The sequence below is a fragment of the Vibrio sp. R15-SG3-ISO1A genome (assembly GCF_059833955.1).
Genome location: NZ_JCBDGH010000070.1, coordinates 57,672 through 115,342 on the forward strand (window position 1 = coordinate 57,672; position 57,671 = coordinate 115,342).

General features: G+C 49.7%; 50 protein-coding genes (1 of these 50 only partly in view). 33 read left to right on the forward strand and 17 right to left on the reverse strand.

The features are described from left to right. Together AC6R0L_RS11390 and deoD are read left to right on the forward strand one after the other, a co-directional pair. Positions 1–388: the final stretch of a phosphopentomutase gene (locus tag AC6R0L_RS11390; RefSeq protein WP_500629208.1), read on the forward strand. The gene continues 833 nt to the left of window position 1, outside the view; only the last 388 of its 1,221 coding nucleotides appear in the window; its start codon lies off the left edge, out of view; its stop codon occupies positions 386–388. 96 nt (positions 389–484) lie between these two features. Next, positions 485–1,204: a purine-nucleoside phosphorylase gene (gene deoD, locus AC6R0L_RS11395; protein ID WP_334551387.1), complete on the forward strand. Its 720-nt coding sequence runs from the start codon at positions 485–487 to the stop codon at positions 1,202–1,204. Between the two features lie 91 nt (positions 1,205–1,295). Here deoD and AC6R0L_RS11400 read toward each other — a convergent pair whose 3' ends face one another. After that, positions 1,296–1,901 carry a YtjB family periplasmic protein gene (locus tag AC6R0L_RS11400; protein WP_500629209.1) on the reverse strand — a complete coding sequence of 202 codons (606 nt, stop codon included), beginning with the start codon at positions 1,899–1,901 and terminating at the stop codon, positions 1,296–1,298. 101 nt (positions 1,902–2,002) lie between these two features. Between AC6R0L_RS11400 and serB the strand changes: the two genes are divergently transcribed. Beyond that, complete coding sequence (serB, locus tag AC6R0L_RS11405; RefSeq protein ID WP_500629210.1) at positions 2,003–3,004, forward strand: phosphoserine phosphatase; 1,002 nt, start codon at positions 2,003–2,005, stop codon at positions 3,002–3,004. 106 nt (positions 3,005–3,110) lie between these two features. Here serB and AC6R0L_RS11410 read toward each other — a convergent pair whose 3' ends face one another. Next, entirely contained in the window at positions 3,111–3,551 is a 441-nt protein-coding gene (locus AC6R0L_RS11410; protein ID WP_500629211.1) for a CBS domain-containing protein, read from the reverse strand. Between the two features lie 337 nt (positions 3,552–3,888). Between AC6R0L_RS11410 and queA the strand changes: the two genes are divergently transcribed. The 10 genes from queA to AC6R0L_RS11460 all read left to right on the forward strand — a co-directional run bounded on the left by queA (position 3,889) and on the right by AC6R0L_RS11460 (position 13,879). Continuing rightward, on the forward strand, positions 3,889–4,953 hold the full coding sequence (gene queA / locus AC6R0L_RS11415; RefSeq protein WP_334551380.1) for a tRNA preQ1(34) S-adenosylmethionine ribosyltransferase-isomerase QueA: 1,065 nt from the start codon (positions 3,889–3,891) through the stop codon (positions 4,951–4,953). 55 nt (positions 4,954–5,008) lie between these two features. Then, positions 5,009–6,142 (forward strand): tRNA guanosine(34) transglycosylase Tgt, encoded by a 1,134-nt coding sequence (gene tgt / locus AC6R0L_RS11420; protein WP_334551378.1) that lies wholly within the window; start codon positions 5,009–5,011, stop codon positions 6,140–6,142. A gap of 163 nt (positions 6,143–6,305) precedes the next feature. Next, on the forward strand, positions 6,306–6,635 hold the full coding sequence (yajC, locus tag AC6R0L_RS11425) for a preprotein translocase subunit YajC (RefSeq protein ID WP_334568317.1): 330 nt from the start codon (positions 6,306–6,308) through the stop codon (positions 6,633–6,635). Positions 6,636–6,655: 20 nt separating this feature from the next. Beyond that, a complete protein-coding gene (gene secD, locus AC6R0L_RS11430) occupies positions 6,656–8,512 on the forward strand; it encodes a protein translocase subunit SecD (RefSeq protein WP_500629212.1) in 1,857 nt (618 codons plus the stop codon). A 14-nt stretch (positions 8,513–8,526) separates the two neighbouring features. Beyond that, on the forward strand, positions 8,527–9,474 hold the full coding sequence (secF, locus tag AC6R0L_RS11435) for a protein translocase subunit SecF (RefSeq protein ID WP_334551374.1): 948 nt from the start codon (positions 8,527–8,529) through the stop codon (positions 9,472–9,474). Between the two features lie 100 nt (positions 9,475–9,574). Then, positions 9,575–10,069 carry a hypothetical protein gene (locus AC6R0L_RS11440; protein WP_500629213.1) on the forward strand — a complete coding sequence of 165 codons (495 nt, stop codon included), beginning with the start codon at positions 9,575–9,577 and terminating at the stop codon, positions 10,067–10,069. An 87-nt stretch (positions 10,070–10,156) separates the two neighbouring features. Further along, the gene (locus AC6R0L_RS11445) at positions 10,157–10,489 is read left to right on the forward strand and encodes a DUF1904 domain-containing protein (protein ID WP_334551370.1); all 333 of its coding nucleotides are present in this window, start codon (positions 10,157–10,159) and stop codon (positions 10,487–10,489) included. A gap of 40 nt (positions 10,490–10,529) precedes the next feature. After that, positions 10,530–11,393: a penicillin-insensitive murein endopeptidase gene (gene mepA, locus AC6R0L_RS11450; RefSeq protein WP_500629214.1), complete on the forward strand. Its 864-nt coding sequence runs from the start codon at positions 10,530–10,532 to the stop codon at positions 11,391–11,393. 156 nt (positions 11,394–11,549) lie between these two features. Further along, positions 11,550–12,887, forward strand: a complete 1,338-nt coding sequence (locus AC6R0L_RS11455) for a cytochrome ubiquinol oxidase subunit I (RefSeq protein ID WP_500627005.1) — start codon at positions 11,550–11,552, stop codon at positions 12,885–12,887. Continuing rightward, entirely contained in the window at positions 12,887–13,879 is a 993-nt protein-coding gene (locus AC6R0L_RS11460) for a cytochrome d ubiquinol oxidase subunit II (protein WP_487901703.1), read from the forward strand. Before AC6R0L_RS11455 ends, AC6R0L_RS11460 begins: the two co-directional genes overlap by 1 nt. Before the next feature lie 49 nt (positions 13,880–13,928). Here the strand turns inward: AC6R0L_RS11460 and AC6R0L_RS11465 are convergent, their stop codons facing one another. The 3 genes from AC6R0L_RS11465 to rdgC form a co-directional block, all read right to left on the reverse strand. After that, positions 13,929–14,183, reverse strand: a complete 255-nt coding sequence (locus AC6R0L_RS11465; RefSeq protein WP_334551367.1) for a YfhL family 4Fe-4S dicluster ferredoxin — start codon at positions 14,181–14,183, stop codon at positions 13,929–13,931. A gap of 2 nt (positions 14,184–14,185) precedes the next feature. Beyond that, the gene (trhP, locus tag AC6R0L_RS11470) at positions 14,186–15,586 is read right to left on the reverse strand and encodes a prephenate-dependent tRNA uridine(34) hydroxylase TrhP (protein WP_334551365.1); all 1,401 of its coding nucleotides are present in this window, start codon (positions 15,584–15,586) and stop codon (positions 14,186–14,188) included. 162 nt (positions 15,587–15,748) lie between these two features. Continuing rightward, positions 15,749–16,663: a recombination-associated protein RdgC gene (gene rdgC / locus AC6R0L_RS11475; RefSeq protein ID WP_500629215.1), complete on the reverse strand. Its 915-nt coding sequence runs from the start codon at positions 16,661–16,663 to the stop codon at positions 15,749–15,751. A gap of 232 nt (positions 16,664–16,895) precedes the next feature. Here rdgC and phoB point away from each other — a divergent pair, with 232 nt between their 5' ends. Genes phoB through AC6R0L_RS11490 form a run of 3 tightly spaced genes read left to right on the forward strand, consistent with a single transcriptional unit; the run spans position 16,896 to position 19,911 of the window. After that, positions 16,896–17,585: a phosphate regulon transcriptional regulator PhoB gene (gene phoB, locus AC6R0L_RS11480; RefSeq protein ID WP_334551363.1), complete on the forward strand. Its 690-nt coding sequence runs from the start codon at positions 16,896–16,898 to the stop codon at positions 17,583–17,585. Positions 17,586–17,632: 47 nt separating this feature from the next. Further along, a complete protein-coding gene (gene phoR / locus AC6R0L_RS11485) occupies positions 17,633–18,931 on the forward strand; it encodes a phosphate regulon sensor histidine kinase PhoR (RefSeq protein ID WP_500629216.1) in 1,299 nt (432 codons plus the stop codon). Continuing rightward, on the forward strand, positions 18,931–19,911 hold the full coding sequence (locus AC6R0L_RS11490; RefSeq protein ID WP_500629217.1) for a PstS family phosphate ABC transporter substrate-binding protein: 981 nt from the start codon (positions 18,931–18,933) through the stop codon (positions 19,909–19,911). The genes phoR and AC6R0L_RS11490 overlap by 1 nt, the downstream gene beginning before the upstream one ends. Before the next feature lie 89 nt (positions 19,912–20,000). Here AC6R0L_RS11490 and ppx read toward each other — a convergent pair whose 3' ends face one another. Then, positions 20,001–21,500, reverse strand: coding sequence for an exopolyphosphatase (gene ppx, locus AC6R0L_RS11495; protein WP_500629218.1), 1,500 nt, complete (start codon positions 21,498–21,500; stop codon positions 20,001–20,003). Further along, positions 21,475–23,586 carry a polyphosphate kinase 1 gene (gene ppk1, locus AC6R0L_RS11500; RefSeq protein WP_500629219.1) on the reverse strand — a complete coding sequence of 704 codons (2,112 nt, stop codon included), beginning with the start codon at positions 23,584–23,586 and terminating at the stop codon, positions 21,475–21,477. The genes ppx and ppk1 overlap by 26 nt, the downstream gene beginning before the upstream one ends. A gap of 209 nt (positions 23,587–23,795) precedes the next feature. On the opposite strand from ppk1, the gene AC6R0L_RS11505 reads away from it, so the two are divergent. The 4 genes from AC6R0L_RS11505 to phoU are packed head-to-tail and all read left to right on the forward strand — an operon-like array spanning position 23,796 to position 29,253. Next, the gene (locus AC6R0L_RS11505; protein ID WP_500629220.1) at positions 23,796–26,009 is read left to right on the forward strand and encodes an ABC transporter permease subunit; all 2,214 of its coding nucleotides are present in this window, start codon (positions 23,796–23,798) and stop codon (positions 26,007–26,009) included. Between the two features lie 38 nt (positions 26,010–26,047). Next, on the forward strand, positions 26,048–27,703 hold the full coding sequence (gene pstA / locus AC6R0L_RS11510) for a phosphate ABC transporter permease PstA (protein WP_500629255.1): 1,656 nt from the start codon (positions 26,048–26,050) through the stop codon (positions 27,701–27,703). 2 nt (positions 27,704–27,705) lie between these two features. Further along, positions 27,706–28,524: a phosphate ABC transporter ATP-binding protein PstB gene (pstB, locus tag AC6R0L_RS11515; RefSeq protein WP_334551352.1), complete on the forward strand. Its 819-nt coding sequence runs from the start codon at positions 27,706–27,708 to the stop codon at positions 28,522–28,524. Between the two features lie 24 nt (positions 28,525–28,548). Further along, positions 28,549–29,253: a phosphate signaling complex protein PhoU gene (gene phoU, locus AC6R0L_RS11520; protein ID WP_500629221.1), complete on the forward strand. Its 705-nt coding sequence runs from the start codon at positions 28,549–28,551 to the stop codon at positions 29,251–29,253. On the opposite strand, the gene AC6R0L_RS11525 is transcribed toward phoU, so the two are convergent. From AC6R0L_RS11525 to AC6R0L_RS11560, 8 genes are all read right to left on the reverse strand, one after another. Continuing rightward, positions 29,250–29,753 carry a hypothetical protein gene (locus AC6R0L_RS11525; protein WP_500629222.1) on the reverse strand — a complete coding sequence of 168 codons (504 nt, stop codon included), beginning with the start codon at positions 29,751–29,753 and terminating at the stop codon, positions 29,250–29,252. The genes phoU and AC6R0L_RS11525 overlap by 4 nt on opposite strands. A 52-nt stretch (positions 29,754–29,805) precedes the next feature. Continuing rightward, complete coding sequence (locus tag AC6R0L_RS11530) at positions 29,806–30,345, reverse strand: porin family protein (RefSeq protein WP_500629223.1); 540 nt, start codon at positions 30,343–30,345, stop codon at positions 29,806–29,808. Between the two features lie 95 nt (positions 30,346–30,440). After that, positions 30,441–31,403 carry a LysR family transcriptional regulator gene (locus AC6R0L_RS11535; RefSeq protein ID WP_500629224.1) on the reverse strand — a complete coding sequence of 321 codons (963 nt, stop codon included), beginning with the start codon at positions 31,401–31,403 and terminating at the stop codon, positions 30,441–30,443. Positions 31,404–31,408: 5 nt separating this feature from the next. After that, positions 31,409–32,191 (reverse strand): polyphosphate kinase 2, encoded by a 783-nt coding sequence (gene ppk2 / locus AC6R0L_RS11540; protein ID WP_500629225.1) that lies wholly within the window; start codon positions 32,189–32,191, stop codon positions 31,409–31,411. Between the two features lie 36 nt (positions 32,192–32,227). Then, on the reverse strand, positions 32,228–33,043 hold the full coding sequence (locus AC6R0L_RS11545; RefSeq protein ID WP_500629226.1) for a copper homeostasis protein CutC: 816 nt from the start codon (positions 33,041–33,043) through the stop codon (positions 32,228–32,230). 202 nt (positions 33,044–33,245) lie between these two features. Then, positions 33,246–33,551, reverse strand: coding sequence for a YebG family protein (locus AC6R0L_RS11550; RefSeq protein WP_334551342.1), 306 nt, complete (start codon positions 33,549–33,551; stop codon positions 33,246–33,248). Positions 33,552–33,654: 103 nt separating this feature from the next. Then, the gene (locus AC6R0L_RS11555) at positions 33,655–34,545 is read right to left on the reverse strand and encodes a LysR substrate-binding domain-containing protein (RefSeq protein WP_334551492.1); all 891 of its coding nucleotides are present in this window, start codon (positions 34,543–34,545) and stop codon (positions 33,655–33,657) included. A gap of 64 nt (positions 34,546–34,609) precedes the next feature. Further along, complete coding sequence (locus AC6R0L_RS11560; RefSeq protein WP_487901691.1) at positions 34,610–36,481, reverse strand: sigma-54-dependent Fis family transcriptional regulator; 1,872 nt, start codon at positions 36,479–36,481, stop codon at positions 34,610–34,612. A gap of 336 nt (positions 36,482–36,817) precedes the next feature. Here AC6R0L_RS11560 and AC6R0L_RS11565 point away from each other — a divergent pair, with 336 nt between their 5' ends. The 9 genes from AC6R0L_RS11565 (at position 36,818) to recD (ending at position 52,606) form a co-directional block, all read left to right on the forward strand. Continuing rightward, entirely contained in the window at positions 36,818–37,909 is a 1,092-nt protein-coding gene (locus AC6R0L_RS11565) for an ABC transporter ATP-binding protein (RefSeq protein WP_487901690.1), read from the forward strand. A 1-nt stretch (position 37,910) separates the two neighbouring features. Further along, positions 37,911–39,011, forward strand: coding sequence for an ABC transporter ATP-binding protein (locus AC6R0L_RS11570; protein WP_487901689.1), 1,101 nt, complete (start codon positions 37,911–37,913; stop codon positions 39,009–39,011). Continuing rightward, the gene (locus AC6R0L_RS11575) at positions 39,011–39,874 is read left to right on the forward strand and encodes a carbohydrate ABC transporter permease (RefSeq protein ID WP_334551336.1); all 864 of its coding nucleotides are present in this window, start codon (positions 39,011–39,013) and stop codon (positions 39,872–39,874) included. Before AC6R0L_RS11570 ends, AC6R0L_RS11575 begins: the two co-directional genes overlap by 1 nt. A gap of 9 nt (positions 39,875–39,883) precedes the next feature. Then, positions 39,884–40,708: a carbohydrate ABC transporter permease gene (locus AC6R0L_RS11580; RefSeq protein ID WP_334551334.1), complete on the forward strand. Its 825-nt coding sequence runs from the start codon at positions 39,884–39,886 to the stop codon at positions 40,706–40,708. Positions 40,709–40,718: 10 nt separating this feature from the next. Beyond that, a complete protein-coding gene (locus AC6R0L_RS11585; RefSeq protein ID WP_334551332.1) occupies positions 40,719–40,991 on the forward strand; it encodes a DUF2160 domain-containing protein in 273 nt (90 codons plus the stop codon). 149 nt (positions 40,992–41,140) lie between these two features. Next, positions 41,141–42,859, forward strand: coding sequence for an ABC transporter substrate-binding protein (locus AC6R0L_RS11590; RefSeq protein WP_500629227.1), 1,719 nt, complete (start codon positions 41,141–41,143; stop codon positions 42,857–42,859). 144 nt (positions 42,860–43,003) lie between these two features. Beyond that, complete coding sequence (recC, locus tag AC6R0L_RS11595; protein ID WP_500629228.1) at positions 43,004–46,462, forward strand: exodeoxyribonuclease V subunit gamma; 3,459 nt, start codon at positions 43,004–43,006, stop codon at positions 46,460–46,462. Positions 46,463–46,856: 394 nt separating this feature from the next. Further along, positions 46,857–50,504, forward strand: a complete 3,648-nt coding sequence (gene recB, locus AC6R0L_RS11600) for an exodeoxyribonuclease V subunit beta (RefSeq protein ID WP_500629256.1) — start codon at positions 46,857–46,859, stop codon at positions 50,502–50,504. 2 nt (positions 50,505–50,506) lie between these two features. After that, the gene (gene recD / locus AC6R0L_RS11605; RefSeq protein WP_500629229.1) at positions 50,507–52,606 is read left to right on the forward strand and encodes an exodeoxyribonuclease V subunit alpha; all 2,100 of its coding nucleotides are present in this window, start codon (positions 50,507–50,509) and stop codon (positions 52,604–52,606) included. Between the two features lie 68 nt (positions 52,607–52,674). Here the strand turns inward: recD and AC6R0L_RS11610 are convergent, their stop codons facing one another. Then, complete coding sequence (locus AC6R0L_RS11610; RefSeq protein ID WP_334551325.1) at positions 52,675–52,851, reverse strand: hypothetical protein; 177 nt, start codon at positions 52,849–52,851, stop codon at positions 52,675–52,677. Positions 52,852–53,125: 274 nt separating this feature from the next. Next, positions 53,126–54,463: an amino-acid N-acetyltransferase gene (gene argA / locus AC6R0L_RS11615; protein WP_500629230.1), complete on the reverse strand. Its 1,338-nt coding sequence runs from the start codon at positions 54,461–54,463 to the stop codon at positions 53,126–53,128. Positions 54,464–54,653: 190 nt separating this feature from the next. Here argA and AC6R0L_RS11620 point away from each other — a divergent pair, with 190 nt between their 5' ends. The 4 genes from AC6R0L_RS11620 (at position 54,654) to csdE (ending at position 57,636) form a co-directional block, all read left to right on the forward strand. Then, a complete protein-coding gene (locus AC6R0L_RS11620) occupies positions 54,654–55,070 on the forward strand; it encodes a DUF2850 domain-containing protein (RefSeq protein WP_334551322.1) in 417 nt (138 codons plus the stop codon). 69 nt (positions 55,071–55,139) lie between these two features. Beyond that, positions 55,140–56,243, forward strand: a complete 1,104-nt coding sequence (mltA, locus tag AC6R0L_RS11625; protein WP_500629231.1) for a murein transglycosylase A — start codon at positions 55,140–55,142, stop codon at positions 56,241–56,243. Between the two features lie 140 nt (positions 56,244–56,383). After that, entirely contained in the window at positions 56,384–57,190 is an 807-nt protein-coding gene (gene tcdA / locus AC6R0L_RS11630) for a tRNA cyclic N6-threonylcarbamoyladenosine(37) synthase TcdA (RefSeq protein WP_334551318.1), read from the forward strand. Positions 57,191–57,204: 14 nt separating this feature from the next. Beyond that, positions 57,205–57,636 (forward strand): cysteine desulfurase sulfur acceptor subunit CsdE, encoded by a 432-nt coding sequence (gene csdE / locus AC6R0L_RS11635; protein ID WP_500629232.1) that lies wholly within the window; start codon positions 57,205–57,207, stop codon positions 57,634–57,636. Positions 57,637–57,671 lie beyond the last annotated feature (35 nt).

Here is a 57,671-nt window from a genome sequence, read left to right on the forward strand (position 1 = left end):
CGCTTTGTTTGAAGCGACTCTTGAGCAAATCAAAGCCGCACAGGACAACACCATAGTGTTCACCAACTTCGTTGACTTTGATTCTGCCTACGGCCACCGCCGTGATGTTGCAGGTTATGCGGCGGCATTGGAATACTTTGATGGTCGCATCAACGAAGTGATGGCGCTGATGCAGGAAGACGATGTGCTGATTCTGACGGCCGACCACGGCTGTGATCCCACTTGGCCAGGAACTGATCATACCCGAGAGCACATTCCTGTGATTGTCTACGGGCAAAAAGTGCCGGCTGGGTCATTGGGTCGCCGCGAGTCATTTGCCGATATCGGCCAAACGCTTGCGAGCTATTTTGGCACTTCGCCTATGGATTACGGTAAGAACTTCCTCTAAAAGAGGCGGTTTTTCCCTGACTCTCACGCAGAGGTTGCAAGCGATAGCTGCTCACCTCTGCTTTATTTCATTCGTTTCAACTAAGGACATTGAATTATGGCAACTCCACATATTAACGCAGAAATGGGGGCATTTGCTGACGTCGTATTGATGCCAGGTGACCCACTACGTGCAAAATACATCGCGGAAACCTTCCTCGATGATGTCGTTCAAGTGTGTGATGTGCGTAATATGTTCGGTTACACGGGCACGTATAAAGGCCGCAAAGTTTCAGTAATGGGACACGGCATGGGCATTCCTTCTTGCTCCATTTACGCCACTGAGCTTATCAAAGACTTCGGTGTGAAAAAGATCATTCGTGTGGGTAGCTGCGGCGCGGTGAGCACAGATATCAAAGTGCGTGACGTCGTGATCGGCATGGGAGCTTGTACGGATTCGAAAGTGAACCGCATCCGCTTCAAAGGTCATGACTTCGCAGCGATAGCAGATTACAAAATGGTGCGCGCGGCAGAAGAAGCCGCAAAGGCACGTGGTATTGACGTTAAAGTCGGTAACCTGTTCTCGGCTGAGTTGTTCTACACGCCGGATCCAGAGATGTTTGATGTGATGGATAAGTACGGCATTGTGGGTGTGGAAATGGAAGCGGCAGGCATCTACGGTGTGTGTGCCGAGTACGGCGCGAAAGCACTGACCATCTGTACCGTTTCTGACCACATCAAAACTGGCGAGCAAACCACATCCGATGAGCGTCAAACGACCTTCAATGACATGATGGTGGTCGCGCTCGATTCTGTACTGATTGGCGATACTCTGTAAGTATTCTTGCTTTGTTGTACAAAGAGCCCCGCTATTGCGGGGCTCTTTTTTTTGAATGCTGACTTGTGGCTTAGCGTGTGGGGGAGGAGGGCTAACTCATCTCTTTGAGCAGTAAATTCTCTTGTTTCACTTTTGGCTTTCTGCGGATGATGATCGCAAGCAGGAGGCCGGCAATAAAGCTCATCGCCACCATGGTGACCATGTAGCGGTCACTTTTCCGATAATAGTGATCGGAAAACGCGGTTAAACGCCCAGTTTCGAACGTGATGCGCACAAAGCCAATCACCACGCCGTCGTTGTAGATAGGCTCGACCAGTTGCTGTTTGCCAATGCTGGCGGTTTGCAGTGGGGTGTCCAGCCCCAATGTTTCCCGCACCGATTTGGCTTGATCGCTGGCCGCAAGACGAATGCCTTCGGCATCATAAATGGTCGCATCATACACCAAACGATCGTTGGCCAATTGGTTAGCCAGTGCCAACAGCCGCTCTTGGTCGTCGTTTAAAATCATATCGCTGGAAGAGAGTGAGGCTTGCGAGATCAAGATCTTGGTCAATGTCTCAAGCTGGTTGGCTTGGATTTCCTCATTACTCTGAGTAATTTTGACACTGTTGACACCAATCGTCACCACCATCGCAATCAAGGCTAAGATCGCGACGGCGCGAATGGCCATCCGAAATGAGAAGAGTGAGGTGTCCATGAAAGCCCCGCGAGTTTAATTCCACCAATCGGCATATTGATACTTGCACAGATAAATTGCAATAGGTTAACGTGTGGAGAGAAATTCTAGGGAAGTGATACATGGACACGTTCAACACCGATATACACGCTGCTCTCTCGGTCAGCAAACCGCTTTCAATTCGTAAGCACATCCCACTGTGCAATCGTATACCAGAAACCCGACACACCAGCCGCTTTGATATCAATAAAGCCAATTGGATTGTATTCGGTCACTACTTAAGCGCCAATCTCTTTGAAGATATCGATTTTTACACCGGGCAGTACAATGCGATTGTCGAAGTGTGGAAAGTCGGTCAATACGAAGTAGCTTTAATGGCCGGCGAGCTCACCACTGAACATGAAGAAATTCTCCAAGCGATTGAGCTGGATTACGCTCGCCTGAACGACATTCCAGAGCTGAGCAAACCCGGATTGGTGGTGATGGACATGGACTCCACCGCGATTCAAATTGAATGCATTGATGAAATCGCCAAACTAGCCGGAGTGGGCGAAGAGGTCGCCGAAGTGACCGAGCGCGCGATGCAAGGAGAACTGGATTTTGAACAGAGCCTTCGTCAGCGTGTCGGCAAGTTAAAAGGGGCCGACGAGTCCATTTTAGGCGCGGTACGCGCTGAGTTGCCACTGATGCCTGATTTACCCGAGCTGGTGGCGACCTTCAAAGCGTTTGGTTGGAAAACCGCCATTGCCTCTGGTGGCTTTACCTACTTCTCGGACTATTTGAAAGAGACGCTAGCGCTTGATCATGCTCAGTCAAACCAATTGGAGATTGTTCAGGGCAAGTTGACCGGCAATGTCCTTGGCGACATCGTCGGCGCACAAACCAAAGCGGACATCGTGGATAGGCTAGCCGAGCAGTATGATATCGAACCACACAACACCATAGCCATTGGTGATGGCGCGAACGATCTTGTGATGATGGAGCGGGCGGGGCTCGGTATTGCTTATCACGCCAAACCTAAAGTGGAGCAGCAAGCCCAGTGCGCGGTGCGCTATGTTGGCCTTGGTGGTGTGATCTGTATTCTTTCTGCGCTACTGGTGAAGCAAAAGCGCGTCAGTTTTTGACGGCTTGCCTCGGGCGCTCTTCAAGCCTAAGCCCGACCTTTAAAAAAGAGTGAGCCGCCAGTGCGTCTCACTCTTTTGTTTATCGTCCCATTTCATCGATATGGACTTATTCCATCTCCTTCGGCTCAGACTCTTCTTGCAGCTCAAGTAAATTGATGGCGATAGAAACAAAGTCACTGTCGGTAATGATGCCGACCAAGTGGCCTTTGTGCACCACGGGCAAGCAGCCCACTTTGTGTTTTTGCATGTAGACGGCGCTCTCTTTGAGCCCTGCTTGTGGATCAACCGTCATCACACTGGTTTTCATCACTTCGTATAGCGGCGTTTGTAGCGTATAAGATTGGCTCTCTGGTAGGGCTTGTAAGCTTGATTCTTGGGCGGCTAATACATCGCGATGCGACACCACACCAAGCAGTTTTTTATTCCCATCGACAATGGGAATGTGGCGGATGTCCAGTGCGGTCATCATGTTCTTTGCGTCGCCAAGATTGTGAGAGCGGAGAAGCGTGTGTGGATTACGCGTCATCATGTCTTCGACCTTGATCATGGCTGCCTCCTGAGTTGTTATTTTTTACTCTTTAAATATAGTCACTTTCCGGCGTTGAATGTGAGAGCTCGACCTATTTTTATGCTCTTTGATGCTGCGAATTGATGCGGCGTGACAAGGTGCAAAACTTGCGCTTTTGCTTAACCTTATTCCGGTACGGTTCGGAAGAAATCCACTCTCTTTTCTTGCTATTGACCGTGCGGCGCATATACTAGTCGGCTGCGAAAAACTTGTCGTCTGTTTGTGACAGAATCAGAGCGAGCAAGCATTTGAATCTAACCCTGAATTGGGGCGCCTTCATTGCGGCCTCATTCATGCACTGCGATAGACTAGTAATATGCAAGTATCCGATTTTCATTTTGACCTGCCTGATGAGCTGATTGCTCGTTACCCACAACCAGAGCGTACGGCGAGCCGTTTACTGCAGTTGGATGGCAACAGCGGTGAATTGGTTGATGGCACATTTACCGATGTTCTCGACAAGATTCAGCCTGGCGACTTAGTGGTGTTTAACAATACTCGAGTGATTCCCGCGCGCCTCTTTGGTCGTAAAGCATCGGGCGGCAAACTTGAGGTGTTGGTTGAGCGAGTGCTCGACGAAACGCGCATTCTCGCCCATGTGCGCTGCTCAAAATCACCCAAGCCGGGCTCGACCATTTTTGTCGGTGACAATGATGAATTTTCTGCCCTGATGGTCGCGCGCCATGACGCCTTGTTTGAACTCGATTTTCAATCCGATCTCAATGTGCTCTCCATCTTAGAGCAGATAGGTCACATGCCTCTGCCACCTTACATTGATCGCCCAGACGAAGATTCAGACAAAGAGCGTTATCAAACGGTTTACAACCAAAAACCCGGCGCAGTCGCGGCGCCGACAGCAGGCTTGCACTTTGACCAGCCTCTACTGGATAAAATCGCTCAGAAAGGGGCAGAATTTGCTTACGTGACGTTGCACGTTGGGGCGGGGACATTCCAGCCAGTGAAGGTTGAGAACATCAATGACCACCACATGCACGCTGAATACGTTGAAGTACCACAAGAGGTGGTCGAGGCGATTCAAGCCACTCGGGCACGTGGCGGTCGAGTGATTGCGGTTGGTACCACGTCGGTACGCTCTTTAGAAAGTGCCGCGCAAGATGCGTTGAAAAAAGGCACGCCACTGGCGCCATTTTTCGGTGATACGGAAATCTTCATCTACCCTGGCTATGAGTATCAATTGGTGGATGCGCTTATCACCAATTTCCATCTCCCAGAGTCGACGCTCATCATGCTGGTGAGTGCATTTGCGGGCTACGACAATACGATGAACGCCTACCGCCACGCGGTGGAGAAGCAATATCGCTTTTTCTCTTACGGCGATGCCATGTTCATCACCAAAAAGACTCAGAGCGCTAACGCGTAATTGGCGTTGGTGCGATATTAAACCGTCAGACTGTTTCTCTGACACTGGAGGCTTCGTGAAGTTAACATTTGAACTTAAGAAAAAAGATGGCGTTGCGCGCCGTGGTCAATTGACCTTTGAGCGCGGAACCGTGCAAACGCCAGCGTTTATGCCTGTGGGTACCTATGGTACGGTGAAAGGCATGACCCCTGAAGAAGTAAAAGGGATCGGCGCCGAGATCTTGCTTGGTAACACTTTCCACCTGTGGTTACGCCCGGGGCAAGAAGTGATGAAGCTGCATGGTGACCTGCATGACTTTATGAACTGGCAAGGGCCGATTTTGACTGACTCTGGTGGCTTCCAGGTCTTCAGTCTTGGTGATATTCGTAAGATCACCGAAGAGGGGGTTCACTTTCGTAACCCGGTGAACGGTGACAAAATTTTCATGGACGCTGAAAAGTCGATGGAAATTCAATACGATCTGGGCTCCGATATTGTGATGATCTTTGACGAGTGTACGCCATACCCAGCGACACACGATGAAGCGAAGAAATCGATGGAAATGTCACTGCGTTGGGCGCAGCGTTCACGCGATCATTTTGATAAGCTTGAAAACCCGAACAGCCTCTTTGGTATTGTTCAGGGTGGCGTGTACGAAGACTTGCGTGATGTGTCAGTGAAAGGTCTGACAGACATCGGCTTTGATGGTTACGCTGTGGGCGGTTTGGCCGTAGGTGAGCCAAAAGAAGACATGCACCGCATTCTTGAGCACACCTGTCCGCAACTGCCTGAAGACAAACCTCGTTACTTAATGGGGGTTGGCAAACCGGAAGATTTGGTAGAAGGTGTTCGCCGTGGTATTGACATGTTTGACTGTGTGATGCCAACGCGCAACGCTCGTAATGGCCACCTGTTTGTCACTGGCGGTGTGATCAAGATCCGTAATGCAAAACACAAAACGGATACAACGCCATTGGATCCACACTGTGACTGTTACACTTGCCAAAACTACTCGAAGTCCTATTTGCATCACCTAGAGCGCTGCAATGAGATTTTGGGCGCGCGTTTGAACACGATTCACAATTTGCGCTACTACCAACGCTTGATGGCAAGCATCCGTAAGGCGATTGATGAAGACCGCTTTGATGCATTTGTGGAAGAGTTCTATGCACGTCGTGACCGTGAAGTGCCGCCACTGACGAAAGCATAACGATTGAAAGCCTTTGACCTATGGTCAGAGGCTTTTGCTAATAAAATAGGCAAACAGCGTGCATTTTTGAGAGGGTGATCTCTATTGTTTAATCTGACCCTTGAAAGTGTTTGGCTAAAGCCCAATTTGGATATCAATAAAATATAAATAGAGGATTATTTTAATGTTTATTTCTCAAGCTCACGCAGCCGCTGAAGGCGCACCAGCAGGTGGCGGTTTCGAAATGTTGATCATGCTAGGTATGTTCGCGGTTATCTTTTACTTCATGATCTACCGCCCACAGTCTAAGCGTGTGAAAGAGCACAAGAACCTAATGGCTTCTATGGGCAAAGGTGACGAAGTGCTGACGAGCGGTGGTCTAGTGGGTAAGATCACTAAGATTGCAGAAGACAACGATTACATCTCAATCGAACTCAACGCGAATAACGAAGTTGTGATCAAGAAAGACTTCGTGACTGCAGTGCTACCAAAAGGTACGCTGAAATCTCTATAAACAGCTAGAGGATCCTCGCTGTGCTTAACCGCTATCCGTTATGGAAGTATTTGATGGTGGTGCTAACCATCGCTATCGCTGCGTTGTACGCACTTCCGAATTTATACGGTGAAGATCCGGCAATTCAAGTGACAGGGGCGCGCGGCGCCTCTGTTGATCTGTCAACGCTGGACTCTGTCACTCAAGCTCTTGAAAAAGAGGGCTTATCTCATAAATCCATTGCTCTAGAAAATGGATCCATCCTTGTACGCTTTACGAGTACCGATACGCAAATCAGTGCGCGCGACGTCATCAGCGAAGCGCTCGGTAACGATACGATTGTCGCGCTTAACCTCGCACCTTCCACACCGGACTGGCTAGAAGCGATTGGCGCTGCGCCAATGAAGTTAGGTCTAGACCTGCGTGGTGGTGTTCACTTCCTGATGGAAGTGGATATGGACGCGGCGATGGAAAAACTCGTCGGCCAGCAAGAAGAAGCGTTTCGTAGTGAGCTTCGCGAAGAGAAAATTCGTTATCGCGCCATTCGCCCACTGGGCAAAGATGCGGTCGAAGTGCTGCTTCGTGACGGCGAGCAGCTAGCGCAAGCGAAACGTGTTCTCGAAGGTCTACACCCTGACATGTTGTTTGTGGAGTCAGGCAGCGAGAGCCGCTTTGCACTCAAAGCAACCTTTACCGAGCAACGCCTCACCGAAATTCGCAACTACGCGGTCGAGCAGAACATTACGATTTTGCGTAACCGTGTGAACGAACTGGGTGTTGCGGAGCCATTGGTTCAGCGTCAAGGTGCAAGCCGCATTGTGGTCGAGCTTCCGGGCGTACAAGACACCGCTCGCGCGAAAGAAATTCTCGGTGCGACGGCGACGCTTGAGTTCCGTGAAGTGGATGCGAGCGCTGACCTTGCGGCCGCTGCCAGTGGCCGCGCGCCAGCGGGCAGTGAAATCAAGCAAGATCGTGATGGTCGCCCTGTCGTGCTGAAAAAGCGTGTCATTCTTGGTGGTTCAAGCATCACGGATGCGAGCTCCAGCGTGGATGAGTACGGTCGCCCACAGGTGAACATCTCACTCGACAGTGAAGGTGGCAACAAGATGTCGGCGTTCTCGCGTCAAAATATCGGTAAGCTGATGGCAACGGTATTTGCAGAGTACAAAGACAGCGGTAAACGCACTCCTGAAGGCAAAGTGATTCTGTCTAAGCATGAAGAAGTGATCAACCAAGCGACCATTCAATCGGCACTTGGACGTAACTTCCGCATCACTGGTATCGATTCAGCCGCCGAAGCGCACAACCTTGCGTTGCTACTCCGTGCGGGCGCTCTGATTGCGCCAATCTCGATTGTCGAAGAGCGTACCATTGGTCCATCAATGGGACAGCAGAACATCGATATGGGTGTCCAAGCGTGTATTTGGGGTATGGTCGCAGTGATGCTGTTTACTTTGTTCTACTACCGCAAGTTTGGCTTGATTGCCAACATGGCGCTGATGGCGAACTTGGTGCTGATCATTGGGGTAATGTCGATGATTCCAGGGGCGACCATGACGCTGCCAGGGATTGCCGGTATTGTCTTGACGGTCGGTATGGCGGTGGATGCCAACGTGCTGATTTTTGAGCGTATCCGAGAAGAGCTGCGTGATGGACGCAATCCACAACAAGCGATTCACCAAGGTTACGCCAACGCGTTCAGTACTATTGCGGATGCAAACATCACGACGTTGATCACCGCTATTATCTTGTTTGCCGTCGGTACTGGTGCCATCAAAGGTTTTGCGGTCACGCTGTCTATCGGTATTTTGACCTCCATGTTTACTGCTATCGTCGGTACCCGTTGTGTGGTTAACCTACTGTACGGCGGTAAGCGCATTAATAAACTGTCGATCTAGGGCTAGGAATACGTATGTTTCAGATTCTAAAAGCAGAGAAAACGATCGACTTTATGCGTTGGTCAAAGGCAGCATTTGCGCTGTCTATTGTAATGATCGCTGCGGCGCTCTTCACGCTATCAACTAAATGGTTGAATTGGGGCTTAGACTTCACTGGCGGTACGCTGATTGAAGTGGGTTTTGAGCAACCGGCAAACCTTGAAGAGATTCGTGGTGCGCTTGATGCCAAAGGCTTCGGTGACGCTACGGTGCAAAACTTTGGTAGTGCCCGTGATGTCATGGTGCGTTTGCGTCCTCGTGATGACGCTTCTGGCGAAACCTTAGGCAACCAAATCATCAGTGCCATTAAAGAGGGCACGGGTGAAAACGTAGAGATGCGACGTATCGAGTTTGTCGGCCCGAACGTGGGTGATGAGCTGACAGAAGCGGGCGGTCTGGCGATCTTGGTGTCGCTGATCTGTATCTTGATTTACGTCTCGGTGCGCTTTGAGTGGCGTTTGGCGGCGGGCGCGGTACTTGCCTTGGCGCACGACGTTATCATCACCTTGGGCATCTTCTCTTTGATGCAAATTGAAGTGGATCTTACCATTGTCGCAGCCTTGCTAACGGTGGTCGGCTACTCGCTCAACGATACGATTGTTGTCTTTGACCGTATCCGTGAAAACTTCCGCAAGATGCGTAAAGGCGAATCGGCTGAGGTCATGAACAACTCCATTACCCAAACACTGAGCCGTACCTTGATCACTTCGGGCACGACCTTGTTTGTGGTGATCGCCTTGTTCACCCAAGGTGGTGCGATGATTCACGGTTTTGCCACTGCGCTATTGCTTGGTATCACAGTGGGTACCTACTCTTCTATCTATGTCGCTTCTGCGCTGGCATTGAAGCTGGGTATCACCCGAGAGCACCTGATGCCACCTCAAGTTGAAAAAGAGGGCGCTGAGTTTGATGAGATGCCTTAATGGCTCTCTTGCATTCTCCGTGCTCGCTACCTCTATTTGAGATACTCCAAAGCCGCTGATGTCAGCGGCTTTTTTGTTCCTACTCACCGAAGGAAGAGTGATGAGAATTCGATTGTTGATAGTGATGCTGGTGAGTCCACTGGCCTGCGCCAATACGCTGTTGATACCGATATTGAATGGCGATGCAATACGCCAAGAGATCCAGGAAACTTGGCAGGCGTGTGAGCGCGATACTTGGTGTGAGATGGCGCTGGACTACCACAAAGAGCACTATATCGCTGAAGCCACCTTAGACGGCGCAACGTTCTCAATCACATTACTGTCATCGTTTTCAACCCATCAATGGAGTCGGCTGCAGTTACATCTTCGCCAAGATGGTTTTGTGCTCAACCACGTCACCATCGATGATCAGAGTTTAAATATCGAGACAGAACTCACGCTTGCGTCAAACCAAGAGGTCGAAACCAAAATAGTGCGGCTTCTGGGACAAGCCTCGCCTCTGTCGACCCAGCGCCTGGTCTATCAACATCCAGATTGGCGAGCGGTGATCGTCAGTCAGGATGGGGTTCTTCGCGTGACGTTCGAGCCACGATAATGTTAGAGGTCGTCGCATGCAGGAATGCGATGGGCATTGCTCAATATCTTGTTATTATGGAGCAAACTCAACAATAGGATCTTATCTATGCCTCATCTACGTTTTCGAGCAGTGGAGCCGCAAACGGTTCAAACCTTATCCTCAACACTGCTTGATGAGCTGCAACCGCATATGGATTGCCCCAAAGAGGATTTCACCTTTGAATACATCTATACCACGTTTTTTTACGATGGAGAGGTCAGCCAAGCGTATCCGTTTGTCGAAGTGTTGTGGTTTGATCGCGGCCAAGAGACCCAAGATGCGGTCGCGAGCATCATTACTCGTCAGGTTCGCGGCGTGCTTGGCGAAGAGGTCGATGTGGCGGTAATTTTCACGGCGCTTGAAGCCAGCGGCTATTATGATAATGGTGACCATTATTAAACGCTGAGTGGCAACGGTGAATTGAGGGAAGGGACGAGTCATGCAAACAGGGACGATTTGGCGACTTATCGCCTTTCTACCTATCGCCTTGATGATGAGCTTTGGCTCATCGGTCAGTGCCACGCCTTGGGAGGCCATTTCATCTCCGTCTCAATCTCAGCCGCAGGCGATAGGAAGCTACGCCAATGGCTGCTTAGCCGGGGCCAAGGCGCTACCGCTTGAAGGGGAAGGGTATCAAGTGCTGCGCAGCCAGCGCGCTCGATACTACGCTCACCCCAGTGCGATTCGCTACATCGAACATTTGGCTGAGCAAGTGCATCGAACGTTGAACACCTCGCTCTTGATTGGCGATCTCTCGCTGCCACAAGGTGGTCGCTTTTCGTCGGGCCATTCAAGTCATCAAACGGGGCTCGATATCGACATTTGGCTTAGGTTGGCAGATGCGCCATTGAGTTCCCCTCAGTTGGCCAAACCAGAGCCTGTGAGCGTGGTCAACCTTGAGCAATACCGCTTAGTGAAAGCGAGCTGGGACCGTCGTCATTTTGATTTGATCAAGCTTGCAGCCAGTGATGACGACGTCGCTCGAATTTTTGTTCACCCCGTTATCAAAGACACCTTGTGCCGCAGCGAAGAGAGCCAAGACAGAACATGGCTTCGCAAAGTTAGGCCTTGGTGGGGGCATCATTACCATATGCATGTTCGGCTTCGCTGCCCTAAGGGCAGTGATGCCTGTCAACCTCAAGCCGCGCCTCCTGCGGGGGATGGTTGCGGCGCAGAGCTTGCCAGTTGGAAACCACAGCCCAAACCTGCCATCAAAACGCCAACACCGAGCACGACAAACAAAAAGAAAACGCCGAAAGTACCACCCGGCCAATGTTTGGCATTACTAGCAGAACAGTCTTGAATCCTGTCATTCGTTTTCATGTTTTCTTCTAAATAAGATAAAAAGTGCGCTACTCGGGCGATATTCATGAGTATCCGATCCAATACCCGCCGATATCCGTAAGAAATTTTCAGAAATTTCGATTTAATTTGGGTTATTAGCTGTTGAGGTAGTGAGATGTTAGATACCCTCATGTTGTCGCGAATCCAGTTTGCGACCAATATTAGTTTTCATATTTTATTCCCAACCATCACCATCGCTCTGGCATGGATGTTGGTGTTTTTCAAATGGCGCTACAACCGAACGCAAGCGCCAGTTTGGCTCGATGTCTATTACTTTTGGGTCAAGGTGTTTGCACTCACATTCGCACTCGGTGTTGTCTCAGGCATTACGATGAGTTTTCAGTTTGGCACTAATTGGCCGGGCTTTATGGAGCGTGTGGGTAATGTTGCAGGTCCTCTGCTGGGCTACGAAGTAATGACGGCCTTTTTTATGGAGGCGACCTTTCTTGGCGTGATGCTGTTTGGTCGAGGCCGTGTGCCCGACTGGTTCCATACTTTGGCCACCGTCTTGGTGGCGGTCGGCACGACCATGTCGGCGTTTTGGATTCTGGTACTGAATAGTTGGATGCATACGCCAGCTGGGTATGAAGTCATCGATGGTGTGGTGCATGTCACCAGTTGGAAGGACGTCATCTTCAACCCCTCTTTGCCTTATCGGTTTGCGCATACCCTATTGGCGTCTGGTTTGACCGCAAGCTTTTTGATCGCAGGCATCAGTGCCTATCAGCTTATTAAGCAACCTAGCCATCGTGCAGCCAAGCTTGGATTGAGAGTTTCACTGTTAGCGGCGGCGTTATTCATTCCTGTTCAGATTTTTGTCGGTGACTTGCACGGCTTGAACACCTTAGAGCATCAACCGGCGAAGATTGCGGCGATGGAAGGAGTATGGGAAACAGAGCAAGGCGCTCCGCTGCTCCTGTTTGCTTGGCCAAATGAAGAGCTGCGTCAGAACGAATTCGCGCTAGGGATCCCACATTTGGCGAGTTTGATTCTCACTCATTCGCTTGATGGGGAAATTGTCGGCCTCAATGACTTTGCACCCAATCACCCACCAGTAAAGCCGCTATTTTTTGGCTTTCGGGTCATGGTTGGGGTCGGACTATTGATGCTAGCAGTAAGTTGGTTTGGTGGTTATCGCTTGCTCCGAGCTCGAGACCTGCCGAGGCCCTACCTCTATGTCGTGGTCGCCATGACGTTTTCTGGGTGGATAGCGACGCTCGCAGGTTGGTATGTCACAGAGATAGGACGTCAACCTTGGCTTGTCACTGGTGTACTGAGAACGGCAGAAGCGGTCACACCATTGGCACCATCGAATGTGATGATCTCCTTGTCGATGTATCTTGTCGTTTATGCTGCTCTTCTTCTGGCGTACATCCACACCTTGTTTTATCTCGCTCGTAAGGACGTTGATGCCCACAAAGTTACGGCAACAGTACAACAAGGGGTATGCTAATGTTGAACTATTTACCAGAAGTTTATCTGTTGATCCTTGGCTTCACCGTATTTATGTATGCAGTGTTGGATGGTTATGATCTCGGGGTAGGTATGCTCCTTCCTAGCAACGATGAAGATCAGCGAGACAGAATGATTGCGTCGATTGGACCGTTCTGGGATGCCAATGAGACTTGGCTTGTATTGGCGGTTGGGATACTGTTGATAGCCTTCCCTAGTGCGCACAGTCTGATTTTTACCGAGCTCTATTTACCGACCGCCTTCATGCTGATTGCATTGATCATGCGAGGTGTCGCGTTTGATTTTCGAGCCAAGGCCAAAGCGGACTATAAGCAGCGGTGGGATAATTGTTTTAAATTGGGATCATTGCTCGCGGCACTGACCCAAGGATACATGGTGGGAAGGTACATCATGGGGTTCGAAGCATCGGCACAAGCTTACGGGTTTGCGTTTCTCAGTAGTCTTTGTGTTGCGTGCGCCTATGTCTACATTGGCGGTGCTTGGTTGGTTCTCAAAACGGAAGGAAGATTGCAAGTCAGAGCTGCGCGTTGGTCACGCAGAGCGGGCTGGATTGCTGCGCTAGGGATAATCTCGGTCAGCATTGTTAACCCGCTAGTCAACCAACAGGTAGCGCAACGTTGGTTCAGCTTTCCGGAAATTCTGCTGCTTGCCCCGGTGCCTTTGGTGGTTTTGACGACAATCTACTTAGTTGACCGATACTTACGTCGAGTTCCGACCAGTGATGATTGGGGCGCGCGTTGGCCTTTTATTGGTGCTGTGGTGATTTATGCACTGAGCTTTTTGGGGCTAGCGTACAGTTTCTTTCCGCAAGTGGTACCTGGAATTATGGAGGCTCGCCAAGCGGCCTCTTCAGATGCGACGTTGATCATCGTCGGCTATGGTGTGGTTGTGGTGATGCCGATGATATTGCTCTACACCTTTGCGGTGTATCGCATATTTAAAGGCAAAGCCACAGAGCTCAGTTATAAATAACGCTGACTAACATAAAAAACGCCGCTTCGATGAGCGGCGTTTTTTGGTATTAGGCTAACCCTTGAATGATGACGAACTTTTCGAGCAGTTCCTCTTCGGTCTCAATATGGTTTGGGTCCGTGATAATGCATTTGGTGATCGGACACACAGACTGACAGGTGGGTTTGTCGTAGTGCCCTTTACACTCTGTACAGAGATCAGGGTCGATCTCGAATATGCTGTCGCCCATAGAGATAGCGCCGTTAGGGCACTCAGGGTCACACATATCGCAGTTAATGCACTTATCCGTGATCAGCAACGCCATGGTTATTTACCTGTTGGGTTACGGGTATCCTGACCAGCATTAAGGTTACGCATCAATAGACCAAATTCCAGATCCAAATCCTGTGGGACTGGAATGAAGACAAAGTGGCCATTGCCTTTTGCGTCATCGATAGACTCAGACTTGCGGTTTTCCATCGCTTCAAGCGTGAAGACTACATTGCCTTTAGGTGTCATAAGCTCAAGGCTATCACCCACAACGAATTTGTTCTTCACTTCCACTTCTGCCATGTCACCGCGACGTTTACCGGTAAACTCACCGACAAACTGCTGAGAATCGGAAACAGAGTAGCCGTAGTCGTAGTTTTGGTAAGCATCGTGCGTGTGACGGCGAAGGAAGCCTTCGGTGTAACCACGGTGAGCGAGGCTTTCAAGCGTGCCCATCAGGCTCTCATCAAACGGACGACCTGCAACCGCATCATCGATCGCTTTACGGTAGACTTGCGCGGTGCGCGCACAGTAGTAGAAAGACTTAGTGCGGCCTTCGATTTTCAGCGAGTGAACACCCATCTTCGTTAGACGCTCAACGTGCTGAACCGCACGGAGATCTTTCGAGTTCATGATGTAAGTGCCGTGCTCATCTTCGTAAGCGGCCATCTTTTCTTCTGGACGGTGAGCTTCAGAAAGCAGCACCACTTCGTCGGTTGGTTTGCCACGACCAATCGTGGTTTCAGGGCGCTCGTCTTGAACTTCAACAGGCTGGGCCTGTGATGGATCAAACTTCTCAACGATGTCGCCAGTGTCGTTTTCTTTGCCTTGCTCAACTTTGTATTCCCAACGACATGCGTTCGTACATGTCCCTTGGTTCGGATCACGCTTGTTGATGTAGCCAGAAAGCAGACAGCGACCAGAATACGCCATGCAAAGTGCACCGTGAACAAAGACTTCGAGCTCTGTTTCAGGGCAGTGTTCACGGATCTCTTCGATCTCTTCTAGAGAAAGCTCACGAGAAACAATCACGCGTTCAACACCGTTGGCAGCCCAGAATTTTACCGTCGCCCAGTTCACCGCGTTCGCTTGTACTGATAAGTGGATTGGCATATCAGGGAAGGCTTCACGTACCATCATAATCAGACCTGGGTCAGACATGATTAAGGCGTCTGGGCCCATTTCGACCACAGGCTTAAGGTCGCGGATAAAGGTTTTTAGCTTTGAGTTGTGCGGCTGGATGTTGCACACCACGTAGAGTTTTTTACCCAGCGCATGCGCTTCATCGATACCGATTTTTAGGTTTTCGTGGTTGAACTCGTTGTTACGAACGCGCAGGCTGTAACGAGGTTGGCCCGCGTAAACGGCATCAGCGCCGTAGGCAAAGGCATAACGCATGTTTTTCAAGCTGCCTGCCGGTGACAGTAGCTCAGGAACAAAAGCTTTCTCAGTGGTCATAGTCATTTCTCTTCAATCTGATCTCAAGTCAGGCCGATTCCACCATATGGAATCAGGGGCGCAAATTTTACGTCAAATACGCTGTGGTGACTAGGAAAACATAAGAGAGAGTAATGAAACGCCTTCGAAGCGAAGGCGCTGAAGAGAGTTAGGGGCAGAAGATTACGCGTTCGGGTGCGGTAGTCCACCGAGCATGCGGTAGAGATCCGGTAAGAAGGTGCTCATTTCGCCGCACATCAGTGAAAAGTCGGCATCAAAGCGCGCCGCTTGATCTTCACGAGGAATATCTTCGTTCTGATCTCTCAGTTCATCTGAAAACTTGAGGCGTTTGATGCTGCCGTCGTCGGCCAAAATAAACTCCAAGCGCTCTTGCCACCACAAGGCGAGTTTGGTGACTTGCTTATCCGCTTCAATGTGGCTGCGAATCTCATCACTGGTCAGCTCTTGCTTCTTACAACGGATAATACCGCCTTCTTCCAGTACCGATTTTAGTTCGGCCTCGTCAAGCATTTTTAGGCCTGCTGGGAGATCGCCGCTTTTTACCCATTCTGTCATTGTAAGTTCGAGCGGTTTTTCCGGGATGGCAGGCACGACGGGTAAGCTTCCCATGGTTTTACGCAGTAGAGCTAAGACATCTTCGGCTTTTTTGTAGCTGCTCGCATCCACCAAAATAAAGCCTTCGCTCGGCAAAATCAGCACATAGGTGTGGTTACTGCGGCTAAAGGCACGCGGTAGCAAATCCATCACGATGTCGTCTTTTAAGGTCTCTTTTTCTTTCTTTTTCAGTGGTCGACCTTCTTGCGCTTCCATGGCATCCACTTTAGCGTTCAGTGACTCTTTGATCACGGAAGCGGGCAACATTTTCTCTTCTTTCTTGGCGCAGATAAGAATGCGGTTTTCGGAAACGTGCGTCATCATGTCGCCGTGTTTCCCCATGGCGGTGACCCAACCGAATTTTTGCTTGTCTTGGCTGCCACATGGCGTAAAACGAAACTCTTGGAGCTGTTTTTCTAATTGGTCTGCATTGAACTCAATATCGCGGTTAAAGCGATAAACCAGACAGTTTTTAAACCACATATGATCTCTCTAGTGCTACAAGTAAGTCGGCAATAATAAGGAATTTCAACCAGATTGTCTTAGCCGAAATGCAAAATATGAAGATGAATCCAGAATAAAAGTTATATGAAAATTTGTTTTCAAAGGTCACAAAAGTGTCATAATTGCTAGTAATAATGCCTATGCATCAAGAGGCGGCAGGCTGCCCGCCCTAATCATTGAGTAAACTCAACGAACATAAGGTTAAATGATTATGTCTAGAAGGATTCTGGTTGTTGAAGACGAGGCACCAATTCGTGAAATGCTGTGTTTTGTTCTTGAACAAAAAGGTTACCAAGCAGTAGAAGCAGAAGATTACGATACTGCAGTAACCAAATTGGCTGAACCCTTCCCAGATCTAGTTCTGCTAGATTGGATGCTCCCTGGCGGCAGCGGTATTAATTTCATCAAACACATGAAGCGTGAAGAGCTGACACGCAACATTCCGGTAGTGATGCTAACAGCGCGTGGTGAAGAAGAAGACAAGGTTCGTGGCCTTGAAGTGGGTGCGGATGATTACATCACCAAACCATTTTCACCGAAAGAGCTGGTGGCGAGGCTTAAAGCGGTGATTCGCCGCGTGACGCCCACTGCGCTGGAAGATGTGATTGATGTTCAAGGACTCAAATTGGATCCCGTTTCTCACCGTGTGACAGCGAACGATGAGCCTGTCGATATGGGGCCAACGGAATTCAAAATGTTGCACTTCTTTATGACTCACCAAGAGCGTGTCTACAGCCGCGAGCAGTTGCTCAATAACGTCTGGGGAACCAACGTGTACGTGGAAGATCGTACGGTTGACGTTCATATCCGTCGTTTACGCAAAGCACTCGAAGCCGCCGGGCACGATAAGTTGATCCAAACAGTGCGCGGTGCAGGTTATCGCTTCTCCACCAAAGCATAATCACATTAAGCGTGTGAGGTCATAAGGAAAGCAAAACGGAGAGGTAAGTGGTAGAACGGTTAACTTGGAAAAAGCTGGCCTGGGAGCTGGCTTTTTTTTACACCCCTTGGGTACTCATTGGTTGGGTATTCGGTTATCTGCCGTGGCTGTTTTTAGCCGCGACGGCGATTCAGTTGCTGTGGCATCTGCACAATCAAATACGTTTATCTGCTTGGCTGTGGGACGAAAAGCGCCTGACGCCACCGTCGGGGTCTGGTAACTGGGAGTCGCTATTTAATGGCATTTACCGCTTGCAGCAGCGTCAGCGAAAAAAGCGCAAAGAGCTGACCAATCTTATCCGCCGTTTCCGCAACGGTGCCGAATCCCTACCCGATGCAGTCGTGGTGTTTCGCAGTGAAGGCAACATTGTCTGGTGCAACAAACTCGCCCAGCATCTGCTTGGATTTCGCTGGCCAGATGATTCGGGCCAGCCGATATCGAATCTAATTCGTACCCCTGATTTCATCAAATATCTCAATAAGCAAGATTTCTCTGTCCCTCTGGAAATGCGTTCACCGTTGAACGTCGAGCGAATGCTCGAACTACGTATTGTGCCTTATACCGAAGGGGAGCACTTGATGGTGGTGCGTGACGTCACTCAGCTCAAGCAGCTTGAGGGGATGCGCCGCAACTTCTTCGCCAACGTGTCTCATGAACTTCGTACGCCGATGACCGTGCTGCAAGGGTACCTGGAAATGACGGAAGACCCAGACATGGTGGTCGGCCCGATGTGGAGTAAGGCACACGGCGTGATGACCGAGCAGCTAAACCGCATGAACAGTTTGGTCAATCAGTTGTTGACCCTCTCTAAGATCGAAGCGGCGCCCATGCATGAGCTTGAAGATGTCGTGAACGTCCCCGCGATGCTGGATGTGCTTGAGAAAGAAGCGGCGAGCCTCAGTGGCGAGCATAACCATCAGCTCCACTTTGATGTCGATGACACGTTACGAGTGCTTGGTGACGAAGATCAATTGCGCAGCGCTATTTCTAATCTGGTCTATAACGCCGTGAAATACACCCCAGCCGGTGCAACGGTCAATGTGCGTTGGTATGAAACGGCACAAGGGGCGAGGCTTGAAGTGGAAGACAGCGGTGAAGGGATCGAGAAACAGCATATTCACCGTTTAACCGAGCGTTTTTACCGAGTGGATAAGGCACGCTCGCGTGATACCGGCGGAAGTGGACTCGGTCTTGCCATCGTTAAACATGCGTTAACCCACCACGATTCACATCTTGAAATTGAGTCGCAAGTCGGTGTGGGCAGTAAGTTCTCCTTCTTGTTGCCAAAACGTTTGGTGGTGAAGTAATGGGGCGCCAAAAAGCGTGGCCAATCATCATCACGATTGGTGTGGCGGTATTGGGGCTATTGACTGGCCCTGCTCGAGCGATAGGATTGCAAGAGTATCAAAAAGTACGCGGCGTTAGCGGAAGCCTGAGCAGTGTTGGCTCTGATACGCTTGCCGGTATGACCACCTTATGGATGGAAGAGTTTACGCTGATTTATCCCAGTATTAATGGTCAAGTCCAGGCGTCTGGTTCTTCCACCGCTCCCCCAGCATTAACTGAGCGAACGGCGCAATTTGGCCCGATGAGCCGCGAAATGCGCAACCGTGAAATTGAGGCCTTTGAGCGCGAGCATGGTTACAAACCCACAGAGTTACGCGTCGCCATCGACGCGATTGGCGTTTTTGTCCACCGCGACAATCCGATTGAAGGGCTCAATTTTTCTCAGCTTGATCGTATTTTTTCCGCGACTTTACGTTGTGGCGGTACGGAGAGTATCGAGTTTTGGACCCAACTAGGACTCGACTACCAATGGGCAAAGCGTGCGATTCAAATGTTTGGTCGCAACTCGGTCTCCGGTACGTACGGCTATTTTAAAAACAACGCCTTATGCGGCGGTGACTTTAAAAATAACGTCAATGAGCAGCCGGGATCGGCATCGGTCGTCCAATCGGTGGCCTCTGCGATCAATACGATCGGCTACTCTGGCGTAGGCTATCAAGTGTCAGGTGTGAAGCTGCTGCCGATTGCCAAAGAGGGCGAGGATTACATCGCGCCGAGTTATCAAAACATTTTGACTGGTCGGTACCCTTTGTCGCGTTACCTGTATGTGTATGTCAACAAGCATCCTGACAAACCGCTGCCTCCGATCGAGCGAGAGTTCATTCGCTTTATTTACTCTAAACAAGGGCAAGCTCTGGTGAGCAAAGATGGTTATGTCCCTCTATCGCCTGAAATCGCGCAGCAGGAATTAGAAAAAGTCGGCCTTTCTCTACGTAATTGAAATGACGAAGACGTCGTCATCATAAGGTTAAACAAACGCCGCGTTCACTTATAACGCGGCGTTTTTTCGTTTTATGAGAGAGACTGAGTCTAAAAGGTCAGTTCCCAGCCGACACTGTTCCAGTATTCTTGCTCGCAAAGCAGATCGGCATGGAGCAGCTTGTTGTGTTCCAACCACTGGGCTTCATCACACTTCAAGGTCCAACTGTCGCCATCGACTTTCAGTGTCAGGGCTGGCAGTGGGTCATCGTTGCGCTGACCGTTGAGCAAGATGGCGAGGCGCAGAATGCGAATTAAACTGATGACGTGCTTTTTCTTAAACAGCGAAAACTCTTCCATTTCATTGAGCTTTAACGCTTTGCGCTGAAAGCGCGCTAACATGGCGAGAATGGTTTGCTGCTCTCGGTTAAAGCCAGGCATGTAGGTATGTTTGAGAATGTAAGCCGAATGGCGGTGGAAGGCTTGTAAGCTGATGCTAAGCCCTACTTCATGCAATAACGCGCTCCATTCGAGCAAATCAAACAGCTCAGAGTGTTTGTTAATGCCAAGCTCTTGGTGGGTTTGATCCAAAAACTCGCGGGCATGGCCTTTGACTTTGGCCGCATGCTCTAGATCGACCAGATGTTTACTGGCAAGGTTTTCCGTGGTGCGCATGCGGATGTCGGAGCGCTTAAAGCGCGATTCCATTTCGTAGAGTAAGCCTTCTCGCAGTGCGCCCTCTGAAAAGTGCATTTCGTTGATTTTGAAATCTTTGAAAATGGCGGCAAGGATCGCCACACCCGCCGCAAACACAGGCTGACGTTCCGGTGTGAGGCCGGTGAGGTTGATGTCATCAATCGTCTCCCACTCACACAGTTTTTCGATGAGCTTGTCGAGTCGTTTGCTGTCGATAATGCCATCTTCAAAGCCCATTCCGACCAGTACATCACGAATGGCCTTAATGGTCCCTGAGGAGCCAAACGCGACTTCCCAGCCTTTCTTGCGATATTGATGGGCAATGGACTCCAACTTTTGCTCCGCGGCTAAGGTCGCTTTGGCAAAGTTCTTCTTCGACAGCCTGTTGTTTTTGAAATAGTGCTTAGTAAAGCTGACGCACCCCATCTGCTTACTGTTGACTAAATGCGGTTCGAAGCCTTGCCCTATGATCATTTCGGTACTGCCACCGCCAATGTCTACCACCAATTTGGAGTCAGAGGCCGGTTGCGTGTGGGCAACCCCCAGATAAATTAGGCGTGCTTCTTCAATACCGGGGATGATCTCGATGGGAAAGGGCAGTACGTCACGGGCTCGCTGCAAAAAGATATGCGCGTTGTTGGCTTGACGTAGGGTGTGCGTTGCGGCGATACGCACATTGCTCTCCTCAAACCCTTGCAGTCGCTCAGCGAAGATGGTCAAACATTCTAAGCCACGTTCAATGGCGGCGTTGTCTAAATTTTTTTGTGCATCTAACCCAGCTGCGAGACGGACTCGCTGCTTGTGTCGACTTACCAGTTGCAAGTCTTGGTCTACAACTTTGGCGACCACCATGTGGAAGCTGTTTGAGCCAAGGTCAATCGCGGCAACATCACGAATTTCCGGTGTTTGGGTCATGAGTGATTGAAAGCTCTTTCTGTTTCTTTGTCTGTTTTTCTACATTCTTAAGATAGTCGTAAATGGCAATCTGTGAGCGAATTTTCTTTCGGTTTCCGCGTGGCACATAGGTATTGCTCATCTCTTTGTCTATCCACCTCGCCTTTACTGTATCGGTAAAGTGGATGTTGATGATATCGATAATGCGCTGTTTAAGACGTTCGTCACGCACTGGAGCACCGACTTCGATCCGATAGTCGATATTCCGTGTCATCCAATCTGCTGATGAGATGTACACTTTGGGGTCTCCATCATTGTGCGTGATGAGAACGCGCGGGTGTTCTAAGAATCGGTCGACGATGCTGATGATTTTGATGTTGTCGCTCACGCCATCAATACCCGGCACCAAAGAGCACATGCCGCGAATGATCATCTTTATCTCTACCCCTGCGCTGCTCGCGCCGTAGAGTTTATTTGCCAGTCCGCGATCCACTAGGTTGTTGACTTTCAGCGTAATAGCGGCTTTTTTACCCTCTTTCGCATTGGCAATTTCTGCGTCGATGAGGCGATAGAGCTGCTTGCGAGAGTTTTGTGGTGAGACAATTAAGTGATTGAAGCGCACCGGTCGATACGGGTTCTCAATGTAGCCAAACACATTGCGCACTTCGTTGGTGAGCTCAGGGTCTGCGGTGAGAAGCGAGAAATCGGTGTAGATACGGGCGGTTTTTTCATGGAAGTTGCCGGTGCCGATGTGCGCATAGCGGACGATGTCGTCATCTTCGCGGCGTGTAATCAAGAGCAATTTAGAGTGGATTTTTAATCCGGGCGCGCCAAAAATGACATGCACGCCGGCTTCGGTCAGAATCCGCGACCACTCAATGTTGGCTTCTTCATCAAATCGAGCCTGAAGCTCTACAATCACTGTGACACTTTTGCCATTGTGCACCGCATCGATAATCGAGTTCATCAGGCGCGAATCTTTGGCAACGCGATAAATATTGATCTTGATGCTCAGTACTTTCGGATCGAACGATGCCTGCCTCACCATTTCGCTGATGTGCTCAAATGTGTGATAGGGGTAATAGAGTAAGATATCTTGCGCTTTGATGGCATCAAAGGCGTTGGCATACCCGTCGAAATCGGCGCATTTCATCGGCGGTAAGGGTTTGTTTTCGAGGTAGTCACGGCCCACATTGGGAAAACCAATAAAGTCTTTAAAGTTGTGGTAGCGGCCACCTGGGATCAAACTGTCGTAGTTGGAGATTTTCAGCTTATCGCACAAAAAGCTCAGCATTTCGGTGGGCATGTCACGCTCATAGACAAAGCGAACCGGCATCGCGGTTAAGCGCTGACTGACCCCTTCAGACATTTGCTCAAGAAGGCTGTGCTCGACTTCGTGACTGAGGTCGTATTCGGCGTCACGCGTCATTTTCATCGCGTAGCCGTTTAGCTCGTCATACTCAAAAAAGCCACTGAAGAGTTCATCCAAACAGTATCGGATGATGTTATCGAGAAGAATGATGGTTTTGCGCCGTTTGCCTTTCTGTTCTGGCACCATGACAAAGCGAGGCAAGTGGTCGGTGGGGATCTCTATCAAGGCATATTGATTGTGTTCGCCTTTGCGTAAGTCGACAGCGATGTAGGCGTATTCATCTTTTAGGAATTGCAGCACATCGATGTCGTCACGCATCAAAAGCGGGGTGATATGCGGAACCACTTCATTGCGAAAATACTTTTTTACCCACTTTTGTTGTGCGTCACTGAGCTGAGTTTCGTTGACTAAAAAAATCCGCCGACGCGCCATTTCGCGGATCAGCTCAGAGTAGAGCTCATCAAATTTATCATTCAGTTTGAGCGCTTTGCTCTGCATTTTGCTCAGCAGGTGTTTGGGATTGTCACTGCCACCGCGCTCTTGATTGATCAAGATACGACGTTTGACATCGGAAAATCGAACTTTATAAAACTCGTCCAAGTTGTTGGAAAATATGCCTAAAAATCGAATTCTTTCGATGAGTGGCACCTCTTTATCCGCTGCTTCTTGAAGGACGCGTTCATTAAACGACAGCCAACTAAGCTCTTTTTCGATATACAGTTTTTCAGCACTCATAACCCAACCTTTGCAACGTGCCTTCTCTAAGGGGCGCTATAGAGTAAGGACTTAATAAGACCAAACAGGTAGCCAAGCTAAGATCTTTATATGACATTTTTATTGCAGGTTTTTATTACACTACTTTCAGTTGCTTAATGTGAGCTGTAATATAATTGTCACCTAATAGAAATATTATACACATGGGTTAATTTAGGTAAGTGGGACAGATGGTTAAAGGCGATTTTTCGTTACGAGAACGTGACAGAAAACGACTTATTAAAGATAGAATCGTAAAACTGGCTGTCTCTGCGGGTGGCGTCGGCGTGCTTGCGGCGCTGGTGCTGATCTTTGTTTATCTGGCCATGATGGTCTTGCCTCTGTTTTCTGACGCCAAGATCACGCCCAATTTGTCGACTATAACGATAGATGAGCAGTCTATCGTTGCGCTGGGTGTCGATGACTATGGCCATTCCGCTTATACCTTATCCTCTCTCGGTACACTCAAGTTTTGGGCGCTCAATGATGAGCGCCGCGACGCGATTTATCACTATGACTTGGGGGCGCAGCACACCTTGTTTGCCTCTGGTATTGGTGTGAACCCTTGGCATGCGATGGCGACGCCATCAGGGCAGGTGACGCTCTTTCGCCCTGAATTAAGCAGCAGGTTGGCAAACGGTGAGCGAGTACTCACCCCGAGTGTCGATGTGGTTACGCCGCCGCTGGATTTGCTCTTGGGTGAGTCAGTCACTGACGCTCAGTTGCGCGCATTTGCTTTTGCAGACCGCGATGCCTTCACGCACGATACTTTCACTTTGGTCGGCTACTATGACGACAATCGCATCCGTGTCCGTTGGTTAGATTCCAATGGGAAACGCCAAGAATTTGAGTTTCCACAGCCTTTTATCGATTTAGATCAGCTTTTGCTTACCCCCAATGGTGACACGCTATATTTGCGCAGCGCATCTGAGCTGGTCATTGCCACCAAACAGCGTCAGGGGTTCTTGGTTCGTGAAGTGGTCGATTTAAGTGCAGGCAACGTCAAACATGCGGTGAGTGAGGTGCAGCTGTTAGCGGGCGCTTACTCTTTGTTAGTGAGCCACCAAGACGGCAAAGTGTCGCAGTGGTTTGATGTGCTCAAAGAGGGTGAGCGCCACTTGATGCCGATTCGAGAGTTTCAACTCGCACCGCAGTTACAGCTGCTGCTGCCTGATACCTATCGCAAAGGCTTCTACAGTTTTTATACCAATGGCACGGTTCAAAGCCACTACACCACCAGTGAAAAGTTGGTGCTGTTTAACCGAGCCTTTGATAAAGCGCCCACCTTAGCGGCGATGTCCAACAATGAACAATATTTGTTGACCCAGAGTGGCGACCAGTTGTCTGTCTCGCATCTCGATAATCCATACCCTGAAATCTCATTGTCTTCTCTGTGGCAAAAAGTGTGGTATGAAGGGTACCCAGAGCCAGAGTTTGTTTGGCAAACCACCTCGGCCAATGATGAGTTTGAAGCCAAATTCAGCTTGGTGCCGATCGCGTTTGGCACCATCAAAGCGGCATTGTTCGCCATGATGTTCGCGGTACCGATAGCGGTATTGGGCGCCATTTATACCGCTTATTTTATGACGCCAGCGATGCGCCGAGTCGTCAAGCCCTCTATCGAGCTGATGGAGGCGCTACCGACGGTCATCATCGGCTTTCTGGCGGGCTTGTGGTTTGCACCGATTGTTGAGAACTATCTCGCGTCTGTGGTGGTGCTGTTGATTGCTTTGCCGCTGTCTACCGTAGTGGCCGGGGCGCTGTGGCAAAGTCTACCCAAAATATGGAAGCGTCACTTTGCCAATGGCTGGCATGCGGTGATTCTTATGCCGGTGATCATCTTGCTGACGGTGGTGGTGCTTTCTCACACTAGCGGTTTAGAAGAGTGGTTGTTTGATGGTGATGTGCGTGCGTATTTGGCGCAGCACGGGATTGGTTTTGATCAGCGTAATGCCTTAGTAGTCGGTTTTGCGATGGGGTTTGCGGTGATCCCGACCATCTTTACCATTGCAGAAGACGCCATCTTCTCGGTACCGAAACACTTATCGGATGGGTCATTGGCCTTGGGTGCGACGCAGTGGCAAACCTTAGTACACGTGGTGTTGCTTACCGCCAGTCCGGGTATTTTTTCGGCCGTCATGATGGGGCTTGGCCGCGCCGTTGGTGAGACGATGATCGTGCTGATGGCCACCGGTAACACCCCGATCCTTGATTGGAACATATTGGAAGGGATGCGCACATTGTCCGCAACGATCGCGGTTGAGATGCCGGAGTCGGAAGTAGGCAGTTCCCATTACCGATTGCTATTCCTAGCGGCGTTGATTTTGCTGATGTTCACTTTTGCAGTGAACTCGGTGGCGGAGTGGGTGCGTCAGAGGTTAAGAGAGAAATATCGTGCGTTGTAAGCGAGTCAAAACCGCTCAGGCGGTGAGCCATGATTAGTATGAAATCGGGTTATCAATGGCTGAAGTCTGGCTCTCCTTGGATTTGGCTCACCGGCGGTGCGGTCAGCGTGAGCTTACTCTCAGTACTGGGCTTATTGCTGCTGATTGGTTGGAAAGGTCTCTCGTTTTTCTGGCCCTCTCCACTCTATCAATGGCAGACCTCTCAAGGTGAGGTGCTGGTGGGGCAACTCTACGCGACGGAATCGGTGCCCATTAATCATTTACAAGAGATGGCCATTGAACTGTCAGATGAGGTGGAAGAGCGAGGGTTGGTTGAGCGCTTGAGTATTAAAGTCGCCAACCGCGATCTCTATTCTGCCGATTTTGTGTCTGTACTTGAAACTGAGGTGTTAGATCGTACGACCCCTTCCGGGTGGGCGGTGATTGAGCGCACGCGCGGCGGTGATTTTTTTGGTCGACCCATCGCTTATCGACAAGCCGATGGCGAGATGAGCCAAGAGGTGGATGTGGCGATTGGTCGTGGACTGGCGTTTGCAAAAGAGGTGCGGGGCGACATTGAGAATCTGGTCGAGAAGCAGATCAAAGTGCTCAGCGCGCAGGCAGATAAGCTACGCTTGGAGTATCGAAAGCGAGAACTCAACGGAAATTTGGACGATGCCTTTTTGCTGCGTTATCAGCAGCAATCCCAAGGCTTTAGTCAGCAGTTGATGGCGATGGAAGCAAGGCTTGATGATTGGCGTGATGAGCTTGATCTTCAAGGCCTGGTTGTGGTGGATATGCAAGGAACACAGGTGACGATTCCACTGCGTGAGATGTTAGATGTGTGGTATCCCAATGATATGTCTCTGCTCGAAAAACTTGGCCAGTGGTCGCTGCAAGCTTGGAAGTTTCTGACCGATGATCCCAGAGAGTCCAACTCGGAAGGGGGCGTATTTCCGGCCATGTTTGGTACCGTGTTACTGGTGATCATCATGTCGATTATTGTTATGCCACTGGGCGTGATTGCAGCAGTCTACTTACATGAGTATGCGCACAACAACGCGTTTACTCGAGTGATTCGTGTGGCGGTGATCAACTTGGCTGGGGTGCCTTCGATCGTTTATGGTGTCTTTGGGTTAGGCTTTTTCGTCTACACCTTAGGTGGCTCGATTGATGCGCTCTTCTATTCTGAAAAGCTGCCCAGTCCGACGTTTGGAACGCCAGGTCTACTTTGGTCAGCGCTCACCTTGGCGGTATTGACCTTGCCTGTGGTCATTGTGGCCACGGAAGAGGGCTTAAGTCGCATCCCGAATTCGGTGCGTCACGGCTCTTTGGCGTTAGGCGCGACACAGTTCGAGACCATGTGGCGCATTGTTCTGCCGATGGCTAGCCCTGCGATTATTACCGGATTGATTCTCGCCGTGGCTCGAGCTGCGGGAGAAGTGGCGCCGCTGATGTTGGTCGGGGCGGTGAAGTTGGCCTCCAGCTTGCCCGTTGACAGCCAGTTTCCCTTTTTGCACCTTGAGCGTAAGTTTATGCATTTGGGCTTTCATATCTACGATGTCGGTTTTCAGACCACCAATATCGAAAGCGCGCGTCCCTTAGTGTACGCCACCTCTTTTTTATTGGTCACGGTCATCATCGGGCTCAATTTAACCGCCATCAGTATTCGCAATAATTTACGCGAAAAATATCGAACCTTTGGACAAGATTAAGCATGTTTTCAGTGAACCAAACCTTAGGCTACCGAGCGCCGCTAGATGTGCGTAACCTAAGCGATGAACAAACGGCGATCGAGATCGATGGCCTCAACTTGTTTTATCGTCACAAGCAAGCGCTGAGTGATATTTCAATGCGCATCCCTAAAGGTCAGGTGACGGCGTTCATCGGTCCATCGGGGTGCGGAAAGTCGACCTTGCTGCGCTGCATTAATCGTATGAACGACTTGGTCGAAGGCTGCCGCGTCGAAGGCAAAGTGAAACTGCATAAAAAAAACGTCTACCATCCGGGGGTCGATGTTGCGACGTTGCGCCGCCGAGTTGGGATGGTGTTTCAGCGTCCTAATCCTTTTCCCAAATCCATTTACGAAAACGTGGTGTATGGCTTGCGTCTGCAAGGCGTCAAAAACAGCCGAATTCTTGATGATGCGGTTGAACGTTCGCTTCGCGCCGCAGCATTATGGGACGAAGTGAAAGATCGCTTGCACGAAAATGCGTTTGGATTATCGGGTGGTCAGCAGCAGCGTTTGGTGATTGCGCGCGCGATTGCCATAGAGCCAGAGGTCCTTTTGCTCGATGAACCGACATCAGCACTTGATCCTATCTCCACTTTGACGATAGAAGAGCTGATCAATGACCTCAAAACCAAATATACTGTGGTGATTGTCACGCATAACATGCAGCAGGCGGCGCGGGTGAGCGATCACACTGCATTTATTCATATGGGGAAACTGATTGAGTACTCCGATACCGACTCAATCTTTACCTCACCGATGAAAAAGCAAACCGAAGATTACATCACCGGACGTTACGGATAATCAAAGAGGAGTCACACACAGTTTATGAATTTTGGTCGTCATATTTCAGGTCAGTTTAATGTCGAACTAGAGTCGATTCGTACCCATGTACTTACCATGGGAGGCTTAGTTGAGCAGCAGCTCTCTTTTGCGATGCAAGCGCTGCACAAAGAGGACATCGAATTGGCACGAAAAGTGGTACGTGACGATCATAAAGTGAACGCGATGGAGGTGTCGATTGATGAGGCGTGTACTCGGATCATCGCCAAGCGTCAGCCGACCGCAAAAGATCTTCGCCTGATCATGGCCATCATCAAAACCATTACCGATCTGGAACGTATTGGCGACGTTGCCACCAAGATGGCTTATGTTGCGATTGAGAGTCCATCCTCTAAAGAGCGCCAATTTCAAGTTTCCCTCGAGCCTTTGTGTCGCCAAGCGATTACCATGCTTCATCAAGTGTTGGACGCGTTCGCTCGTATGGATGTCGATGCCGCCGCAGAAGTGTACAAGCTGGATGATAAGTTAGATGCCGAGTACGAAGCCGTTATTCGTCAGTTGATGACTTACATGATGGAAGACCCGAAAAACATCCCCAACATCCTGCAAGTGATGTGGTCTGCCCGGGCAATAGAACGTGTGGGTGACCGCTGCCAAAACATTTGTGAATACATCATTTACTTTGTCAAAGGTAAAGACGTTCGCCACTTGGGCGAACAGAGCATTGATGATGCGCTAAGAAAAGATTAAAAAGAGAGCACAACCCCCGTGCTGAATGTCGCTGAGGTGTGATAACCCAGGTAGGTGTTCGCACGGTCAAGGTAGTTCACATCCATTCCCGCTCGAAGTGCCCAGTGATCATTGAGCTTGGCTACCCAAGAGGCAGCAATACTGACTCCAGTAGCGGTCTTGTCTGGTCGACCTGGAATTGCTCGCGATCCCCAATACTCCACGCCCCCCATCTCGAACTGGACGCCAAGGAATGGCAGGTGAGGCATCATATATTGCCCGCCGATTCGATAGGTTTTCAGTCTATCTTTGTCGGTGAGAATCGTCGCCGAAGTATGGGAGTAACTCACATACAGCGCGTCCAAGCCGAGTTGATCTCGCACGCCAATTTGAAGGCCGCCCCCAGATAAGCCTGACGTGATGTAAGGCCCCATTTTGATCTCAGGAGATAGGTGAAAGGTTTGCGCTAACAAAGGTGTGGATGAGAGAAGTAACAGAGTCAATACGCTGAGTTTTTTCATAAGTGCTTCTTAAATGACAAAGGACAGCGCCCGCCTGTTGGCGGGCGTAATGTTAGAATTTGTAGCCGAAGGTGAGAGAGAATTGATCGACAAAGATGTCATATCCGTCGTCATCGAGATTCATGTAATCAAGACGTAAGTCAGCATAGAAGTGCTCAGCAAAAGTTGCTCTGGTGCCGAAGCCGATAAAGAGAGCGTTGTCGGACCAAGAGTGCATCGGATAGCTCAGTGCATTGAGTCTCTCGTTAAATCTGGTTAAACCAACAGCGACATAGGGTTTAAGCGTGATGTGGTTGTCGAGTTGAAAGGTATAGCCTATATCGGCATCGATCTTGAATGTCGAAGTGTCACTTTCAAAGTACTCATAAAAGGTCTCTTTCCCTTTCGTGTAGGAGAAGTTGATCCCGACGATAGGGGAAAATTCATAGCCATACTCTAGCTTCAAGCCAGACACTTTGTAGTCATCGCCATAAAGCGCATCTTCAATCTTGGTGTGGTTAAATCCCGCACCGATTCGGTGTCCCTTGATGTTGGCAAGGACACTGCCACTAGCGAGTAAGGAAGTTAAAGCGAGAAGGGTGGTGTATTTCATGATGTTGCCCCAGGTGAGTCAGTCAACGTTCATCCTGGAACCGAGTAATCCTAGCGGCGTCAATGTAGGAGATAAGTGAGGCTGAGACTAATTCGCTATTCGTATTTGGCTGATAAGCCCTGCTTATCATTAAATTGAAGCTGTGCGTTTAATGCGTCTTGCACTTGTGAAAATAACCAGTGAATCAATGGACTGTGGCGATACTTGCTGTGGTAGTAGCTTTCCACATGATGGAAGTAGGGTTTTCCATCGAGGTTGACGTCGGCCATTTTGAGAAAAGGAAACTGGTGAATTGGGAACAAGTCGGAATGGGGCATAAAAAAGTCGGAGTGCTGTAGGACATCGACGACCGCCATAACAAATTCAGAGCGGAAGCCAACCGTGGGCGTCAAGCCCATCGTCCGCATGATATCTGCTGCCGGAACATGCTTGTCGTTCCAGCCAGGTGTAATGATGGAGGCAATTGGATAGGGTTCTAAGTCCTCTGGGTTGAGGCTAGCTTTGGTGAGAGGATGGCCGCTGCGCAGCACGATTTTCCCAGTTAATTCCACTAAGCGCTGAGTGTAAATACTTTGTGGGATGTCCGTTTCTAGGTTCACCCCCATCAATACCTCCCCTTTCTGAATCTCAGACAGAGTTTCTTTTGACCAGCCTACCAACTCAATGGTGCAGTTCGGCGCCTGGGTTTTGAGCAGTGGAAACAAGGTGCCTGATAGACAGGTCAGGACAATAGGCGCAACAGCAATACGCAGCGTTCGCTCTAGTGTGCTGGGATCGAATGCTTCCACTTCGTTCAGTGCGCCAGCGAGATCATCAAACAAAGGTGTGAGTTTATGGGTGAGTTCATCGGCAAAAGGGGTTGGCTCCAATCCCTTCGCTACTTTGACAAACAGCTCATCATTAAAGTGACGGCGCAGCTTTTGCAGCGATTGACTGATCGCTGGCTGAGAGACAAAGAGCCTCTGAGAGGCTTTGCGCATGTTCAACTCTTGCGAGAGCACCAGAAAGGTCCGCAGTAAGTTGAGATCTAGACTGTGATATAAATCTTTTGCCGCCATGAGCGTTAATACTTCTCTGGGACAAACGTCTGGTCGTCCATCGGCTTACGAATATAGCCTTCTTTGTTGATGTCCGGTAACACGATCTCTGGATAAGAGATTTCTTGATAGTCAATTTGGCTTAAGAGATGGCTGATGCAATTGAGGCGCGCGCGTTTTTTATCATCTGAAGGGACGACCCACCACGGCGATTGTTTGGTGTCTGTGTAGGCAAACATCTTATCCTTCGCTTCTGAATATTCCGCCCAGCGGTTGCGGGACTCAAGATCCATAGGCGAGAATTTCCAACGTTTGATGGGGGTATTGATACGACCAAGAAAGCGCTTTTCTTGTTCTTCGTCTGAGACGGAAAACCAGTACTTAATCAAGATGATGCCTGAGCGCTGCAACATGCGCTCGAATTCTGGACAAGAGTGGAGAAACTCTTCGTATTGCGCTTCGCTACAAAAGCCCATCACTTTTTCAACACCAGCCCGGTTATACCAACTGCGGTCAAACAGTACTATTTCGCCAGCGCTGGGTAAATGCGCGACATAGCGTTGAAAATACCACTGCGTTTTCTCTTTTTCTGTTGGGGCAGGGAGCGCTGTGACACGACACACGCGCGGATTGAGTTTTTCGGTGATGCGCTTAATCACGCCCCCTTTTCCAGCCGCGTCTCTGCCTTCAAAGATCACCACGACTTTCAGACCTTCTTGCTTTACCCACTCTTGCAACTTGACCAGTTCAATCTGCAAGCGTTCCAGTTCACTTTCGTAAAAGGCTTTATCAAGCTTGTTCTTTGCCATGGTGCATCCCTTTTAGCTTTTATTATTATCAATATGTTAGCACTTATTCGAGGCAATAGTGTTTGAATGGGCACATTTTACCGCTTTGACCACTTGGGCAATCGCATCTGGATCCGTGACTGGGATCTGATAGTCATCAATCTCGCCCATCGCCGCTTGAGAGTGTGAGCGCATTAAGCTTGGGCGCAGGGTTTTTCCTGATAGGTGCAGCTCGGTCACGCCGGTCTGGTTGATGAGCTCGCGCGCGTTGCTGGCATTCACTCCCGCCCCCGCCATAATCACAATGCGCTCGCGCGCTTGGGTCACTAACTGTTTTAGCACCGCAACACCTTCAGGGGCTGTCAACGCAAGGCCAGAGGTTAAGACTCGCTCACAGCCTAACGAGATGATGGTTTCCAAGGCTTCACTGGGATCTTGGCATTGATCAAACGCGCGATGGAAGGTCACGCCCAACTGATGGGCGTGCGCGCGTTCGACGAGTTGTGAGGTCATGTGGGTGTCCACTTTCCCATCGGCAGTCAGAGCGCCAATTGCGACGCCTTGCAGGCCACTTTGCGCGGCGGTGTCGATGTCGTGCAACATGCACTCTAAATCCTGTTCGCTGAAAATAAAGTCGCCTTGGCGAGGGCGAATCATGGCGTAAATAGGGATGCCTTTTGCGTTTGAATCTAAGTCTCTCTGGGTACTATCTCTCAGGGCACGGTAACGGCCCGCCAGGCGCATCAATCCGGCACTGGGGGTGAGGCCGCCAAGCGCTAACGCGCTGCACAACTCAATTCGTGTCGCACCGCCCTTGAGGGCGTGATGAAGAGATTCAATGTGATCGATACAGACTTCAATGTGTGTGGTCATAGGTTCTGTTACCAAAGGGATTTACGTTATTGTAGCGAGAGAACGTGTTGGGTATTAGGGTAAAGTGCTGCAAGGATACTTTCCTTGTTTATGGGGGCCTTGTTTCTGGGGATGTCCTGTTGGTGAGCATGGTATTTATGAGGATGTATAAAAAACAAAGCCCCTGCAATCGCAGAGGCTTGGTAACGATAAAGAAAGGGCATTACGCCGCGTCGTCTTGTTCTTCTGGGGTGTTTTCCGTGTCCACGGCCACGACTTTTTTCTTCTTCGGAGTGGGCTTGCGCTTTGCCCCTAATGCATAGAGCACTTCTTCTTTATTTTGCGCTAGGAACATCGCCAAATCTTCTTGCTTGGCTTCATCTTCCATCAGTTCACTTTTACCTAGAAGCTCGAAAAGCTCGTCCGCCATATCGAGCATTTTGTCATAGGCGTCCGCTTCCGCTTTAGAGGTAAAAGTCATTTTCTCTTCTCCGTTGCGTTCTACCACGTACTTGACGATTACAGCCATGGTTGGTCCTCTAACTTAAATTGATAGGTTTTATTACTGGCTGTTTATACAGGTTTGAGCCGCTTAAGTCTAGGTGTGCGTGCGCGCTATGAGAGACCGATGCTTAATTTTTCCACTGCTGACAAAAAGCAATAAAGGATTTGAGTAGCGGGCTTTGATACTTTTCTTTGTGCACCAATAACCAAAAGCGGCGTGTCATATCGAGTGGCAGCGGCAACTCAATCACTCGGCCATCATTGATCGCTGGTTGTGCCGATAAGCGCGATAGGCAGCCTAAACCTAAGTCAGCGGCGACACTGTTGATCAGGGCTTCGGTGGTATTGAGTTCAAATGATTCCTGCCATCGTTCTAATCGCGGCGCGATAACGCGTAGAAAGAACTCGCGAGAGCCAGACCCCGCCTCGCGCAGTACCCAGCGACTGTGTTCCAGCTCATCCATTGCTACTCGTTCGTGACGTGCGAGCGGTGATGAGGGCGAACAAATAACGCACATCTCGTCGCGACTAAATGGGGTAGAGTTTAGAGCCGGATGAAGCGTTTTACCCTCTATCAAGGCGATATCCAGTTCATAGTCGACCAGTTTTTCACAAATCAAAGCGGAGTTGGAGATCAATAAGCTTTGCTGCTCATGGCCCGTCGCGTCACGAAAGGAGCGCAGGAGAAACGGTGCTACTTGATTGCCGATGGTATCGCTAGCGCCAATTCGCAGCTCGCCGCTTAACCCTTGAGTATCATCAAACAGATGTTCAATATCTCTGGCTCGTTCTAACAGTTCATCGGCCATCGGCAGTAGTTTGATGCCCTCTTGATTGATCAGCAGACGGTTATTCACACGATCAAACAACGAGTGTCCGAGCTGTTTCTCAAGCTCTGACAAGGTCATGCTAACCGCCGCTTTGGAGAGATACAGCGCGTCAGCAGCGTGGGTGAGAGTGTCATGCCGAGTGACAGCAAGGAACACCTTCAGTTGTTTCAGTGTGAGGTTTACAGCCATAGATTAGTGAGTAGAGGAACGGGACATTATCGTTAGTGTCACAGATAGCCAGTGGATGCGCAACCTAACGCAGCCCTTCCTCTCGTAAGCGTTTATAGAGTGTATTACGGCTTATATTGAGTGATTTAGCCGTCGCGGATACGTTTCTACCATTTGCTTCATATACGTCTAGCCAATTTACTGCTGGAGGCTTGATGACGGAAGGTTGGGTGGCGACTTGCTCTCTTACCGTTGGTTCCTTATTGTCGACCCACTCATTATTACGTTTCAGATCGGCGAGGAAATCATCCGGTAAGTGCTCAACACCGATGCGTCCCCCTTCAGCCATGGCCGCTGCAATTTGGATAACGCTGACCATTTGACGAATGTTGCCCGGCCACGGATGGGCTTTAAACATCGCCAATACCTCCAAACTGAGAGTTGCTATAGAGTCTGATGGGGAGAACTGACGCAGCAACACCTTGATTAGCGCCTCTTTGTCGGTTCGCTCGCGCAGAGGAGGGAGTGTTAAGTTTAGTCCTGTCACGCGATAATAGAGGTCTTGGCGAAAGTGTCCCTTGTCGACATCGAGCTTCAATTGTCGGTTTGTTGCAGAGACAAGTTTGAAATCAACTGGGTAAGCGGTTGTTGAGCCAAGAGGGGTCACTTTCCTTTCTTGCAACACGCGTAACAAACGTGCTTGAACATTGAGCGGCATGTCGCCCAGTTCATCAAGAAAAAGCGTGCCTTTGTTCGCTTTGCGAATCAGGCCGATGTAGCCTTTATTGCTCGCTCCAGTAAACGCGCCTTTCTCATACCCAAACAGCTCTGACTCTACCAATTCAGCAGGAATCGCTGCGCAGTTTACCGCAATTAATGGTTGTGCCTGACGTTCACTTGAACGATGGAGAGCGTTGACAAACACTTCTTTTCCGACGCCCGTTTCACCGTGAATTAATATGGGAATATCGGTATTTAAGATCCGCTCAGCTTGATTAATCGCTTTGGATAAACGAGGGTCACCGGTGTTGAGGCGTTTTAAGTCAATGTGTTTATCTTTGGTTTGACGATCCGATTGTGTGGGCTTTAGACGGTAATCAAGGGTTCTCGCCTGCGGTTGCCTTGGCGGTGTGATGATGGCGAAAAAACGATGCCCAGTGTGGCTTGTTATCGATACAGGAGTGTATGCAGGGTGGGAAAGGAGTTTGTCGAGTTGGATATCAAACAGCTGATGAAGGTTCACTAGCGCGAGATCTTGACCGAGAACGACCTCCGCACGTCGATTCGCCGAAATCACAGTACCAGAACCATCAAACACTAAAATCGAAGACCATTGACTGTCGATGTTTTCAGGAGAAGAGTTAAACCACAACATAAAGTGTTGCTGTTGAAAGTGGCTCGTGATGAGTTGATTTTCAATGGCTTGTGACATCAATTTAACCATGCCCAACGTATGTGCCGTAGGCATGTAGGCGTCACTTGAAATCGACAATACCCCCGTCATTGTTCGTTGTGCATCGAAAATAGGTGCAGCGCTACCAGTCATAAAGCGATTGGATGTGAGGAAGTGCTCATCATGAAACACCTGCACAATTGAACCCGTTTCGAGTGCGGTTCCAATCGCATTGGTCCCGATTAAGCTTTCTTGCCAACTGACGCCATTTTCAAAGACGTGCGGCTGTCGCTGAGAGAAAAAACGTTGTTCTCCCCAACTGTTGAGTACGTGCCCTTGCGTGTTAGCTAGTGTAATTAAGCAATTGCTATTGGCCAGGAGACTGTCGTAAAACGGCAGAACTTTTTGTTGAGTGGTGGTTATAAGCCCGGAATGTTCATCTTGTGCAAGCGCGACCAACTGGTGGGACTGCTGTTCAATGATTGGAGCACTGCTATGACCTAGCCCGGCTTGTCTGCAGCGTTGCCAAGACTCTTTGATAATGTGTTGATGTTCGTCGTTCATAGATTAGCCAAATAACAAGCGTAGATGAGATATTTATTATTGTTTTTATTTCGAGTGAACATTAAGTGTTCATAATTCGCTCAATAACCATACCATCAAGTTGAACATTTTGAACACGTCCCGAACACATTTTGTTAACAAATGTGCGAATGATCGCATCTCTGTTTTTACTGGTTAATGTTTTGTAATTTAATGGGTTGGGGAACTATGACGAGGTTTTTACTGAGTTTTTAATGACAATTGTTAAATAAATGTTTTAATTTTGTTTTATTGGCATGCCTTTCGCAATTTGAGCACTAATGGATGCATAGTGTTCGAATTGAAAGGAGTCTTTTAGTGTCATTAACACTCGAACAAATTAACAAAATCGTCGACGGTGAAAGACATCTTAGCGATGTTAACCTGATCTTTGAGCCGGGATCATTCAATGTACTGCTGGGCCGAACTTTAGCGGGTAAAACCTCTTTGATGAGGCTGATCGCTGGCCTAGATAAGCCAACCTCTGGCCGTGTACTCATGAATGGTATCGATGTGACGGGGATTTCGGTTCGTGAACGAAACATCTCGATGGTGTACCAGCAGTTCATCAATTACCCCAACTTAACGGTGTACGAGAATGTCGCGTCTCCGCTCCGCTTAGCGGGGATGTCTGATGATGAAATTGCGCAACGTGTCCATGAAACGGCCAAAATGTTGCGGATCACTGAACATTTGAATAAGCACCCACTTGAGTTGTCTGGTGGCCAGCAGCAGCGTACTGCGATGGCCAGAGCGCTGGTGAAAGATGCCGATATCATTCTCTTCGATGAACCTTTGGTCAACCTTGATTACAAGTTGCGAGAAGAGTTACGTCAAGAGATGCGCGAGCTATTCAAAACACGCAACACGATTGCCATCTATGCCACAACGGAGCCGAATGAAGCGCTGGCATTAGGTGGAACCACCACGATATTGCATGAAGGCCGAGTGATTCAAGCTGGCCCTACCTCCTCCGTATACCATCAACCAGACAACGTCGAGTCCGCGACTTTGTTCAGTGAGCCTCCTATCAATTTAATTGCAGGGGAGGTCAATACCAGCGAAGTGACCTTCGATCAAACGACGCATTTTCCACTCAATCATGTCTTAAGCAGCTTGAAGCCTGGCAAGTATTGCTTCGGTATTCGTCCGAGCCACTTAAGCCTGCTACCGAAAAATGATGACGATGTCGAGCTAACGGTTCAGGTTGAAGTCGCGGAAATCAGTGGTTCAGAAACGTTCCTTCATGTGCGAAACGCTCACTTAGACATGGTGCTTCACCTACCAGGTGTGCACAGCTATGACGTGGACGAAAGCATCAAGATCTATATTCCAATCCACAAATTTTACGTATTTGGTATGGATAACCACCTTATCCATGCCCCGAACCGTGATGTAAGAGGGCAATAAGATGGTCCAAATTACTTTGAATTCATTGGCGCATACATACGACAAAAAGCCATCTCCAGATTCACTCTATGCCATCAAAGAGATGAATCATGTGTGGAAACAGGGCGGCGCGTACGCGTTACTTGGGCCATCAGGCTGTGGCAAATCAACGCTTTTGAACATCATTTCTGGCTTGATGAGCCCATCTCAAGGCGATGTATTGTTTGATGAAACCCGTGTGAATGAACTCAGACCGCAAGACAGAAATATCGCTCAGGTTTTCCAATTCCCGGTGATCTACGACACCATGACTGTGTATGATAATTTGGCTTTTCCACTGCGTAACATGAAAGTGCACAAAGCCAAAATACACACCAAAGTAACGGAAATTGCGGACATTCTCGAGCTCACTAATGTGTTGAGTAAGAAGGCTCAACATCTCACCGCCGATGAAAAGCAAAAAGTCTCGATGGGGCGCGGTTTAGTTCGTGATGATGTCTCTGCGATTTTATTTGATGAGCCGCTCACCGTCATCGATCCCCAGCTGAAATGGAAGCTGCGCCGAAAGCTTAAGCAAATCCATCAGCAGTTCAACATCACCATGATTTACGTCACTCACGACCAGTTAGAGGCTTCGACGTTTGCCGATGAGATAGCCGTTATGTACAACGGCCAAATTGTCCAGTTTGGTACGCCCAGAGCGCTGTTTGAAAAACCCAATCATACCTTTGTTGGCTACTTCATCGGTAGCCCAGGGATGAATCTTATCGAGGTGACGCCGTCGGCGAATGGCGTTTCGTTTGATGGCATTGAGCTGCCTGTATCTCAAGTTTATCAGCACGCTATTCGTCAACTGAATACCGATAACATCAAAATCGGTATTCGCCCCGAGTTTGTTCATGTCTGGGAGAAAGCCAACGATGCTGCCTTGCGATGTCAGGTAGAGCATATTGAAGACTTAGGCACCTACAAAATTGTCACACTCAGTATCGGTACTCAAACGATCAAAGCGCGATTACAAGAAGATCAACCTGTACCACGTGGTCACGCTTACATCAGTTTTCCTGAGCAATGGACCATGCTCTATGCCGACGAGTTCTTGGTTAAAGTAGGAGACGAGTAATGGATAAAGTGACAAATAACAAAGCATGGCTTCTCGTGCTACCTGTTTTTGCATTGGTCGCCTTCAGCGCCATTGTGCCGCTGATGACGGTGGTGAACTACTCGCTACAAGATATTTTCGATGCCAATACCGCTTATTTTGTCGGCACCGAGTGGTACCGAGAAACGCTCAATGATGAACGCCTTCACGATGCGCTGTTTCGTCAGTTCGGTTTTACCTTAACCATTTTGCTGATTGAAGTACCACTGGGCATTATCGTCGCGCTTACCATGCCAACTAAAGGTCGTTGGTCGGCCTTTTGCTTAATCGTATTGGCGATCCCGTTGCTGATCCCTCTCAATGTCGTCGGTACGATTTGGCAGATTTTTGGTCGTGCGGATATTGGTCTTTTTGGTTGGGCACTCAACAGTATTGGCATTGACTATAACTATGCCGGTGATCCACTCGATGCCTGGTTGACGGTGATTTTAATGGATGTGTGGCATTGGACTTCGTTGATCGCGTTGTTGTGTTATTCAGGGCTACGCGCCATTCCAGATGCCTATTACCAAGCGGCGAACATCGATCGCGCTTCAACGTGGTCCATTATCCGCTATATCCAACTACCCAAACTCAAGAGCGTTCTACTGATCGGGGTTCTGATTCGTTTTATGGACAGCTTTATGATCTACACCGAACCTTTTGTGCTCACCGGGGGTGGGCCGGGTAATTCGACGACTTTTCTCAGCCAAACATTAACCAAAATGGCCGTCGGTCAGTTTGATATCGGCCCCGCCGCCGCGTTTTCAATCATTTACTTCTTAATCATTCTTTTGGTGAGTTGGCTGTTCTACACCGCGATGACCCACGGCGAGAACAAGTAAGGGAATACTATGAATAAGACCAAATCCAAATACACACGTTATACGCAGATCATTGGTTTAGCGCTTTATATCTTATGCTTGATGCTGCCCATTTATTGGCTGCTCAATATGTCATTCAAAGAGAATCAGGAAATCCTTGGTAGCTTGAGTTTCTTTCCTCAACATTGGACGTTTAAGAACTACCACACCATATTTTCTGACTCGAGTTGGTACATGGGGTACGTCAACTCTATCACCTATGTGGTGATGAACATGGTCATCACGCTCACCGTGGCACTGCCAGCAGCATATGCGTTTTCTCGCTACAAGTTTGTCGGCGATAAGCACCTATTTTTCTGGTTGCTTACCAACCGAATGGCACCACCTGCTGTTTTTCTATTGCCATTCTTTCAGCTTTATTCGTCCGTGGGACTCTTTGATACCCACATCGCGGTCGCGTTGGCGCACTGTTTATTCAACGTGCCATTAGCAGTATGGATTCTAGAAGGCTTCATGTCGGGCGTGCCAAGAGAAATCGATGAAACCGCCTACATTGATGGCTACAGTTTTCCGAAATTCTTTATCAAGATTTTTCTCCCGATGATTCGTTCTGGTATTGGTGTCTCGGCGTTTTTTTGTTTCATGTTCAGCTGGGTGGAACTGTTGTTGGCAAGAACCCTGACATCCGTTGACGCCAAACCTATTTCTGCCGTTATGACGCGCACGGTCAGTGCGTCAGGGATTGACTGGGGGGTGCTTGCCGCCGCTGGTGTGTTGACCATTTTGCCCGGTATTTTGGTGATTTGGTTTGTTCGTAACCACGTGGCGAAAGGCTTCGCCCTCGGACGAGTGTAAGGAGGCACACATGGCTTGGATGGCTTGGACAACACCGTCGGCGCTGTTTTTTCTCGGTATCGCTTTGATATTGCTCACCATGACAATTCGAGAGATCCGTTCTCCTTGTGTGGAGAGAAAAGGGTTTCTTCCTATATCGACAACACGAGGTGACCGACTATTTATTGGTTTGCTTAGCTCTGCATTTGTTCACTTGGGGTTTGTGGGGCTAACAGACTTATCCATTTGGGTGCCATTTACGTTGTGCGTAATTTGGCTAGGCACAGTATTGAAATGGGGATAACAACAGATTGCACCATCACTCGTGACAGACAGTGTGTGGTCGTTTGAGATCGCGAGTACTACCAATAACGACGTGAACCGAAGGAAGCTAAATCGTATGACGGCTCTCCTGACGAAAACGAGAAGACTCAAATCTGGAGTGAAACAATAATGAAAAAGGATATTAGAAAATCGTACCTTGCACACTGCTTAGCGTTCTCTTTAGGGACGCTGGCATTGGTTCCGAGTGCTTACGCAGACATGGCGGCAGCAAAAAAATGGATGAGTGAGGAGTTTACCCCATCGACTTTGTCCAGTTCAGAGCAGGAACAAGAGATGCAATGGTTCATTGACGCCGCCAAGCCGTTCCAAGGTATGGAGATCAATGTCGCATCGGAAACTATCACGACGCATGAGTATGAAGCCAAAGTATTGGCGAAAGCCTTCTACGAAATCACAGGTATCAAAGTGAATCATGACTTGATTCAAGAAGGGGATGTGGTTGAGAAGTTGCAAACGCAAATGCAGACGGGACGCAACATCTATGACGGTTACATCAATGACTCTGACTTGATTGGTACCCACGTGCGCTACGGTAAAGTGGTTCCGATATCGGATTTCATTCAAGGCGAAGGGAAGGGGGTGACCAACCCTTATTTAGACTTGGATGACTTTATCGGGCTCGACTTTACGACTGGACCTGACGGAAAAGTATATCAGTTGCCAGATCAGCAGTTTGCTAACTTGTATTGGTTCCGCGCAGACTGGTTTGAGCGTGATGATTTAAAAGATCGATTCCGAAAAGAGTATGGGTATGAGCTTGGCGTACCTTTGAACTGGTCAGCGTATGAAGATATCGCTGAGTTTTTCAGCAACAAAGTAAAAACGATTGATGGTGAACGTGTCTACGGTCATATGGACTATGGTAAGAAAGATCCATCATTGGGTTGGCGTTTCACCGACTCGTGGTTCTCGATGGCTGGGGCGGGTGACAAAGGCATCCCTAACGGTTTACCTGTTGATGAGTGGGGAATACGTATCGAAGGGTGCAGTCCTGTCGGCTCTGATGTTGCCCGTGGTGGTGCGACCAATGGCCCTGCGGCGGTATATGCGACACAGAAATACGTAGATTGGTTAAAACAATATGCGCCACCTGAAGCGCAAGGCATGACCTTTGGTGAAGCGGGACCTGTGCCCGCTCAAGGCGCAATTGCACAGCAAATCTTCTGGTATACCGCCTTCACCGCGGATATGACCAAGCCTGGGTTACCAGTCGTCAACGAAGACGGTACGCCAAAATGGCGCATGGCCCCGTCACCGCGTGGACCATACTGGGAAGAGGGCATGAAACTCGGCTATCAAGATGCTGGCGCTTGGACTTTCCTCAACAGCACGCCAGTGGATCGTCGCCAAGCTGCTTGGCTGTATGCTCAGTTTGTTGTCTCAAAATCGGTCAGTTTGAAGAAGACGCTTGTAGGCTTAACACCTATTCGTGAATCGGACATCAACTCTCAAGCGATGACCGATGCGGCACCGATGTTGGGCGGCTTAGTGGAGTTTTACCGCAGTGATGCGCGCAAACAATGGACCCCGACAGGGACTAATGTTCCAGATTATCCGAAACTGGCTCAGCTCTGGTGGCAATACGTATCTGAAGCTGCCAGTGGTGAGAAAACGCCACAAGAGGCTTTGGATGGATTAGCTGAAGCGCAAGATCGCGTGTTGCAACGCCTAGAGCGCAGTGGAGCACAAGGTGAGTGCGGACCTAAACTGAATCCGAAAAAGGACAGAGAGTACTGGTTGTCTCAACCTGGTGCACCGAAGCCTAAACTCGCCAATGAGAAACCTCAAGGCAAGACCATTGCATACAAAGATTTGATTGGCCAGTAACTCGACATTGATTTGTATAATACCCATGAGGCCCGCGCCCATGGGTATTTTTGTTTGAACGATATCAGATGGTTACAAATACTCTCTCTTACGGGCGGCTTATGCTAATCTCACCCTATCGTCCTCTTATCGTGTGAGCGCCTTGTGTTTACTGTCTATCATTCCAATCAAGTCGATGTGTTGAAATCTTTGTTGGTGGAGCTCATTCGCCATCAGCCGCTTGAGAACCCGTTTGAAGCCGAGCAGATTTTGGTTCAGAGCCCCGGCATGTCTCAATGGCTGAAAATGGAACTGGCGAAAGCGTTCGGTGTGGCTGCAAACATAGAGTTTCCTCTTCCCGCGACCTTTATCTGGAACTTGTTTACCCAGGTCTTACCCGATGTGCCGACTCGCAGTGCGTTTAACAAAGAGGCGATGACATGGAAGTTGATGCAAGTGTTGCCATCTCAGCTAGAAAGGGACGAATTTGAACCGTTGCGCCGTTACTTGGCTGACGATCAAGACTGCAGTAAATGCTATCAATTGGCGGAAAAAATTGCCGACATCTTTGATGGGTATCTGGTCTATCGACCTGAGTGGATCGCCAGTTGGGAGGCGGGGCAAAGTGTCGCTGAAATACACGATGAACACCCTTGGCAACCCATCCTTTGGCAAGCGCTCTACGATCAGACTCTGGCGCTAGGGCAATCGCCTTACCATCGTGCCAACCTCTATCAAGAATTTATCGAAGCGCTTGAACATCGAACGGGTGGTTTTGACCATCTGCCTAAACGCTTGTTTGTGTTTGGTATCACTTCTTTGCCGCCTCGCTATATGGATGCGCTTAAAGCCATTGGTGAGCACATTGATGTCCACCTCATGTTCACCAATCCGTGTCGCTACTACTGGGGGGAGGTCCGTGACCGTAAATTCTTAGCAAAATTGGCGGCGAAGCGGCGCAAACATTTGGTGTGGCAAGAGGATCACTCAGAGTGGCAAGGCGAGAGCGAACCGCTCAAAGGTAGCCTTGAAGAGAATATAATGGATGAGCTGCACACCGATGTGGTGGGGAACAGCTTGCTGGCCTCAATGGGCAAATTGGGGCGCGACAACATGTATCTGCTCTCTCAATTGGAATCCCATGAGATTGAAGCCTTTGTGGATATCGAGCGAGACTCATTGCTGCACGAATTACAGGCCGATATCCTCAATCTTGAAGAGCATCAAGATGACAAGTTGCTCGACACAAGCCATCATAAACGTCGCGTTTCTTTGCAAGACCGCTCCCTGACCTTACATGCTTGTCATAGCCCAATGCGAGAAGTGGAAGTGCTGCACGATCAACTGTTGGCAATGTTTGAAGCGGATCCGTCGCTCAAACCGCGTGATGTGATTGTTATGGTGGCGGACATCAATGCCTACAGTCCGGCCATTCAAGCGGTGTTTGGCAATGCGCCGGGTGAACGATTCATCCCTTTTTCTATCTCGGATCGCAGTGCCAACCAAGAAAGCCCGATCTTGAATGCTTTCTTATTATTGACCATGCTGCCGCAATCGCGCTGTTTGGCCTCGGAGCTGCTTGAGCTGCTGGAAACACCAGCGATCTTGGCGCGATTTGGTCTCGACGATAACGAGTTTATTCGCGCAAAACAGTGGGTAGAACAATCGGGGATTCGCTGGGGGCTCGACGGCCACACCGCACAAGAATTTGATTTGCCTAAAACAGGCCAAAATACATGGCAATTTGGTATTAACCGCATGTTGCTGGGCTATGCGATGCCTGCATCGGCAGGGCTGCTGAACACCGAACAAGGCGAACTGGCGCCGTTCAACGAAGTTCAAGGCCTTGGCGCCGAACTGGCGGGCAAACTGGCTCACTATATTGAAACCGTTGCTCACTATCGCGCTAAGTTAGCGCAGAGCCAGGGGGTGGATCAGTGGCGCGAAGTGCTGACTCAACTGTTGGATGATTTCTTTTTGGTGGATTTGGATGGTGAAGCGGCGCTCAAATCCATTCGTGATACGTTGGCGATTCTCAAAGAGCAGCTGAATGATGCCGCGTTCAGTGCGCCGCTCTCTGCTGCGATTGTGACGCAATATTTGCGTGACAAGCTCTCTGGTACGCGGGTAAGTCAGCGCTTTCTTGCCGGCCAAGTCAATTTCTGTACCCTCATGCCGATGCGCTCCATCCCATTTAAGACTGTGTGTCTATTGGGGATGAATGAAGGCGTTTATCCAAGGTCTGTGCCGCCGGAAGGGTTTGATTTGATGAATGGTCGCGCTAAGCATGGCGACCGTTCGCGCCGAGATGACGACCGCTACCTTTTCTTAGAGGCGCTGTTATCGGCGCAGGACACGCTTTACATCAGTTATGTCGGGCGCTCAATTCAAGACAACACGCCGCGCATGCCATCGGTGTTGGTCTCTGAGTTAATGGAATACTGCCATCAAAACTACTGTTTGGAAGGCGATTCAGATTTAGGCTGTGATGAGTCCGGCTCGCGCCTTGTTCACCACTTGAGCACGTCTCATCCTATGGTGCCGTTCAGCGCTGAGGCGTTTATTGGCGAGCGGGCGAGTTATGCCCAAGAGTGGTTACCTGCCGCCTTGCGCCAGGGGCAAAAGAGTGGCGACTTCCAGCGTCAGTTGAGTGACTACCTACTCGGCGCACACTTTCCACTCGAGTTGGATTTAGTCGAGCTGCAACGCTTTTGGCGCCTGCCTGTTCAGTACTTTTTCAACCGCCGTTTAAAGGTGACGTTTGAGCCGCCGCAACCTGTGATGAACGATGAAGAGCCCTTTGTGCTGGGCGGACTGGAAAGCTATCAGTTGCGCGATGAGCTGCTTACGACACTGCTGACCGCTCACACATTAGCTGATCGCGATCCTAGTCGCTTGATCGCGCAATGTGTGGCGAAGCATCGCGCCGAAGGGCGTTTGCCTATTGGCGCCTTTGGTGACATTGAGTTTGAAACCAACCGAGTGCAAAGTGAAGAGTTAGCGAAAACCTTGCACGGATTGTGTCAAGCGCCTTGTGAGGATCATGAAGTCACTCTCACGTTGGATGTGCTTGGCGATGGCAAACCCGTACAGCTGGTCGGCTGGTTGACTCAAGTGTACCAATCTGGGCTTGTGCGTTTTCGTACTGGGCGGATTCGATCTCAAGACTATCTCTCCGCTTGGCTTGATCATTTGGCCATGGCCGCCAGTGGTCGTGCGCTGCGCACTCACCTGATCGGCTATGACAAAAAAGAAGGGGCGCAGCATCTAATCTACCCTGCACTAGAGTCTCGTGAGCAAGCGTACGCACTACTCAATGAGCTGGTGGGTCTTTACTACCAAGGCATGAGTGAACCTTTACCTTATTTCCCCCGTACCGCTTTAGCGGCGATAGAAGCGGGCTTTAGTCGCGGAAAGTGGGTGGACGATGAAGACAAATCGCTGAAAAAAATGGCCGAGACGTTCAATGATGGCTACATGTCGAGTGGCGAAGGCAACGACAGTTATATTCGTCGTATTTGGCCGCAATGGGATGAGGAACTGGCCGCTCGAGTGCGTACATTGGCTGCTCGCGTCATTCAAGCACCTCGTCTCGCTGCACAGGATGCTGCCGATGTGTCGTAGAGGGGCAGTGAAGATGAAGAACAAAAATAGAAGATGAAAAGTAAAAAATAGCAGAAGGTAAAGTGGCCGCCAGAAAATCATTATAGTGTAGGGCGTTCGCTGTACGGCCACAGGTCAGAGGGACCATGATTTGTTGGGTTGATGGGCAGACACACTGCCTCAACTCATGCTGCGAATACTAACGACTCACTCTATAGGCTGCTGTGAGTAAGATCGCAGAACTCCCCGTATTTTTATGGGGTTAACAGATAAAATAGCGTTTTATTAACCGGATCACATTGAGTATTAGCACTAATATTGTCGAGCTGAATCGTGATAGGTGAAACATCCATGAATTCATACAATGTGCGATTGAGCCAATGTGTCAACTCGTACAGTTAAAGGGCAGAATTTTATGACCGCATCGTCTCGTCCCACTCTTTCTAGTGGTGGTGATATCACACCGACCGCACTCGATACGATGACTTTTCCATTGCATGGTGCTCGGCTGATTGAAGCCTCCGCTGGGACGGGAAAAACCTTTACCATTGCTGGGCTCTATTTGCGCTTGTTGCTCGGGCATGGCAACGATCACACTCGGCACGCGCACCCGCTCACTGTGGATCAGATTTTGGTGGTGACCTTTACTGAGGCTGCCACGGCGGAGCTACGCGATAGGATCAGGGCGCGTATTCATGACGCGCGCCTTGCTTTTGCTCGTGGCCAAAGCAGCGACCCAGTGATCGAGCCTTTGCTTGAAGCGGTGACGGATCACGCTCAAGCTGCGCAAATATTGCTACAAGCGGAAAGGCAGATGGATGAAGCCGCCGTCTACACGATTCATGGTTTCTGCCAGCGGATGCTGACGCAAAATGCGTTTGAGTCAGGCAGTCGATTTAGCAATGAATTTGTCACTGATGAAAGCCATTTAAAAGCGCAAGTGGTCGCAGATTACTGGCGGCGTAATTTCTATCCATTACCCCCGCAACTGGCAGGTGAAATTCGCCGAATTTGGCGGGCGCCGAATGAGCTGTTAGCCGCGATTTCGAACTATTTGACTGGCGCACCTTTGGCGTTAAGCGTGCCTGCAATGCAGGGCAGCTTAGCGGATCTGCATGAGCGTAATCTGGCTCAAATTGATGAACTTAAGGCGCTTTGGCGAGCGCATCAAGACGAGGTGCTGGCGATCATCAACGAGTCAGACGTCAATAAGCGCAGTTACAGTAAAAAATCGCTACCGACCTGGATAGAGAGTGTTTCTGCCTGGGCAGCCCAAGCGACGACAAACTATGAGATACCTACGGCGCTGGAGAAGTTTGCGCAAAACGCACTGCTTGAAAAAACACCGAAAGGCCAAGCGCCTGAGCACCCGTTATTTGCACGTATTGAAGCCCACCTCGCTCACCCGGTGGATCTGAAAGCGCCGATGTTGGCTCATGCGATAGAGCATTGCCGCACAATGCTGGCAGCGGCCAAAGCTCAGAAGCAGTGGCTCTCGTTTGATGACTTGTTGACTCAGCTCTCTGCGGCGATCGACCTTGATGATACTGAGTTGCTGCGTGAGCGCATTCGCACTCTCTATCCCGTTGCGATGATCGACGAATTCCAAGATACCGACCCGCTGCAATACAGTATTTTCAGTCGTATTTACCTAGATCGTCCTGAGTGTGGTCTGTTTATGATTGGCGACCCGAAACAGGCGATTTATGCGTTTCGTGGCGCGGATATTTTTACCTACATTAAAGCGCGCCAACAGGTGACGTCGCATTTCACTTTGGGCACGAACTGGCGTTCAAGCGCCGATATGGTGGCAGCGGTCAATCAAGTGTTTTCTATGCCAAAAAGCCCGTTTATCTACGATCAAGATATTCCTTTTCATCCCGTCAACGCCTCTCCGGGCTCTGAGCGCAAAGGCTGGACTTTAAGCGGCACACGACAACCAGCGTTGACGTATTGGTTACAAGAAGCCGAAGAGAAACCGCTCGCCAAAGGTGAGTACCTTGAGGCGATGGCGAGTGCGACGGCCAACCAGATCCAGACAATTCTTCAGGCTGCGGCTAATAATGAGGCCATGTTGTTGGGCGCGAAAGGCGAGCAGGCGATTGAGGCCGGTGATATTGCTGTGTTGGTGCGCACTGGGAATGAAGGTCGGATGATCAAACAAGCGCTGGCCGATCAAGGCATTGCCAGTGTCTATCTATCCAATCGAGACAGTGTGTTCAGTTCTGTTGTTGCAAGCGATGTGCAGCGTCTATTGCAAGCGGTGTTGACGCCCGAGTACGACAGAGCGTTAAGAGCGTGCTTAGCCAGCGAACTGTTTGCCCTTGATGCGGCAACACTCGATAGCTTGAACAACGATGAAAACGAGTGGGAAAACGCGATCAATGAGTTTAAAGGTTACCGTCAACTTTGGCAGCAACGCGGCGTATTGCCGATGTTGCGCAGTGTGATCAGCAAGCGTCATATTGCAGAGCGCCTGCTAGAAGAGCAAAACGGTGAGCGAACCCTGACGGATCTGATGCACATGGGTGAGTTGTTGCAACAGATGAGTGGTGAACTCGACAGCGATCATGGCTTGTTGCGTTGGCTAGCGCAATCCATCAGCGATGCGGAGCAAGGGCTTGGTGGCAGTGATGAGCAAATTCAGCGCTTGGAATCGGAGCGTAATCTGGTGCAGATCGTCACCATCCACAAATCGAAAGGGTTGGAGTACGACTTAGTCTTTCTGCCGTTTGCATTGAGCTATCGTGAAGCGAGCGAGGCGAAGTATTACGATGCCGAGCAAGACGTGACCATGCTTGATATTACGGGGCAAAGCGCGGCTTTGGCGCTTGCGGATAACGAACGTCTTGCAGAAGATCTGCGTCTGATTTACGTGGCATTGACGCGTGCGGTATATGGCTGTTTTGTCGGCGCCGCACCACTGCGTAATGGTCGCTCGACCAAAGAGCCGACGGGCGTACACAAAAGTGCGCTGGGTTATTTACTGCAAGATGGCCAAGAGGGGGGCATCTCAGATTTGACTAAGGCGCTTTGCCGGCAAAGTGAGGCGTTGGCTTGTGTTGCTGTGGCGGACCTGCCAAATTCGCACGCTCAGCCGCTGATGAATCCTCCACCAGAGATGCCGCCACTTGGCGCCAAAGCATTTACCACACCACTGGACCGCTATTGGCGCATCACCAGTTATTCCGGTCTCGTTAAACAATCGTCTAGTCATGCGGCGCAAGGGTTTGAGGATGTACTGCGCCTTGATGTGGACTCGGCGCAGGATCACGACGAAGCGTCACTCACTGAACCAGAAAAGTCGATTTTCACCTTTCCCCGCGGCGCAAGGCCGGGCACTTTCTTACATACGTTATTTGAAGACGTTGAATTTACCGAGTCTGCCCATAGCGATCACAATCGCGCCATCATCGAATCGCTATTGCAAGCGGAGCAGTTGGATGAGAGCTGGCTTCCTGTATTGCAATCGTTGGTCGATACCGTGCTAGCGACGCCCTTAGATGGCGATGCACTGCGACTGAATGAAAAAGGGCCATCTCAGCGTTTGGTGGAGATGGAGTTTTTACTGCCCATTACCGTTCTAGACGCGCCATCCCTGAATCGAGTGATCACACGTCACGATACCCTGTCCGCGCGCGCCGGTGAGCTCGGGTTCCAAACAGTGCGCGGCATGTTAAAAGGGTTCATCGATTTGGTGTTTGAGCACCAAGGTCGCTACTACGTACTGGATTGGAAGTCGAACCACCTTGGCAGTGACGTCAGTGATTATCATGGTGAGGCGCTTAAGCAAGCGATGGCCGATCATCGCTACGATCTCCAGTATCAGATTTATGCTTTAGCCCTACACCGTTTCTTGCGCAGCCGCTTGGCGAATTATGACTATCAACGCCATTTTGGCGGTGTCTATTATCTCTTTTTACGCGGTATGGATGGCCAGAGCGAACACGGCATTTTTTCGGCCAAACCGAGCTTAGCCATGTTGGAGGATTTAGATCGATTGATAGAGGGTAAGCCGATTGAAACCAAATTTAACCCAGCGGGCCAAGGGGAGTTGATCTAGACATGGCGCTACTTGTTTCACAGCTGCAACTCTTGGCAGCAAAAGGCGTGATTCGCCAGTTGGACTACCAATTTGCGCGTTTTATCCATCAGCAGTCTAACGATGACCACTTGGCGTTTATCGCCGGTTTGACCAGCGCAGAGCAGGCGAAAGGCAATATCTGTTTACCCCTTTTTGATGCCAATGGTCAAAAGGTGGATCTGGCACACAAGCTCGGTTTGTATGGCGAGGCAGCGCTGAACCTCAATCAGACCTTACATACATTTGATTGGGCTGCCCATTTAGCGAATTCGCCGTGGGTGGGGAGTGCGGGTGAACCGCTGCCTTTGATGTTTGATGGTGAGCGACTCTACTTACACCGTTTCTGGCATTATGAAACGACCTTATCCGAACGCTTATTGAGCTTTGGGTTACCTATGATCCTAAAGCCTGATGAGCAAGCGAAGTTGACTGAGCTTCTTGATCATCTATTCGCGAGGAATTATCGCTATCTATTTGACGATATTAAAAAAGGTCAGTCGGTAACCCCCGTTATGATTCAGCAATTAGTGTGTGACCATTTAGATGTGGTTACGCCTGATGAGCTCGATTGGGTTGCCATAGGCCAAATACTCCAGCAGGCCAAAACCGTGGCCGAGTTGTCTGCTTTGGATAAGCTCGTCCCCCAAGCGGTATGCGTCAGTTGGCAAAAGGTGGCGGCGGCGGTGGCGCTCACTCGTCGATTTGCTGTGATTTCTGGTGGACCCGGTACAGGCAAAACGACCACCGTGACCAAGTTACTTGCTGCCTTGATTGAGCAAGCAAAACAAGATCGCATTAATGGTCATGTGCCAACCATCAAATTGGTGGCGCCGACAGGAAAGGCTGCCGCGCGCTTGACTGAATCGATTGGCCAAGCAGTGGAGCAATTGGCGGTGAGTCCAGAGTTGAAAGCGGCCATACCGACACAAGCCAGCACCATTCACCGTTTACTTGGCGCGATTCCGGATAGCGCCGAGTTTCGCCATCATCACGATAACCCTCTGCATTTGGACATTTTGGTCGTCGATGAGGCGTCGATGGTCGATCTCTCTATGATGCATAAGTTGGTGGATGCAATGCCCAAGCAGGCTCGGCTGATTTTACTCGGCGATAAAGATCAGCTTTCGTCAGTGGAAGCGGGCGCGGTATTGGGGGACATCTGCTCTTTCCATCAAGAGGGATATAGCGCCTTGCAGGCCAAACTACTCGCCCAACTGACAGGGTTTGATTCACTCGCGCATGGAGCAAGCGCCAGCCAATCAGGGATGGCGGACAGTCTCTGCATGCTGCAAAAGAGTTATCGATTCGATGCGCGTTCGGGGATTGGTCAATTGGCCAAAGCCATCAACTCGGGAGGCGTAAGCAAGGTTGAGCAAGTTTGGCGGCAAGGGTTTGAGGATGTTGCTAAGTACCCTATCGACACAGAGCACTACCAACTGCTGATAAAATCTCTGGTGGAAGAGTATCGCGGCTACCTTGCGCTGTTAAATGAGGTGAATCAGGCGCAGGAAGATCTCAATACGCTCGCTCGCAACGCGTTATCGGCATTTGCACGTTGTCGTTTGTTGTGCGCCGTTCGAGAAGGGGATTTTGGTGTGCAAGGGCTCAATGCCCGTATTGAGCGCGCTTTGGCTGCACGTAAGCTGATTCAGGTACAAGATGAGCTTTGGTACCACGGTAGGCCCGTGATGGTGACGCGCAACGATCACGCGTTAGGCCTCTACAATGGAGACATTGGTTTGTGCATTCGTGATCCTGACGAAGAAGGGCACAAGCTGAAAGTCTTTTTTGAACTGCCAGATGGCAGTGTCAAGGCGGTGTTACCGAGCCGTGTGCCTGAACATGAAACCGCCTACGCGATGACGATTCACAAATCGCAGGGCAGTGAATTTGATCATACCTTGATGATTTTGCCACCGGAGTTTAGCCCTATCTTAACTCGAGAGCTCATTTATACTGGCGTCACTCGCGCTAAGTCACGTTTAAGTCTATATGTGGATGAGTCAGTGATGGCAAGAGGAATAAAAGTGCGAACGGTTCGGGCCAGTGGTTTGACACAGCGCTTGAAGGGAAAAGAGTAAGGTGGGAGACGGGATGAGCAATCGTCCCTGATTGCTGGCTGCGCTTGGGCAGAGTCGAGCGCCGTCGGTTACAGCGCTTGCGTAAATGAGATGCTGCGAATCGCGTATTTTTCTTGGTAATTGAGGATAAACGCCTTCAACCCTTCTGTGACTGGGAAGACACAATGTACGTCGAGCCCGGCTAACAGTTCGTTGTCTGCCATATCCCAAAAACTTTGAATCGAGTTACAGATGATGGTTTTCATCAAGTTATATGCTCTTAGTATCGTGTTTATCTACTTCAAGCAATCCGTGCGACTTACGCCGAGTTCTCTCAGGTCGTAAGTGAAGGTAAGTCCATAGAGCCCCTGAATCGGGAGCGCAAATATTAACCAATTCAATATATTAAATAAAGTGCTTATCGATAAAAATCGATAGCTCGGTGGCTAACCTATTAAAATGGCTAATAATTTAGTTTTGAAAATCTTGGCAACTGCCGTTTTCCCCTTCATTCCTAATGAGAAAAACGGCAGTAAAAAATCAAAGTTTGATGCTTAATATCTTTGATTTGCGTTGATAGTTGTACAAATTCTGTTTTTGAGATGGTAGGCACTCAACGCCCATTTCGAAGAAACCTTGTTCCCTAAACCAGTGCAAACTGTGAGTGGTTAATACAAAAATCTTCTCAATTCCTTGTGCTTTGGATTGCAGTTTCATGTGGTTAAGTAACAGCAGGCCGCGGTTACCATCACGATATTCTGGATGAATCGCGACACAGGCCATCTCGGCCATTTTCTCCTGCGGGTAGGGGTAAAGGGCCGCACAGCCGATGATCAAGCCGTCTTTTTCTATGATGGTGAACTGATGAATCTCTTGCTCCAGTTGTTCACGAGAGCGTCTGACCAGCACGCCTTGCTCTTCCAGTGGCCTAATCAGCTCGAGTATCCCACCGATGTCATTGATGTCCGCCATTCGCACTTGCTCAGCGCTGGCATGAACGATCTGGGTACCGATACCATCAAGCGAGAAGAGTTCCTGAATCAGCGCGCCATCCACCTTATAACTGACCAAATGACTGCGTGGCACTCCAGCGCGGCAGGCTTTGGTGGCGGCACGCAAAAAACGCAGTGTCCCAGAGGTGTCGTCGCTGCTAGGGTTGGCTTCCGTTTCCAGTGAGGACAAAATGGCCTCGGCATCTTTAGGAAACAGCTCTGCCACGACATTGCCATTGGCATCAATGACCCCTTGCTCAGAACAAAAACCGATCAGCTTATCGGCTTTGAGCTTGATGGCGACTTGTGTAGCCAACTCTTCCGAGAGTAGGTTAAATGACTCGCCGGTCACTGAACTGGCGATCGGGCCAAGCAGCACAATGGAGCCATGGTCGAGCATGCGATTGATGCCTTCGACATCAATACGCCGAATGCGGCCACTGTGGCAGTAGTCCACACCATCATCGACGCCCAACGGTTGGGCAATAATAAAGTTGCCGCTGACGACGTTGAGCTGTGTTCCCGCCATCGGCGTGTTGCTCATGCTCATGGAAAACTGCGCCGTGATGGCCAGTTGCAGTTGACCGGCTGCTTGCATCACGTAGCTCAAATTGGTTTCTTGCGTTACTCGTACTCCCTTGTGATAGGGGGTTTCGCTGTGATTGTGCTGCAAAATGTCGTTAATTTGTGGCCTTGCTCCATGGACGACGACGATTTTCACGCCCAAGCTATGAAGTAGAGCAAGATCACTGATAATATTCGGAAAATTTGCATCTGCGACGGCCTCGCCTCCGAGCATCACTACCATGGTTTTACCGCGGTGAGCATTGACGTAAGGTGCCGATTGTCTGAACCCTTTCACAAGGGCGGTATTTCGAATTTTCACAGAAGCGTCCAAAGTTACGAGTGAATTAGTATGTGGAAATATTGCAATTTTATTCTTGTTTCGGCAAGTGCTTTTCTTATCTCGAGCGGATTTTCTTGAGATGGAAAGCAAACAGTGACCTTGGCTAGACTCGCCAAAGTGCGCATTTTGGTCTAAGACTTACTATTAAGAGCAAGTTTGGAACCCATTCATGAAGAGTAACATCGACGCAAACGGCGCGATAAAAAACAAACTGAAAGAGCGCAGCTTCTTTTTGATGGCTGCCGGACTTGCGTTAGTGGTTGCGCTGCTGGGCACGCAGCTCTATCAATATTACCTACAAGTCACCTATCCTAAGTCCTTCCTTTACGGTACTTGGATTGAGCAAAATGTCGCCGGGTATGCGACGGATCGTTTCGTCCTCAATGAAAATGGTGTCGTGATCAACGGGCGGGTCGTGGATACCAATTTTGCCTTTGATGGTCAGTTCTTTGAATACCGTTTCGGTGATGATACCAAGCGCTTTCAGATCCTCAATCAAGAGTTCTCTGAAATGAAGTTGATTTCACAGCCTCATTATCAACCTATCTATCGTCTTGACGCCAAATACCAGCATAACATTCGCTAACGCTTTTTCGTTGCTATCGGCCAGGCACTTTGCCATGCTTAACGCCAACGACAATAAGGGAAAACCAACGTGCTCAAAAAAATCTTACCTCTGCTTGCGGCCGGTGTTTTGTTTGGCTGTGCCCAGCCAACCGATCGCGCTCAGCAGTATCTCGATGGCGAGTTGACCAATGTGCTCAATCCAGCCGATATAGTGGTGTCCGACAAACCACGAGATTTCACCGAATTTCATCGTCAGGCGGAGCAAGTGGTCATCAACTCACCAAGTATGGCTTCGCTCTATCAACCGCTTTATGACAAGCTCAACGAGTGGGTTTTACTCAGTGGAGAGCCGACAGAGCTTGGCCAATACGGCATTCAGGCAGCGCAATTAGGGGGCGGGGACAAGCAGGGTAACGTGCTATTTACCGGGTATTTTTCACCAGTGATGGAACTTCGTCATCAACCGAATGATGTCTTTAAGTATCCAGTGTATGGCAAACCTGAGTGCAGCCAAGACTGCCCAACTCGCGCGCAAATCTATGCGGGCGCCTTGGAAGGGCAAGGGCTCGAACTTGGGTATGCTGCGAATCTTATCGACCCCTTTTTGATGGAAGTTCAGGGCAGCGGTTTTGTCCATTTTGAAGATGACGACACGCTGGAATACTTTGCCTACGGTGGTAAAAACAACAAAGCGTATGTGAGCATCGGTCGAGTTCTGATTGACCGCGGACTCGTGGCTCGCGAAAACATGTCGATGAAAGCGATCAAAGAGTGGGTGGTGGCCAACGATGAAGCCACGGTGCGTGAGCTGTTAGAGCAAAACCCATCGTTTGTTTTCTTTGAGCCCCGCGCCGATGCGCCGGTGACCGGTTCGGCGGGTATCCCGTTATTGGCGATGGCGTCGGTGGCAGGGGATCGCACCCTCTTTCCAATGGGTACGCCTATCTTAGCTGAAGTGCCACTGCTCAACCCTGACGGCAGTTGGAGTGGTGCTCATCAACTTCGCTTGTTGATCGTACTTGATACTGGTGGCGCAGTGAAACAGAATCACCTTGATCTGTACCACGGCATGGGGCCGAGAGCCGGTATTGAGGCGGGCCATTACAAACACTTTGGCCGGGTGTGGAAACTCGGATTAGAAGGCAGCGCGACTGAAGCGCCTTGGGCCATGCCGCCAGAGAAGCGAGAATAGTGGTCGCTGGTTAGGGGGATCTTTCCCTTCAGCTAGTCAAGCGTTGGCTTGGCCAATTCTAGACATTTGAAACAAGAGTGCGTATAAATCGCACTCTTTCTATTTACTCATCACCAAATTTGTAGCGGAGAAGCCTTGCCATGCGCCAACTTGATACCCCCGCCTCGGACAGCTATAACCAACGTTTTGGCGGTACACGCCGACTCTACGGACACAGTGAAGTGGAGATCCTGCGCGCTGCGCACGTGTGTGTTATCGGAATAGGCGGCGTTGGCTCTTGGGCTGTAGAGGCGTTGGCTCGCACAGGGATTGGTGAGTTGACCTTGATTGACATGGATGATGTCTGTGTGACCAACATTAATCGCCAGATTCATGCGATGTCTGGCACTGTTGGGCAGAGCAAAATTGAGGTCATGGCAGAGCGAGTCAAACTCATCAACCCAGAATGCAAAGTCAATTTAATTGATGACTTCATTACGCCAGACAATCAGCATGAGTACCTCAGCAAAGAGTTTGATTATGTGTTGGATGCGATTGATAGTGTTAAAGCAAAAGCTGCGTTGCTCGCCTACTGCCGCAGCAACAAAATCAAAGTGATTACGACGGGCGGTGCAGGTGGCCAGGTTGACCCGACTCAAATTCAAGTCGCGGACTTAACCAAGACCATTCAAGATCCGCTAGCGAAAAAGATCAAAGATACCTTGCGCCGGCACCATAACTTCCCCAAAAATCCGCAGCGTAAGTTTGGCATCGATTGCGTCTTTTCCACTGAGCAGTTGAAGTACCCGCAAGCCGATGGCAGCGTGTGTGGGGTGAAGTCAACGGCAGAAGGGCCAAAGCGAATGGATTGCGCCAGTGGCTTTGGCGCCGCCACGGTGGTGACGGCCACTTTTGGTTTTGTGGCGGTCTCGCGTATTGTGGAAAAATTGATTCAGAAATATCGCTAATGAGTGGAAATGAAATGAGTGAAGCACCCTCCTCAGTGTTTGGCCAGACGATAACGGCGGACGACGTCATTCGAACTATGTCAGGATTAAATTGCTGGGAAGATCGCTACCGACAAGTGATTCAGTGGGGTAAGCAACTCCCCGTGATGCCTGATGCGCTGAAAAGTGAACAAGTGACGGTGTCAGGCTGTGAGAGCCAAGTGTGGCTGGTCTGCGAGCAGCACGACGGCGTGTGGACCTTTTGTGCCGATTCTGACGCTCGTATTGTACGTGGTTTAATTGCCCTCGTGATGGCGGCTTACAACCACAAAACAGCGCAGCAAATCCAACATTTTGATATGGATGAGTACTTTGAAAAGCTTGGACTTATCGCGCATCTAAGTCCTTCGCGCGGCAATGGGCTGAAAGCGATTGTGGAGCAAATTAAGCAAATCACCGCGGCGTAAATGGCGAGTTCAATTAATAAACAAAGTTGAATTAA

Excerpts from the sequence above, each read along its gene's own strand:
- serB (WP_500629210.1), top strand. The coding sequence starts at position 2,003 with ATGGACACGTTCAACACCGATATACACGCTGCTCTCTCGGTCAGCAAA.
- AC6R0L_RS11545 (WP_500629226.1), bottom strand. The coding sequence starts at position 33,043 with ATGACCACACACATTGAAGTCTGTATCGATCACATTGAATCTCTTCAT.
- AC6R0L_RS11490 (WP_500629217.1), top strand. The coding sequence starts at position 18,931 with ATGGGGCGCCAAAAAGCGTGGCCAATCATCATCACGATTGGTGTGGCG.
- mepA (WP_500629214.1), top strand. The coding sequence starts at position 10,530 with ATGCAAACAGGGACGATTTGGCGACTTATCGCCTTTCTACCTATCGCC.
- AC6R0L_RS11440 (WP_500629213.1), top strand. The coding sequence starts at position 9,575 with ATGAGAATTCGATTGTTGATAGTGATGCTGGTGAGTCCACTGGCCTGC.
- AC6R0L_RS11530 (WP_500629223.1), bottom strand. The coding sequence starts at position 30,345 with ATGAAATACACCACCCTTCTCGCTTTAACTTCCTTACTCGCTAGTGGC.
- AC6R0L_RS11610 (WP_334551325.1), bottom strand. The coding sequence starts at position 52,851 with ATGAAAACCATCATCTGTAACTCGATTCAAAGTTTTTGGGATATGGCA.
- AC6R0L_RS11505 (WP_500629220.1), top strand. The coding sequence starts at position 23,796 with ATGGTTAAAGGCGATTTTTCGTTACGAGAACGTGACAGAAAACGACTT.
- AC6R0L_RS11570 (WP_487901689.1), top strand. The coding sequence starts at position 37,911 with ATGGTCCAAATTACTTTGAATTCATTGGCGCATACATACGACAAAAAG.
- phoU (WP_500629221.1), top strand. The coding sequence starts at position 28,549 with ATGAATTTTGGTCGTCATATTTCAGGTCAGTTTAATGTCGAACTAGAG.
- AC6R0L_RS11620 (WP_334551322.1), top strand. The coding sequence starts at position 54,654 with ATGAAGAGTAACATCGACGCAAACGGCGCGATAAAAAACAAACTGAAA.
- AC6R0L_RS11580 (WP_334551334.1), top strand. The coding sequence starts at position 39,884 with ATGAATAAGACCAAATCCAAATACACACGTTATACGCAGATCATTGGT.
- trhP (WP_334551365.1), bottom strand. The coding sequence starts at position 15,586 with ATGACCACTGAGAAAGCTTTTGTTCCTGAGCTACTGTCACCGGCAGGC.
- AC6R0L_RS11455 (WP_500627005.1), top strand. The coding sequence starts at position 11,550 with ATGTTAGATACCCTCATGTTGTCGCGAATCCAGTTTGCGACCAATATT.
- pstA (WP_500629255.1), top strand. The coding sequence starts at position 26,048 with ATGAAATCGGGTTATCAATGGCTGAAGTCTGGCTCTCCTTGGATTTGG.
- AC6R0L_RS11445 (WP_334551370.1), top strand. The coding sequence starts at position 10,157 with ATGCCTCATCTACGTTTTCGAGCAGTGGAGCCGCAAACGGTTCAAACC.
- AC6R0L_RS11550 (WP_334551342.1), bottom strand. The coding sequence starts at position 33,551 with ATGGCTGTAATCGTCAAGTACGTGGTAGAACGCAACGGAGAAGAGAAA.
- ppk1 (WP_500629219.1), bottom strand. The coding sequence starts at position 23,586 with ATGAGTGCTGAAAAACTGTATATCGAAAAAGAGCTTAGTTGGCTGTCG.
- recD (WP_500629229.1), top strand. The coding sequence starts at position 50,507 with ATGGCGCTACTTGTTTCACAGCTGCAACTCTTGGCAGCAAAAGGCGTG.
- AC6R0L_RS11525 (WP_500629222.1), bottom strand. The coding sequence starts at position 29,753 with ATGAAAAAACTCAGCGTATTGACTCTGTTACTTCTCTCATCCACACCT.
- AC6R0L_RS11410 (WP_500629211.1), bottom strand. The coding sequence starts at position 3,551 with ATGATCAAGGTCGAAGACATGATGACGCGTAATCCACACACGCTTCTC.
- AC6R0L_RS11460 (WP_487901703.1), top strand. The coding sequence starts at position 12,887 with ATGTTGAACTATTTACCAGAAGTTTATCTGTTGATCCTTGGCTTCACC.
- AC6R0L_RS11465 (WP_334551367.1), bottom strand. The coding sequence starts at position 14,183 with ATGGCGTTGCTGATCACGGATAAGTGCATTAACTGCGATATGTGTGAC.
- AC6R0L_RS11590 (WP_500629227.1), top strand. The coding sequence starts at position 41,141 with ATGAAAAAGGATATTAGAAAATCGTACCTTGCACACTGCTTAGCGTTC.
- deoD (WP_334551387.1), top strand. The coding sequence starts at position 485 with ATGGCAACTCCACATATTAACGCAGAAATGGGGGCATTTGCTGACGTC.
- AC6R0L_RS11555 (WP_334551492.1), bottom strand. The coding sequence starts at position 34,545 with ATGGCTGTAAACCTCACACTGAAACAACTGAAGGTGTTCCTTGCTGTC.
- ppk2 (WP_500629225.1), bottom strand. The coding sequence starts at position 32,191 with ATGGCAAAGAACAAGCTTGATAAAGCCTTTTACGAAAGTGAACTGGAA.
- csdE (WP_500629232.1), top strand. The coding sequence starts at position 57,205 with ATGAGTGAAGCACCCTCCTCAGTGTTTGGCCAGACGATAACGGCGGAC.
- phoB (WP_334551363.1), top strand. The coding sequence starts at position 16,896 with ATGTCTAGAAGGATTCTGGTTGTTGAAGACGAGGCACCAATTCGTGAA.
- secF (WP_334551374.1), top strand. The coding sequence starts at position 8,527 with ATGTTTCAGATTCTAAAAGCAGAGAAAACGATCGACTTTATGCGTTGG.
- AC6R0L_RS11585 (WP_334551332.1), top strand. The coding sequence starts at position 40,719 with ATGGCTTGGATGGCTTGGACAACACCGTCGGCGCTGTTTTTTCTCGGT.
- recB (WP_500629256.1), top strand. The coding sequence starts at position 46,857 with ATGACCGCATCGTCTCGTCCCACTCTTTCTAGTGGTGGTGATATCACA.
- AC6R0L_RS11575 (WP_334551336.1), top strand. The coding sequence starts at position 39,011 with ATGGATAAAGTGACAAATAACAAAGCATGGCTTCTCGTGCTACCTGTT.
- AC6R0L_RS11560 (WP_487901691.1), bottom strand. The coding sequence starts at position 36,481 with ATGAACGACGAACATCAACACATTATCAAAGAGTCTTGGCAACGCTGC.
- tcdA (WP_334551318.1), top strand. The coding sequence starts at position 56,384 with ATGCGCCAACTTGATACCCCCGCCTCGGACAGCTATAACCAACGTTTT.
- ppx (WP_500629218.1), bottom strand. The coding sequence starts at position 21,500 with ATGACCCAAACACCGGAAATTCGTGATGTTGCCGCGATTGACCTTGGC.
- pstB (WP_334551352.1), top strand. The coding sequence starts at position 27,706 with ATGTTTTCAGTGAACCAAACCTTAGGCTACCGAGCGCCGCTAGATGTG.
- rdgC (WP_500629215.1), bottom strand. The coding sequence starts at position 16,663 with ATGTGGTTTAAAAACTGTCTGGTTTATCGCTTTAACCGCGATATTGAG.
- AC6R0L_RS11400 (WP_500629209.1), bottom strand. The coding sequence starts at position 1,901 with ATGGACACCTCACTCTTCTCATTTCGGATGGCCATTCGCGCCGTCGCG.
- queA (WP_334551380.1), top strand. The coding sequence starts at position 3,889 with ATGCAAGTATCCGATTTTCATTTTGACCTGCCTGATGAGCTGATTGCT.
- yajC (WP_334568317.1), top strand. The coding sequence starts at position 6,306 with ATGTTTATTTCTCAAGCTCACGCAGCCGCTGAAGGCGCACCAGCAGGT.
- AC6R0L_RS11535 (WP_500629224.1), bottom strand. The coding sequence starts at position 31,403 with ATGGCGGCAAAAGATTTATATCACAGTCTAGATCTCAACTTACTGCGG.